This window comes from Sutcliffiella tianshenii (assembly GCF_016908565.1).
Lineage (GTDB): Bacteria > Bacillota > Bacilli > Bacillales > Bacillaceae_I > Sutcliffiella_A > Sutcliffiella_A tianshenii.
The window spans coordinates 288,358-346,028 of record NZ_JAFBED010000004.1; the positions used below are offsets into that span (position 1 = coordinate 288,358).

The 57,671-nt window shown below is 44.1% G+C and carries 58 protein-coding genes and 1 other annotated feature (1 of these 59 running past the window's edge); of the genes, 7 read left to right on the plus strand and 51 right to left on the minus strand.

The window, feature by feature from the left end; genetic code table 11:
* Nucleotides 1–261: 261 nt before the first annotated feature.
* From JOC95_RS11005 to JOC95_RS11020, 4 genes are all read right to left on the minus strand, one after another.
* Complete coding sequence (locus JOC95_RS11005; protein ID WP_204416067.1) at nt 262–561, minus strand: LapA family protein; 300 nt, start codon at nt 559–561, stop codon at nt 262–264.
* A gap of 27 nt (nt 562–588) precedes the next feature.
* Entirely contained in the window at nt 589–1,482 is an 894-nt protein-coding gene (locus tag JOC95_RS11010; RefSeq protein WP_204416068.1) for a cation diffusion facilitator family transporter, read from the minus strand.
* 111 nt (nt 1,483–1,593) lie between these two features.
* Nucleotides 1,594–3,846, minus strand: a complete 2,253-nt coding sequence (gene secDF / locus JOC95_RS11015; RefSeq protein ID WP_204416069.1) for a protein translocase subunit SecDF — start codon at nt 3,844–3,846, stop codon at nt 1,594–1,596.
* A 195-nt stretch (nt 3,847–4,041) separates the two neighbouring features.
* Nucleotides 4,042–4,323 (minus strand): post-transcriptional regulator, encoded by a 282-nt coding sequence (locus tag JOC95_RS11020; protein WP_204416070.1) that lies wholly within the window; start codon nt 4,321–4,323, stop codon nt 4,042–4,044.
* A 157-nt stretch (nt 4,324–4,480) separates the two neighbouring features.
* Here JOC95_RS11020 and spoVB point away from each other — a divergent pair, with 157 nt between their 5' ends.
* Entirely contained in the window at nt 4,481–6,037 is a 1,557-nt protein-coding gene (gene spoVB, locus JOC95_RS11025) for a stage V sporulation protein B (RefSeq protein ID WP_204416071.1), read from the plus strand.
* Nucleotides 6,038–6,069: 32 nt separating this feature from the next.
* Here the strand turns inward: spoVB and JOC95_RS11030 are convergent, their stop codons facing one another.
* Nucleotides 6,070–6,726 carry a DUF421 domain-containing protein gene (locus tag JOC95_RS11030; RefSeq protein ID WP_204416072.1) on the minus strand — a complete coding sequence of 219 codons (657 nt, stop codon included), beginning with the start codon at nt 6,724–6,726 and terminating at the stop codon, nt 6,070–6,072.
* A gap of 202 nt (nt 6,727–6,928) precedes the next feature.
* Here JOC95_RS11030 and JOC95_RS11035 point away from each other — a divergent pair, with 202 nt between their 5' ends.
* Nucleotides 6,929–7,318, plus strand: coding sequence for a TIGR04086 family membrane protein (locus JOC95_RS11035; protein WP_204416074.1), 390 nt, complete (start codon nt 6,929–6,931; stop codon nt 7,316–7,318).
* 61 nt (nt 7,319–7,379) lie between these two features.
* Here JOC95_RS11035 and yajC read toward each other — a convergent pair whose 3' ends face one another.
* The 14 genes from yajC to nadB all read right to left on the minus strand — a co-directional run bounded on the left by yajC (nt 7,380) and on the right by nadB (nt 20,615).
* Nucleotides 7,380–7,643, minus strand: a complete 264-nt coding sequence (gene yajC / locus JOC95_RS11040; RefSeq protein WP_204416076.1) for a preprotein translocase subunit YajC — start codon at nt 7,641–7,643, stop codon at nt 7,380–7,382.
* A gap of 42 nt (nt 7,644–7,685) precedes the next feature.
* Nucleotides 7,686–8,825 carry a tRNA guanosine(34) transglycosylase Tgt gene (tgt, locus tag JOC95_RS11045; RefSeq protein ID WP_204416078.1) on the minus strand — a complete coding sequence of 380 codons (1,140 nt, stop codon included), beginning with the start codon at nt 8,823–8,825 and terminating at the stop codon, nt 7,686–7,688.
* Nucleotides 8,826–8,853: 28 nt separating this feature from the next.
* The gene (queA, locus tag JOC95_RS11050) at nt 8,854–9,882 is read right to left on the minus strand and encodes a tRNA preQ1(34) S-adenosylmethionine ribosyltransferase-isomerase QueA (protein ID WP_204416080.1); all 1,029 of its coding nucleotides are present in this window, start codon (nt 9,880–9,882) and stop codon (nt 8,854–8,856) included.
* A gap of 37 nt (nt 9,883–9,919) precedes the next feature.
* Nucleotides 9,920–10,120 (minus strand): DUF2905 family protein, encoded by a 201-nt coding sequence (locus JOC95_RS11055; protein ID WP_204416473.1) that lies wholly within the window; start codon nt 10,118–10,120, stop codon nt 9,920–9,922.
* Nucleotides 10,117–11,118: a Holliday junction branch migration DNA helicase RuvB gene (ruvB, locus tag JOC95_RS11060; protein WP_204416471.1), complete on the minus strand. Its 1,002-nt coding sequence runs from the start codon at nt 11,116–11,118 to the stop codon at nt 10,117–10,119. The genes JOC95_RS11055 and ruvB overlap by 4 nt, the downstream gene beginning before the upstream one ends.
* An 18-nt stretch (nt 11,119–11,136) precedes the next feature.
* Nucleotides 11,137–11,751 (minus strand): Holliday junction branch migration protein RuvA, encoded by a 615-nt coding sequence (ruvA, locus tag JOC95_RS11065; protein WP_204416476.1) that lies wholly within the window; start codon nt 11,749–11,751, stop codon nt 11,137–11,139.
* A 147-nt stretch (nt 11,752–11,898) separates the two neighbouring features.
* On the minus strand, nt 11,899–12,465 hold the full coding sequence (locus JOC95_RS11070; protein ID WP_204416082.1) for an intercompartmental signaling factor BofC: 567 nt from the start codon (nt 12,463–12,465) through the stop codon (nt 11,899–11,901).
* 402 nt (nt 12,466–12,867) lie between these two features.
* Nucleotides 12,868–13,611, minus strand: coding sequence for a YhcN/YlaJ family sporulation lipoprotein (locus JOC95_RS11075; RefSeq protein ID WP_204416084.1), 744 nt, complete (start codon nt 13,609–13,611; stop codon nt 12,868–12,870).
* Nucleotides 13,612–13,709: 98 nt separating this feature from the next.
* Nucleotides 13,710–14,450: an NAD(+) synthase gene (nadE, locus tag JOC95_RS11080; RefSeq protein ID WP_204416086.1), complete on the minus strand. Its 741-nt coding sequence runs from the start codon at nt 14,448–14,450 to the stop codon at nt 13,710–13,712.
* Nucleotides 14,451–14,481: 31 nt separating this feature from the next.
* Complete coding sequence (locus JOC95_RS11085) at nt 14,482–15,489, minus strand: hypothetical protein (protein ID WP_204416089.1); 1,008 nt, start codon at nt 15,487–15,489, stop codon at nt 14,482–14,484.
* The gene (gene safA, locus JOC95_RS11090; protein ID WP_204416096.1) at nt 15,446–16,870 is read right to left on the minus strand and encodes a SafA/ExsA family spore coat assembly protein; all 1,425 of its coding nucleotides are present in this window, start codon (nt 16,868–16,870) and stop codon (nt 15,446–15,448) included. Before safA ends, JOC95_RS11085 begins: the two co-directional genes overlap by 44 nt.
* A 149-nt stretch (nt 16,871–17,019) precedes the next feature.
* Complete coding sequence (gene nadA, locus JOC95_RS11095) at nt 17,020–18,129, minus strand: quinolinate synthase NadA (protein WP_239582846.1); 1,110 nt, start codon at nt 18,127–18,129, stop codon at nt 17,020–17,022.
* Nucleotides 18,130–18,177: 48 nt separating this feature from the next.
* Complete coding sequence (gene nadC / locus JOC95_RS11100) at nt 18,178–19,017, minus strand: carboxylating nicotinate-nucleotide diphosphorylase (RefSeq protein WP_204416098.1); 840 nt, start codon at nt 19,015–19,017, stop codon at nt 18,178–18,180.
* 14 nt (nt 19,018–19,031) lie between these two features.
* Nucleotides 19,032–20,615: an L-aspartate oxidase gene (gene nadB / locus JOC95_RS11105; RefSeq protein WP_204416100.1), complete on the minus strand. Its 1,584-nt coding sequence runs from the start codon at nt 20,613–20,615 to the stop codon at nt 19,032–19,034.
* A gap of 128 nt (nt 20,616–20,743) precedes the next feature.
* On the opposite strand from nadB, the gene JOC95_RS11110 reads away from it, so the two are divergent.
* Together JOC95_RS11110 and JOC95_RS11115 are read left to right on the plus strand one after the other, a co-directional pair.
* Nucleotides 20,744–21,877 carry an IscS subfamily cysteine desulfurase gene (locus tag JOC95_RS11110; RefSeq protein WP_204416102.1) on the plus strand — a complete coding sequence of 378 codons (1,134 nt, stop codon included), beginning with the start codon at nt 20,744–20,746 and terminating at the stop codon, nt 21,875–21,877.
* A 16-nt stretch (nt 21,878–21,893) separates the two neighbouring features.
* Nucleotides 21,894–22,430, plus strand: coding sequence for a transcription repressor NadR (locus tag JOC95_RS11115; protein ID WP_204416104.1), 537 nt, complete (start codon nt 21,894–21,896; stop codon nt 22,428–22,430).
* A 47-nt stretch (nt 22,431–22,477) separates the two neighbouring features.
* Here JOC95_RS11115 and pheA read toward each other — a convergent pair whose 3' ends face one another.
* The 28 genes from pheA to JOC95_RS11255 form a co-directional block, all read right to left on the minus strand.
* Nucleotides 22,478–23,344, minus strand: coding sequence for a prephenate dehydratase (gene pheA / locus JOC95_RS11120; protein ID WP_204416480.1), 867 nt, complete (start codon nt 23,342–23,344; stop codon nt 22,478–22,480).
* A gap of 44 nt (nt 23,345–23,388) precedes the next feature.
* Nucleotides 23,389–23,832, minus strand: coding sequence for an ACT domain-containing protein (locus JOC95_RS11125; RefSeq protein ID WP_204416106.1), 444 nt, complete (start codon nt 23,830–23,832; stop codon nt 23,389–23,391).
* 79 nt (nt 23,833–23,911) lie between these two features.
* Nucleotides 23,912–25,195, minus strand: coding sequence for a GTPase ObgE (gene obgE / locus JOC95_RS11130; RefSeq protein WP_204416107.1), 1,284 nt, complete (start codon nt 25,193–25,195; stop codon nt 23,912–23,914).
* Between the two features lie 136 nt (nt 25,196–25,331).
* Nucleotides 25,332–25,865 carry a Spo0B C-terminal domain-containing protein gene (locus JOC95_RS11135; RefSeq protein ID WP_204416108.1) on the minus strand — a complete coding sequence of 178 codons (534 nt, stop codon included), beginning with the start codon at nt 25,863–25,865 and terminating at the stop codon, nt 25,332–25,334.
* A 217-nt stretch (nt 25,866–26,082) separates the two neighbouring features.
* Complete coding sequence (gene rpmA, locus JOC95_RS11140) at nt 26,083–26,373, minus strand: 50S ribosomal protein L27 (RefSeq protein ID WP_204416109.1); 291 nt, start codon at nt 26,371–26,373, stop codon at nt 26,083–26,085.
* Between the two features lie 12 nt (nt 26,374–26,385).
* Nucleotides 26,386–26,715, minus strand: a complete 330-nt coding sequence (locus JOC95_RS11145) for a ribosomal-processing cysteine protease Prp (protein WP_204416110.1) — start codon at nt 26,713–26,715, stop codon at nt 26,386–26,388.
* A 17-nt stretch (nt 26,716–26,732) separates the two neighbouring features.
* Nucleotides 26,733–27,041 (minus strand): 50S ribosomal protein L21, encoded by a 309-nt coding sequence (gene rplU / locus JOC95_RS11150; protein WP_204416111.1) that lies wholly within the window; start codon nt 27,039–27,041, stop codon nt 26,733–26,735.
* Between the two features lie 15 nt (nt 27,042–27,056).
* Nucleotides 27,057–27,145, minus strand: a sequence feature (ribosomal protein L21 leader region).
* Between the two features lie 47 nt (nt 27,146–27,192).
* Nucleotides 27,193–28,650: an Rne/Rng family ribonuclease gene (locus tag JOC95_RS11155; protein WP_204416113.1), complete on the minus strand. Its 1,458-nt coding sequence runs from the start codon at nt 28,648–28,650 to the stop codon at nt 27,193–27,195.
* A 24-nt stretch (nt 28,651–28,674) separates the two neighbouring features.
* A complete protein-coding gene (locus JOC95_RS11160) occupies nt 28,675–29,544 on the minus strand; it encodes a M50 family metallopeptidase (RefSeq protein ID WP_239582847.1) in 870 nt (289 codons plus the stop codon).
* On the minus strand, nt 29,537–30,310 hold the full coding sequence (locus tag JOC95_RS11165; protein WP_204416115.1) for a M23 family metallopeptidase: 774 nt from the start codon (nt 30,308–30,310) through the stop codon (nt 29,537–29,539). The genes JOC95_RS11160 and JOC95_RS11165 overlap by 8 nt, the downstream gene beginning before the upstream one ends.
* Nucleotides 30,311–30,740: 430 nt before the next feature.
* Nucleotides 30,741–31,727 carry a glycerophosphodiester phosphodiesterase family protein gene (locus tag JOC95_RS11170; protein WP_204416117.1) on the minus strand — a complete coding sequence of 329 codons (987 nt, stop codon included), beginning with the start codon at nt 31,725–31,727 and terminating at the stop codon, nt 30,741–30,743.
* 127 nt (nt 31,728–31,854) lie between these two features.
* Nucleotides 31,855–32,652 carry a septum site-determining protein MinD gene (gene minD / locus JOC95_RS11175; protein WP_204416119.1) on the minus strand — a complete coding sequence of 266 codons (798 nt, stop codon included), beginning with the start codon at nt 32,650–32,652 and terminating at the stop codon, nt 31,855–31,857.
* A 3-nt stretch (nt 32,653–32,655) separates the two neighbouring features.
* On the minus strand, nt 32,656–33,375 hold the full coding sequence (minC, locus tag JOC95_RS11180) for a septum site-determining protein MinC (RefSeq protein ID WP_239582848.1): 720 nt from the start codon (nt 33,373–33,375) through the stop codon (nt 32,656–32,658).
* A 97-nt stretch (nt 33,376–33,472) separates the two neighbouring features.
* The gene (gene mreD / locus JOC95_RS11185) at nt 33,473–33,994 is read right to left on the minus strand and encodes a rod shape-determining protein MreD (protein ID WP_204416123.1); all 522 of its coding nucleotides are present in this window, start codon (nt 33,992–33,994) and stop codon (nt 33,473–33,475) included.
* Nucleotides 33,991–34,890, minus strand: a complete 900-nt coding sequence (gene mreC, locus JOC95_RS11190) for a rod shape-determining protein MreC (RefSeq protein WP_204416125.1) — start codon at nt 34,888–34,890, stop codon at nt 33,991–33,993. The genes mreD and mreC overlap by 4 nt, the downstream gene beginning before the upstream one ends.
* Nucleotides 34,891–34,907: 17 nt before the next feature.
* On the minus strand, nt 34,908–35,924 hold the full coding sequence (locus tag JOC95_RS11195; protein ID WP_204416126.1) for a rod shape-determining protein: 1,017 nt from the start codon (nt 35,922–35,924) through the stop codon (nt 34,908–34,910).
* Between the two features lie 193 nt (nt 35,925–36,117).
* Nucleotides 36,118–36,813, minus strand: coding sequence for a RadC family protein (radC, locus tag JOC95_RS11200; protein WP_204416127.1), 696 nt, complete (start codon nt 36,811–36,813; stop codon nt 36,118–36,120).
* A 54-nt stretch (nt 36,814–36,867) separates the two neighbouring features.
* Nucleotides 36,868–37,425 carry a Maf family protein gene (locus JOC95_RS11205; protein WP_204416128.1) on the minus strand — a complete coding sequence of 186 codons (558 nt, stop codon included), beginning with the start codon at nt 37,423–37,425 and terminating at the stop codon, nt 36,868–36,870.
* A gap of 167 nt (nt 37,426–37,592) precedes the next feature.
* On the minus strand, nt 37,593–38,726 hold the full coding sequence (locus tag JOC95_RS11210; RefSeq protein WP_204416129.1) for an Hsp70 family protein: 1,134 nt from the start codon (nt 38,724–38,726) through the stop codon (nt 37,593–37,595).
* A gap of 161 nt (nt 38,727–38,887) precedes the next feature.
* Nucleotides 38,888–39,613, minus strand: a complete 726-nt coding sequence (locus JOC95_RS11215; protein ID WP_204416130.1) for a hypothetical protein — start codon at nt 39,611–39,613, stop codon at nt 38,888–38,890.
* Complete coding sequence (locus tag JOC95_RS11220; RefSeq protein WP_204416131.1) at nt 39,610–40,284, minus strand: PilN domain-containing protein; 675 nt, start codon at nt 40,282–40,284, stop codon at nt 39,610–39,612. The genes JOC95_RS11215 and JOC95_RS11220 overlap by 4 nt, the downstream gene beginning before the upstream one ends.
* A gap of 2 nt (nt 40,285–40,286) precedes the next feature.
* Entirely contained in the window at nt 40,287–41,267 is a 981-nt protein-coding gene (gene pilM, locus JOC95_RS11225) for a type IV pilus biogenesis protein PilM (protein WP_204416133.1), read from the minus strand.
* Between the two features lie 24 nt (nt 41,268–41,291).
* On the minus strand, nt 41,292–42,044 hold the full coding sequence (locus JOC95_RS11230; protein WP_338083090.1) for a prepilin peptidase: 753 nt from the start codon (nt 42,042–42,044) through the stop codon (nt 41,292–41,294).
* A 9-nt stretch (nt 42,045–42,053) separates the two neighbouring features.
* Nucleotides 42,054–42,539, minus strand: coding sequence for a pilus assembly FimT family protein (locus tag JOC95_RS11235; RefSeq protein WP_204416135.1), 486 nt, complete (start codon nt 42,537–42,539; stop codon nt 42,054–42,056).
* A gap of 97 nt (nt 42,540–42,636) precedes the next feature.
* Entirely contained in the window at nt 42,637–43,845 is a 1,209-nt protein-coding gene (locus tag JOC95_RS11240) for a type II secretion system F family protein (RefSeq protein ID WP_204416137.1), read from the minus strand.
* Entirely contained in the window at nt 43,846–44,886 is a 1,041-nt protein-coding gene (locus JOC95_RS11245) for a type IV pilus twitching motility protein PilT (RefSeq protein WP_204416138.1), read from the minus strand.
* Nucleotides 44,887–44,898: 12 nt separating this feature from the next.
* Nucleotides 44,899–46,566, minus strand: a complete 1,668-nt coding sequence (locus JOC95_RS11250; RefSeq protein WP_204416139.1) for a GspE/PulE family protein — start codon at nt 46,564–46,566, stop codon at nt 44,899–44,901.
* 20 nt (nt 46,567–46,586) lie between these two features.
* Nucleotides 46,587–48,026, minus strand: coding sequence for a hypothetical protein (locus JOC95_RS11255; RefSeq protein WP_204416140.1), 1,440 nt, complete (start codon nt 48,024–48,026; stop codon nt 46,587–46,589).
* Nucleotides 48,027–48,546: 520 nt separating this feature from the next.
* Here JOC95_RS11255 and JOC95_RS11260 point away from each other — a divergent pair.
* From JOC95_RS11260 to JOC95_RS11270, 3 genes are read left to right on the plus strand one after another with little or no spacing between them, the layout of a single operon-like run.
* Nucleotides 48,547–49,263 (plus strand): type IV pilus modification PilV family protein, encoded by a 717-nt coding sequence (locus JOC95_RS11260; RefSeq protein ID WP_204416141.1) that lies wholly within the window; start codon nt 48,547–48,549, stop codon nt 49,261–49,263.
* On the plus strand, nt 49,247–49,897 hold the full coding sequence (locus JOC95_RS11265; protein ID WP_204416142.1) for a PulJ/GspJ family protein: 651 nt from the start codon (nt 49,247–49,249) through the stop codon (nt 49,895–49,897). Before JOC95_RS11260 ends, JOC95_RS11265 begins: the two co-directional genes overlap by 17 nt.
* Before the next feature lie 12 nt (nt 49,898–49,909).
* Nucleotides 49,910–51,790 (plus strand): hypothetical protein, encoded by a 1,881-nt coding sequence (locus JOC95_RS11270; RefSeq protein WP_204416143.1) that lies wholly within the window; start codon nt 49,910–49,912, stop codon nt 51,788–51,790.
* Between the two features lie 69 nt (nt 51,791–51,859).
* On the opposite strand, the gene JOC95_RS11275 is transcribed toward JOC95_RS11270, so the two are convergent.
* The 4 genes from JOC95_RS11275 to JOC95_RS11290 all read right to left on the minus strand — a co-directional run.
* Nucleotides 51,860–53,428, minus strand: a complete 1,569-nt coding sequence (locus JOC95_RS11275) for an Ig-like domain-containing protein (protein ID WP_204416145.1) — start codon at nt 53,426–53,428, stop codon at nt 51,860–51,862.
* Nucleotides 53,429–53,625: 197 nt separating this feature from the next.
* On the minus strand, nt 53,626–55,362 hold the full coding sequence (locus tag JOC95_RS11280) for a sensor domain-containing diguanylate cyclase (protein ID WP_204416147.1): 1,737 nt from the start codon (nt 55,360–55,362) through the stop codon (nt 53,626–53,628).
* Between the two features lie 112 nt (nt 55,363–55,474).
* Complete coding sequence (locus JOC95_RS11285; protein WP_204416150.1) at nt 55,475–56,776, minus strand: bifunctional folylpolyglutamate synthase/dihydrofolate synthase; 1,302 nt, start codon at nt 56,774–56,776, stop codon at nt 55,475–55,477.
* A gap of 76 nt (nt 56,777–56,852) precedes the next feature.
* Nucleotides 56,853–57,671, minus strand: the final stretch of a protein-coding gene (locus JOC95_RS11290) for a valine--tRNA ligase (RefSeq protein ID WP_204416158.1). 1,824 nt of this gene lie beyond the right edge of the window; only the last 819 of its 2,643 coding nucleotides appear in the window; its start codon lies beyond the right edge, outside the window; the stop codon is at nt 56,853–56,855.

Here is a 57,671-nt window from a genome sequence, read left to right on the forward strand (position 1 = left end):
TTGTGGAGCCTCCTCGGCTGCGCCTGTGGGGTCTCCACTAAACGCCATCTCCCGCAGGAGTCTTCGCCTATTGCTCCAATCAACAGCTAGATTCTTATAGAATTAAGACTAGACATTAAATAGAGACCATTAAAAGATTTACAACACAAGATCAAAGTGAGACAATCAGCTACCAGCTATGTTTAGCCATAAAATAAAAAATGCAGTCCAATTTATATTGGACTGCCAAACACTAGTTTTGTTATCAGCTTTTTACCTACCTCAAATTGTACCTTTCTTTTCTTCTGTTTTATTTGGCACCTTCACATCTTCTGATGAGGGTTTTTCCATATGCCTTGGCTTCGTTTGCATTTTTCTCTTCAGCTTGATTACCTGGTACACTCCGATGGAGCCGGCAATGACGATTCCCATCAATGCGGAGAATAGAATGACCAAGACTAGGGGCCATTCTGCTGTACCAAACAAATAATTGACTTCCACGGGGGCTACATTCAGGACTGCAAAGATTGCAACTATGATGGTAAAAATAAATCCGGCTAATAGATACCACTGACTTTTCATTCCCACTCCTCCTTCAAATCCCGTGAATCAAGATTCCGAATAGGGATTGATATGCACAAACACATCCTGGACTTCACGGTTTTCAAGCAGCTTCGCCTTTACGTCTTTTCCAATCTGATGCCCTTCTTCCACCGTTATGTAAGGGTCCACAGATATTTTCAGGTCCACAATCACATAATGCCCGTGTTCCCTGGCGTGTAACGAATCGATTTTCATCACACCCTGAACGGAAGTCACGACTTCCCTGAACTCCTCCGTATCTTCCTCATGCATCACATGGTCCATTGTATTATGGATGGACTCTGAGCCCAACTGCCACGATATCTTTATGATCAAGGCAGCTACAAAAAGACCTGCCACAGGATCAAGATAGACGAGCCAATCCACTCCGATATAATCACCGAAAATCGCTCCCCCGATCCCGATGAGGGCTGCAATGGAAGAAAACACATCAGACCTGTGTTCATATGCATTGACTATGATGGCGTCACTCTTTATTTTCTTTCCCAAATTATACTTATAGCGAAACATCGCTTCTTTTACGACAATCGAAATGATCACGACATACACAGCCAGCATCTTTGGTGCATCGATAGGCTCAAAAAATGCTGCAAAGGAAGACTTCCCTATTTCAAAGCCAACAATCAATAATAGGACTGCAACAATGATGGCTGCGATATTTTCCGCTTTGCCATGGCCGTATGGATGGTCTTCATCCGGCGGTTGCTTGGCAGCCTTCAATCCTATGTATACCGCCAAGGAGCCTGCTACATCTGAAGCGGAATGGACTGCATCCGCCACAAGTGCGCGACTATTTGCAACTACACCCGCCCATCCTTTCAGAATGGCGAGCACAATGTTCCCCACTACACCTACCAAAGCAGCGAATTCTGCTTTTTTAAAGCGCTCATTATGATCCACTACGCACACCTCTCTTTTTCATGCTTCTACTATTGTACCCGAATCTCCCCCTATATTTTACAATATATAAAAAATGCCGCAGAATTGCTCCTGCGACATTTCTTTATAGGATTATACTTCAGGCTCCGCTTCTTCAAGCTGGACCTTCTTCGGTTTGGACAACTGTTTATGCTTCCAGATCAGCCATAGCTGTGCCGCTATGAACAGGGAAGAATAAGTTCCGGCTATCAAACCTACAAGTAAGGCTATGGAGAAGCCTGTAATGGATTCGCTTCCGAAGATTAGAAGTCCGATTACTGCAAAGACAACCGTAATGACCGTATTGATGGAACGGACAAACGTCTGCTGCAAGCTTTTATTGACAATCTCGGCCAGGTCTTCATAAGTTTTGATCCGTTTTTTCCTCTTCATGTTCTCTCTGATCCGGTCAAAGGTAACGATCGTATCATTGATGGAATATCCGACAATGGTCAGGACTGCAGCAATGATGGTGATGTCCACTTCCAATCGGACAAGACTGAAGAATGCAACCATGAAAAATGCATCATGGAAAAGTGCCACGATGGCGGCAAGGGCAAACAGCCACTCAAAGCGGATAGTAACATAAATGATGATTCCGACTGCAGCAATCAGGACCGCGAAAAATGCATTCCGGGCAAGCTCCTGGCCAACAGTTGGCGAGACGGTGCTGACATTCGGCTCTGAACCGTATTTATCTGCAATGGTTGTCTTTATCTCGGCTACTTCCTTTTGTGTGAAGCTGTCCAAATATCTTGCAACAGCTATTTCATTGTTATTTCCTGCTAGTACAACATCTTTAGGCTCATATCCCAAAGAAGTCAATTCCTCTGTCACTTCTTTTGCGGTAAGACTGGAATCTGCCATTATTTCAACACGTGTTCCACTTGCAAAGTCAATTCCAAGATTCAATCGGAATACTGCAAGGAGGATGATACCTACGACAATCATTGTTCCTGAGAAAATGAAGAACTTTTTGCTGTGTTTCACAAAATCCCATTTTTCATAACGGTTTGGCGGTTCGGTATTTTCGTCTGTCATATTGATATCCAGTACATCTGATTTCTTCACCCCGAATAAATGAGGCTTTTTGTTCATAACTCTACTGGAAACCCACAAACCAAGTAGAAGACGGGTACCAAAAACTGCTGTTAGGAAGCTTAACAGGATACTCACAATAAGCATCGTTGCAAAGCCTTGAACAGAACTTGTACCGTACACGAACATGACCGCGGCTGCAAGCAGGGTAGTGATGTTCGCATCCAATATCGTGGAAAGGGAGTTGCGGTTCCCTGCCCTGAATGCCGACATTGGTGTCTTGCCAAGCTTCAGTTCTTCTTTAATTCGTTCATATGTGATGATGTTGGCATCTACCGCCATCCCGACACCCAAAATGAGGGCTGCGATACCTGGCAGGGTGAGTACCCCATTCATTAGATCAAATACTAACAAGATCAAGAAAATATATACACTTAAAGTAATGATTGCCACGAATCCAGGAAGTCGGTATACAAAAAGCATGAAAAGGAATATGATGCTGATTCCGATTGCTCCAGCCAATACCGTTTTCTGAAGTGCAGCTTCACCGAACTTCGCTCCGACGGATGTGGAATAAACTTCTTCCAATTCGACCGGGAGGGAACCTGCGTTCAATAGTTCAGCCAATTCTTTTGCGGATTCTACCGAGAAGTTTCCACCTTGGATCTGCACTTCAGTGGTATTGAAAACTTCATCCACTCCGGCAGCAGAAAGGAATTTAGGATCCGGCTTCTGGGCTTCTTCCTTATAGGAGTCTACTCCCTCTTCAAAATCAAGCCAGATGACCATCAGGTTCTGACCTGGTCCCATTTCCACCACTTGTCGTGTTACATCGGCAAACTGCTCTGCCGATTTCAGTTTCAGTGCCACGCTTGGGCGGTTATTGGAATCAAACGATTGCGTTGCACCGTTCTCGGCAAGTGCCGACCCATTCATCAGTTCTTTATCATTGATATCACGGAAAGATAATTTAGCCTCCGTTGATAAGAGCTCCCTTGCTTTTGTCTGATCGTCTACACCCGCTAGCTGTACACGGATGCGATCTTCCCCTTCAATTTGAATATTAGGTTCACTTACCCCCAATACGTTTACACGCTTATTTAATGCGCTTACCGTACTGACGAGGGTTTCTCGGTCTATAGCCGTATCCTTATTGATAGGCTTTACCTCATACAGGATCTCAAATCCACCCTGCAGGTCCAGACCAAGCTTGATATCGTTTGCAATAGGCTTTGTAAATACTCCGATTACACTTCCTAATAGGATGAGAAGTAAAAAGAAAGCCACTATCCGTCCTCTTTTAACCACAAAAAATCCTCCTTCTGCTTTTACCACTGGTGAGTGTTATTTATTTCTACGGACACTTGGCATTAAATTCGAGCTTTTTTAGTTTATGTATGTAAGAAAAGTGCAATATTCCGAAAGTCAAAAAAGCCGATATTTTGCCATCATGTACCATTATGAGTTAACTCTTTCCTACTGTCAATTCTTGTTGGATGTAGTCTAATCCGTCTGTTCCTGAAAAAAATTCGGCGCTTTGTATGCTTCGATTGTGATATAGCTCATGTAGTCGGTAACAGATAATCCATACACATCGTTGACGAGCTGATGCAGCATTTTCGTCTCGGGGCGCTTCCATGTTTTACGGGTCAGACATTCCCATAACTCATCCTCGGTCACTTTATCATAGCCAAACAACTGGAATTCCTCCAATTTACTCTTTAGAACTGGTGTCAAGTCGCTCCGGAAAAGATCATAAGCATGATAATTAGTCTCTTTCGTCATTCAAGGTACCTCCATTATATTTTCTTCATAGGAATGTACAAGTACGTCATGCCTCTCTCCCATTCAAAGCGACCAATTCCTTGTCATGCTTGGCCTATGTACAAGCATATAGATAATTGTATACGATATGACGCTAATTGAGAAGGCAGGTTATAGCATGACAAAGCAAACCTTTCTAAGGGGGACGCTGATCCTCATTGTAGCCGGATTCATCACCCGTATCCTGGGGTTCATTAATCGGATTGTGGTTGCCAGGTTCATTGGCGAGGAAGGCGTGGGTCTCTATATGATGGCGGTCCCGACGCTCGTCTTGACGATTACCATCACCCAGCTCGGACTGCCGGTTGCAATCTCGAAGCTTGTTGCCGAGGCGGAAGCACAGGGCAACCACCGGAAAATAAAAAAGATTTTGATTGTATCTCTTGCAACGACCGGGACTTTGAGCATCATCTTTACACCGGCCATGATCCTGCTCGCACCTTATCTATCCACTCACCTTTTCACAGATCCGAGAACGTATTATCCTTTGCTTGCCATTGCACCCGTAGTCCCGATTATCGCGATATCCTCTGTATTGCGCGGCTATTTCCAGGGCAGGCAGAACATGAAACCATCTGCCATCTCACAGGTGATCGAGCAGGTTGTCCGGATCTCGCTTGTTGCCGCATGTACAAAGGCGCTTCTGCCATATGGCATCGAATATGCCGCTGCAGGTGCGATGCTATCTGCTGTGGCTGGAGAATTGATGTCCCTGCTTTACATGGTATTTGTCTTCAAAAACAAAAAGAGTTTTCGCCTGCGAAAGAAATTTTTCAACTATGTGGGTGAAGGAAAACAAACCTTCAACGATTTGATGCGGATAGCAATCCCGACAACCGGAAGCCGGATGATTGGTTCCATCGCATGGTTCTTTGAGCCTATTGTCGTGGCACAAAGCTTGGCAATTGCGGGGGTAGCCACGTCTTTGGCTACAAAGCAATATGGAGAATTAGTAGGTTTTGCACTTCCGCTTCTCATGCTGCCATCCTTTATTACTTATTCCTTATCGACAGCCCTGGTTCCTGCTATAAGTGAGGCAGCAGCGAAAAAAAACTCGATTCTTATCGAACACCGTCTGCAGCAGGCACTGAGACTTTCCTTTGTATCGGGCGGGATTGCCGTTGTCCTTCTTTTCGTTTTTGCCGATCCGATCATGCTTTTCATGTACGGAAGCAGTAAAGCTGCCATTTATATAAAAGTGATGGCCCCTTTTTTCCTGTTCTACTATTTCCAAGGACCTCTTCAGGCAACACTCCAGGCGCTCGATTTGGCGAAAGCAGCCATGATCAATAGCTTTATCGGGGCTTTGGTGAAAACCGGTGTCATATTCGTACTCGCCAGTAAGCCAACTTTCGGGATCATGGGCGCTGCACTTGGCATCGTGATCGGCATGATGCTCGTCACCCTGCTTCATATGGCCACCATCATGAAGGTCCTTTCCTACTCCCTTTATGTCCGGGATTATATCAAGAGTTTCATCACCATGGGTATTTGTACGATCAGCGGAAAATGGATGCTGGATCATTTGCTGCTCGATCTGACACTCGGAAAACGCAGCTTACTCTTTATCATCTTAACCTGTCTGCTTTACATCGCCCTCCTGTTCCTGTTCGGTCTTGTCAAACGGGAAGAGCTTGCACGGGTGCCATTTTTGAAAAAGTGGATTGTAAAATAAAAAACAGTGGCGGATTTTCTCGCCACTGTTTTTTATTCATCCTTTATGTCGATAAAGAATACCCCGTCGTTGTAGCTGCAGTAGGATATCTCTTTGAAATCCTTGTATCCGAGTTCCCTCAGTTGCTGGCGTAACCAGAGGTTGGTTTTACCAATCTGCTTCAAGTGTTCTTCCTGGATGGAACCGTCCATGATCAACGGAAGATTGAGCGTTGCCTCCTCTTCTTTTTCCCTATCTTTGTTTTTTTCAAAAACAGACAGCTTTCCGGACGCCTCCAATATCGCAAATTCGACATCAGCTACATTTTTTACATTCTTTTCCCTGAGCTGAACTAGAAGGTCTTCAAAATTGTAGCGCTGTTTTCTCATCTCTTTTTCGTCGATTTTCCCATTGTTGATAATGACGCTTGGCTTCCCATCAATCAATTCCCTTATACGCTGGCTTTTTAGCGATACGAATGCAAGGATAATCTGGATACCCATCAAGATCAACATCGGCAAGAGGGCGACCATCAATTCGTCCTTCGGATTTTCAATGGCCACGACTGCCATTTCCGCAATCATGATAAAGACGACCAGATCGAGGACACTCAATTCCCCTATTTCACGTTTCCCCATCACGCGGAAGATGAAGAGAATGACTATGTATAGAAAAATGGTCCGCGCAACAATGATAATGTACTCTTCCATGGGTGACGGTCGCCCTCCTTTGCTTCCAAGCTCCAAAAGAACATGTTAGGGATAGTCTTTGCAAGAGAGGGATTATCATGTCATACAGGATTTTCCAAAAAGGTAATTTCTCTAGGTGAGTTAAATTTGTATTCTATATCTTCCTCCTTCTGAATATGCTTGTATTACTTACCATGTTGGACAAAGAGAGGGGAGAACTTCAATGGAATCAAAAAGACTTGGACTCGCCATCATGTATGGCCTCATAACAATTTTTATGTTCGCTATAGCAACAAGCCTGCTTTTTTCTTTATTGCTTCGCTTTACATCCCTCCAGGAGTCTAGTGTAGCCTGGATCATCCTGACACTTTCCTTTTTGACACTATTTATCGGAGGATTCGTATCAGGAGGAAAAGGACGGGAAAAAGGCTGGATGCTTGGTGGTGCGACAGGCGGGGCGTATTCGCTGATTATTTTCCTGTTTCAGTATCTGGGGAACGATTCCCTGTTTTCGATGAATCAGCTTTTCTTTCACCTGGGCTTTATCGCCGTGGCAATGCTCGGGGGTATCATCGGGGTCAACCTTAGTGGCGGAAAGATTTCCAAAGCTTGATATTAAAAAAAGCATGCAACATTCCATATGATGGAATGAGCATGCTCTTTTTCATTTACAATTAGTCCTTGTTTACATCTCTGATCGCCTGACGATCGAATGTAAGACGGGATCCGTCACCTGTCTTCAGGACGATTTTGTCCTCGTCAAGTGCATCCACGATACCGTGCAATCCACCGATTGTAACAATTTTATCTCCCTTTTGCAGGTTTGTCTGCATTTCACGCACTTGCTTCTGACGCTTCTGTTGTGGACGGATTAGAAGGAAGTAGAAAATAGCGAACATTAGTAGTAAAGGCCAAATTACTCCAAGAATTTCTTGCATCTATATTCCTCCTTTCTTTATATAAATGATTGGGAAGCAGTTTTAGAAGTTTTTGGCATTCGGTTTATTGAATCCATATTTCTCAAAAAACTCTTCTTTGAAGTCCCCAAGGCGATCTTCACGGATTGCTTGACGGACTTGCTCCATTAATTTTACCAGAAAATATAGGTTATGGTAAGTTGTAAGGCGAATCCCCAAAGTTTCGTCACATTTGATTAGGTGACGAATGTAAGCTCTGGAATAATTTGTGCAAGTGTAGCAGTCACACTCGGGATCTAGCGGACCAAAATCGCGTGCAAACTTCGCATTCTTCACAACCAGGCGCCCTTCACTTGTCATTAGCGTCCCATTACGTGCAATTCTAGTCGGCAGGACGCAGTCAAACATATCAATGCCACGCATCGCCCCATCGATGAGGGAATCAGGCGAACCGACGCCCATCAGGTAACGAGGTTTATCAGTCGGCAGCCACGGAGTCGTAAACTCAAGCGTACGGTTCATGACATCCTTTGGCTCTCCAACCGAAAGTCCTCCGACTGCATAGCCAGGGAAGTCCATCGACACAAGATCCTGTGCACTTTGCTTACGCAGGTCTTCATACTCTCCGCCTTGGACAATCCCGAACAGTCCTTGATCCTGTGGACGCTGATGCGCTTTAAGACAGCGTTCTGCCCAGCGGGATGTACGCTCCACCGATTTTTTCATATATTCATGCGTTGCTGGGAAAGGAGGGCACTCATCAAATGCCATCATGATATCTGAGCCAAGGTCGTTCTGGATCTGCATCGCTTTTTCAGGGGAAAGGAAAAGCTTGTCCCCGTTCATGTGATTGCGGAAATGAACGCCCTCCTCTTCAATTTTACGAAGGTCGCTAAGGCTGAATACCTGGAATCCGCCTGAGTCTGTCAAAATGGCACGGTCCCAGTTCATGAATTTATGAAGGCCGCCCGCTTCCTTCACGATCTCGTTACCAGGACGAAGCCATAGATGATACGTATTGCTCAGGATGATGCCGGCACCCATGGATTTAACATCCTCCGGTGACATCGTCTTCACTGTCGCCAAAGTTCCAACCGGCATAAAGACCGGTGTTTCAAATGATCCGTGTGGCGTGTGTACGATACCCAACCGTGCCCCTGTCTGTTTACAAGTTTTAATTAGTTCATATCTGATAGCTGTCATTGTTTTCTCCTTACTACTCTTAAAAATTCTATAATATCAGCATCGCATCTCCAAAGCTGAAAAAGCGATATCTTTCATTTACTGCTTCCTCGTAGGCTTTCATCACATGCTCGCGTCCTGCCAAAGCACTTACCAGCATGATCAGTGTGGATTTTGGCAGATGGAAGTTGGTGATCATGCCATCGATCGCCTTGAATTCATAGCCTGGATAGATAAAGATGTTTGTCCAGCCGCTCGCTTCCACAAATTCACCATGATCACGTGCAATCGTCTCAAGCGTTCGCGTGGAAGTCGTCCCGACTGTTATGATCCTGCCGCCTTTAGCACGGACCTCATTCAAGAGTCTGGCCGTACCTTCTGTGATCTGATAAAATTCGGCATGCATATCGTGCTCTTCCACCGTGTCCACGCTCACAGGCCTGAATGTTCCAAGCCCGACATGGAGGGTGATGAATGCAGTGTGCACCCCGCGCAGTTTAAGTTCCTCGAGCAATTCCTCCGTAAAATGAAGGCCGGCTGTAGGCGCAGCGGCTGAGCCTGTTTCCCTTGCAAAAACCGTCTGATAGCGGTCACGATCTTCAAGCTGTTCCTTGATATATGGCGGCAGCGGCATTTCACCGAGGCTGTCCAACACTTCATAGAAGATTCCTTCATAGCGGAATTCGAGTTGTCTGCCGCCGTGGTCGCTCTCACTCACACAAACAGCAGTCAATCTGCCGTCACCAAACGAGAGGACAGTACCGACCTTGACTCTTTTTGCGGGCTTGATAAGCGTTTCCCATGTGTCACCCTCGATCTGCTTCAACAAGAGCACTTCTATCTTCGCTCCCGTTTCCGCTTTTACCCCGAAAAGTCTGGCAGGCAATACTCTCGTATCATTCAATACGAGGCAGTCCCCTTCCTTGACGTACTCCAAGATGGAGCGGAAGGATGATTCATGTTTTATTGCGCCGGTTAGCTTGTTCAATACCATCAATCTTGATGCTTCCCTTTGTTCAAGAGGAGTTTGCGCAATTAGCTCCTCCGGCAAATGGAAATCAAATAAATCTATCTTCATACTTTCACCTTTTTTCTATACATTTCAATCTTTCTCTTTATCGAAAACGTCCTATGAAGTAAAAAACGAGACTCAGCACTATGCTGATGATGATCGACGTGACAATCGGGAAAAAGAAAGTGAAATTCCCTTTTTTCACGACGATATCTCCCGGGATCTTGCCGACAACCTGCCACAGTAATCCAACCAGCAGTAGCACAGCACCGACTACCATCAACATTTTCGGTAGTTCCATTATTCTTTTGGCACCTCCATATTGAAGTGACGGTAAACAAGATCCGTGACCACCCGGCCTCTCGGTGTCCGCTGGAGAAAGCCGATTTGAAGAAGATATGGCTCATATACGTCTTCAATCGTGTGGGACTCCTCCCCTATGGTCGCGGCAATTGTATCCACGCCGACCGGTCCGCCACGGAATTTTTCAATGATTCCCATGAGAAGTTTATGGTCGATGTGATCCAAGCCAAGGCGATCCACCTGCAGGCGATCCAATGCCTCTTTTGCCAGGAAGGCGTTGATCGTCGTTTTTCCCAATACCTGTGCAAAATCACGCACACGCCTTAACAGGCGGTTGGCAATACGTGGTGTCCCACGTGCCCTGCGGCTGATCTCAATTGCGGCATCCATCTCCAAGCCGATATCCAGGATCTGTGCGGTTCGCATACAGATCTCGGTAAGCTGTTCTTCATTGTAATACTCCAAGCGGCTTAGTACGCCAAAACGGTCACGGAGCGGAGCGGTCAATAACCCGACCCTCGTCGTCGCCCCTACCAGTGTAAAAGGCGGCAGATCCAGGCGTACAGACCTGGAGCTCGGGCCTTTGCCTATTACGATATCAAGGCAATAGTCCTCCATTGCCGGATACAGTACCTCTTCGATGGATCGGTGCAGCCGGTGGATTTCATCAATGAACAGCACATCTCCCGGCTCAAGTGAGGAAAGTATCGCGGCAAGGTCCCCCGGACGCTCGATTGCCGGTCCTGAGGTTGTCCGCAGCTGCACACCCATTTCATTGGCGATGATCGCGGCAAGCGTCGTTTTCCCAAGGCCAGGCGGACCGTAAAGAAGCACATGATCCAAGGTCTCCTGTCTCATTTTCGCCGCCTGGATGAACACTTCCAGGTTCTCCTTTACTTTATCCTGTCCGATATACTGCTGCAGGGTCTGGGGACGCAGGCTGTATTCCAGCGACTGATCCTCCATGGTTGCGTCTTGTGATACCATGCGGTCATCCATCATTTGTATTTCACCCCTTTACTTTAGGAGTAGCTGTAACGCTCTCTTGACATATTGATCTGTAGTAAGTTCCTCTTTTTGCAAGGCAGGCACGATCTTCTTGATTTCCCGATCACCATAACCAAGGACCTGCAGTGCTTCCATCGCTTCTTCAAGGGCCACATTATTTGTACTGCCTGAAGCCGGCATATCGACTCCCGGTTGAAAAAGGTCCGGAAATGCACTTGGAACCAGATCATTCAGTTTTCCTTTCAGATCCAGGATGATCTGCCTTGCCGTCTTTTTACCGACTCCAGGAAACTTGATCAGGAATTTCTCATCTTCATTTTCTATAGCGTGGACCACCTGTGCAGGCTGCCCGGATGCAAGGATGGCAAGCGCCCCTTTCGGACCGATACCTGTCACATTCAAAAGCTTCATGAACAGGTTCTTGTCCTCCCGTGTTTTGAAACCGTATAAAGCAAGGATATCCTCCCTCACATGCTGGTATGTATAGATGGTCACTTCTTTATCACGATTGACGGTATAGATGAATGGGTTTGGCGCGTTAACCTGATAGCCGACTCCCATCACTTCCACCACCACATATTCCGGTGATACATATTCCACATAACCTCTGATGAAATCTATCAATGGTACAATACTCTCCTTTAAAATCATCTACTCTCCATTTTACCATAAGTTATAGAAAATCAGCATCGTATTATAGGAATCCATCAAGGGGAAGCTTTTATGACACTGTACAACGGGAAAAACAGACTGGCAAATTGCCAGTCTGTTTTATTGTTTATGGGAGGAATAGGGTTTGAACGTTTCCAGCACCTGTACATATTCATCCTTGGAAACCACCCTGATCCCACCTTTCAGTTTTTCATGCTGATGACTTTCCAGCTTTCCCACATCAATCTGGAAAAAGGATTGAATGATCTTGGATGCCTCTGTCGGCTTCCCTTCATATATGGTAAGGACCCCATCATTGGATAAACCAAAATAGCCGTTCGTCTTCAATAGCGGGGAAATGTCATCAATATATTGCTGAAACACGATCTGTTCCTCATTTAAGTCAATCACTTGCCAATTTTCGTATTCCGCCCAGAAATCCTCCATTGCCCAGACGGTTTCCTGCAATGTTTCTTCGCTCACTTCTCCATCTAAATAAATGCGCTCGAGCACTACTTTTAGCGTTAGTGGTCCATTGATTTCATAGGCTTCCTCTAAAACTTCTTCTTCTACAATCTCGTTTTCATCAGCAGCACCTTGATAAGCGGAAAAGCTGAAAAGTGCTCCACATGTTGTGATAAATGCTGTTATCATCAGCCACAAGTGCTTTGGAATGATGGGTTTCATCTTGGATATCCCCCTCACATTCTATAAGATTTCGTACGGTAGATTTTTGAGCTAGTCTTGTCTTTTTTAGTTTGACCAGTTTTTGGGGATTTAACCTTTTGTTTTTAAATGTTTTTTTGTGTGTGGGGGTGGTGGGTGGTGTAGGGTTTGAAGGGTTTGTTGTGGGGGGAGGCTTAAGACCGGGGTCTGACCCTCGCAGGTTTTTTGGTTTTTAGGTTGCGAGGGGAGGATGGGCAGGGTGGTTTTTATTTTGGGGCGGGGGGAGGGTCAGACCCCCTGCTTTTTTTGGGAGTTGATTTTTTGTTGGGTTGGCGAAGAGCCTTGATATTGTGTTTGGGGGTTTAGGCTTCGAAAGAGTATTTTAAAAAAAATGAGGCAGACTGGTTTTGTCTGCCTCATGGGTTAGCGGTTTGGGACCATGGTGTTGATGAGGTCTTTGATTTCGGAGTTGATGTCGTCGACTGGTCCTCCGCCTCGCAGGTCGTTGTCTAGTTGTCGCACTGTATGAAATGTTCCGTCGTCAACTACGACGCGACAGTCTTTTCCGTTGACTAGTGGTTGGACTGCCTTCTGTACGTCTCTGGATAATTTCTTCTCGTTCACGTCTTTATCTGGCTCTACAGCGATCAATATGTCGTCCCCATAGGTGACGGCACGGGCGTTTTTCACGCCATTCACTTTGGTGGCGCTATTGGAAAGCTTTTCAGTAAGGCGTCCATTATAGTTGTTATAATAGGACGGATTTGCTATATTTCTGACTCCGTCTAGCTGCCCGTGGTAATTTTTGTCGCTGCGGCTGAATAGACGTTCGTGGTCATATCGCTGTCCTTTGTTTGTCGCAGGAGAAGCTGTACGACGATTATTGTTGTCGTTGTTGCCACGCTCTCCATACACGACAGCACGATCCATGATCTCGTTCAGCGGACCGTCGTTGTCGTCCATGATGCGGGCGTTTCCTTGTTCTTTTTCTGTTTCAGGGCGGTTACGGTCATTGTTTACATTCGGGTTATGCTCACTGGTGTAATAACCCATCGGGCTTGTTTCTTCATAGTACCTGTTATCAGCGGCACTGTTTCCGCCGCCGCATCCTGTCAGTCCCCCTAGCAGGAATGCCGCTGATGTTACCGTTAAGACAGACTTCCTCAATGTAAAAACCCCCTAACCAGTCAGTTGAGTACATAGTGTACTCCCTCTTAGCTTGACTGATTAGGGGGTGTTTTATTTTGTCAGTTCCCTCCAACTGCTTAAAATTTTGGAGGAGCAGCTGCCAATTGACGTTTATGTTCTGTGCGTTTGTGCATCGAATCGATGATCGCTTTGTCTTTTTCAGGAATCTGTCCGCCTTTAAGATAGCTGTCGATCATGTTGTAGGTTGTACCCATTTCATTTTCATCTGTTTGACCTTCCCAGAGACCTGCACTTGGCGGCTTGTTGATGATCGAATCCGGTACGCCAAGGACTTTTGCCATCTCGCGAACCTCACCTTTTGTAAAATGGACGAGTGGCACCAAGTCTACCCCGCCATCGCCATACTTTGTGAAATATCCTGTATGCCATTCGGCTGCATTATCAGTTCCAACTACAAGATAGCCATAGTTATTTGCAACAGCATAGAGTGTGGTCATTCTGAGGCGTGCACGGGTATTGGCATCGCCCAGTCTTGCTGTCTCCTCATTCCATTCTCCTTTTTCCTTCAATTGCCTTTCCATTTCGGAAAAAAGGACGGTATGGGTTTCGGACAGATCGATGGTGGTGTGGCTGATTCCGCAGCTTTCGATAACTTCTAGCGCATACTCCTGATCTTTCGGGTCACTTTTACAAGGCATGATGACACCAAGTGAGTTTTCAGGGAATGCCCTTTTGATAAGATGCGCGACGACCGCCGAGTCGATTCCCCCGCTTACGCCTACAATTGCACCGTTAAGCCCTGCATCATTGACTTTCTCTTGAATCCACTGAACTAATTTAGAAATTTTTTCTTCCATTACGTAATCTTCCCTCCAAATGACATATTCATTATTGTATCATGTTGTTATAATTCGTCAAAAATTGTTTGCGTAGATTCCAGCTGCTTATAAAAAAGGAAAGGTTGGTAAAGCTTTTGGGCATGGTGTGGTTATGCACAGTTTCCGAGAACTGATTTCCCTCCCGAAGAATATCCATCGGAAAGGTCAGGGCAATCCAAAACCATGGGTGTTTAAAATAGTGTTGAAATAACGGGATTTGAAAAAACTTTTTCTTATCCCATTTGATGAACGGCAGTATCCGGCTTGCGTATTGCACATCATCCCATTCCGATCTGCCGATTGAAACCAGGTCGTAATCAATTAAATACGTCTTATTATCCGTACTTTTCACGAAATTATGACTGGCGACATCCCCATGAAGAACCACTTCAAGCGATTTCTTCATCGTAAGATCGGCCATCTTTAATTGCTCCAGCGACGCTCTGCTATAGTATACAATTTCACTAATTGCAGCGGGGTTAAACCATTGAGTCAATATTGGAAGATTTTGTTCGAATTTTTCTACTCGCGCCTTCCATTTTACCAACAATTTCTCCCTTTTCAGAAACGAGCTGAGAACCGGTATAAGCTCTGCGGAATGTTGATGGAATGACTTCAGAACTTCCACTCCATCCAATCTGTCCTCTTCCCTTAAAAAAGAAAATGGCCGTTTTGATGGAATATATCTCGTCATCGTCCAGACCAGCTGTCCTTCAAACATATAAAAAAGTCCATTAGGAAGCTCCATATACTCCATACCATTGATAAACCCATTCTCTTTAAGGAGCTGATTCAAGACAATGCTGGACTGGGCAGATTGAAATTCCCCCATCCCTTTTAATATGAACGTGCCTTCATCCGTTTGTACTTTATATAGATTTTCCTTTATTTGAGTACAGGATTGTATCCTTTTATCCTGAAAAAGACGGAAGAAAAGACGATTTCGCATGAAATCGTCTTTAAAATAGCTATTTTCAAGCTTCATCATCAGTATCCGGCCCGTCAAAGTCGGATTCATTATTGCGGAAATCCTCCTCATTGGAAGGTCCATATCCGTAGCCCTGTGGTCCATAGTATCCAGGATACTGCATTCCGTACGGTGCTTGCGGGTAACCATATGGAATCTGCGATCTATAGCCCATTGCCTGTTGGGAAGCACCCCATCCAGATTCGCTATCATCAGAGGCTCCTGCTAATTGCTGCCCTTGCCCCATGCCTTGAGGGAATCCACCCATCGGACCAAAGCCTGAACCTGGCGCTACCGGTGAAACAGGATAGCACGGATATCCTCCGCCCCAAGGTCCTCCACCCCATGGCCCCATCGGCATTCCTTGTGGCATCATCCCTGGCATCATTCCTTGACCCATCGGCATTCCCTGCATTGGCATTCCCTGCATCGGCATCATTCCAGGCATCCCTTGCATTTCTGGCATCTGTCCGCCCATCTGATCTTGTACTCCCGCCACTTGTGAAGGATCCATTTGCTGCTGCCCCATTTGAGGCATTTGCCCCATCTGTTGAAGCTGCTGCATTTGACCCATATCCCAATCCGGTGACTCTTCCATCATTCCTTGGGCCATCGGCATTCCCTGCATATCCGGCATCATTCCAGGCATCATTTGAGGCATCATCCCTGGCATCATCCCTTGACCCATAGGCATTCCTTGTGGCATCATTCCAGGCATCATACCCTGCCCCATCGGCATTCCTTGTGGCATCATTCCAAATCCTCCGTGATGTCCATGATGATAAGGTGGACATGGTGGACATAACCCTGAACCTGGGAGAATCGGGGAAACCGGATAACAGAATTCCGGCTGCATCTGTGGAGCTTGAGCTTGCGGTGGTGATTCAACACCCATAACTTGCGGCTCAGGACTTTCCGGACTTTCCTCCTGAGGAGCAGAAGGCATCTTTGGCATTTTTGGCATTTCTGGCATCTTTGGCATTTCTGGCGTCTTTGGCATTTTAGGCATCTGATTGATTGGCACATTGATATTATAATTGTTGATGTCAATTTCAGGGAAATACGGCTTCAATTGAGGCATTTTAGGAACATAAGGTGTTTTTGGTGCCTCTTTGATCTGCTCTTCTTTTACTGCCGGCTTTTTCGGCATTTCCTTGTATGGGTGTTGAGCCTTCGGGGCTTCTTTTACACCCATCGTCTTAGGTGCTTCTTTTACGCCCATTGTTTTAGGCGCTTCTTTTGTCACACCCATAACCTGGCTTTCTTTTTTTACGGCTACACCTGCCATTGGCACTTTTATTTTCATTCCGGGCATAATCATGTCAGGATTGCTTAATTGTGAATTCGCTTGTTTAAGCTGATCGAAATTCACATTATATTTCTGTGCAATCTTCCACAATGTATCCCCTTTTTGTACGATATGGATTTTCAAGGGTTTTCCCTCCTTAGCAAAGTCTTTACAGTCTATGTGTCGAGTGGGCATTTTGCCACTATTCTTCACATCAACTTATGCTTAAAAGAGAAAATATATGATAAAAAAGAGGGACATCCAACTAAATAGTTTGGATGTCCCTTCTATCATCAAGCATTCGCGAGCATTCTTTCCAGGGCAAAGACAGCGTTCTTTGCCACGGCATCTTCTACAGAGATTCTGTTAATCACGTTTCCTTCTTCTATCGATTCAAGCGCCCATAATAGATGCGGCAGATCAATCCTGTTCATCGTCAAGCAGGGACACATATTGGGATTCAGAGACACTATCTCCTTATCCTGATGCGCTTGAATGATTCTGTTCACTAGGTTCATTTCGGTACCGATTGCCCATTTGCTTCCGGATGGCGCTCCATTGATCATATCGATGATGTATTTCGTGCTACCTGCAAGGTCGCTCTGCTCCACCACTTCCCTTGTACATTCCGGATGTACGATAATCGACATATCAGGCTTCTCAGTTCTAATCTGCCTGATATTATCGACCGTAAATTTCTCATGGACGGAGCAATGACCTTTCCAAAGTATCACTTTCACAGTCGATGGATCTCCTGAAAATTCCAGTTCGTCGGTGATCGGATTCCATACAGCCATTTCTTCAAGTGGTATCCCTAAATCAAAAGCGGTATTTCTTCCAAGGTGCTGATCAGGTAAAAAGAGGATCCTTTCCTTTTGGGTGAATGCCCAGCTTACCATCTTGTGCGCGTTTGAAGAGGTCACAGTAGCTCCCCCTCTTTCTCCACAGAACGCCTTGATTGCAGCTGTTGAATTCACATAGGTCAGGGGAAGCATCGTATCCCCGAAAATCTGTTGAAGCTTTTCCCAAGCCCGCTCTGTCTGATGAATATCTGCCATATCTGCCATCGAACAGCCTGCACGCAAATCAGGCAGGATCACCACCTGATTTTCTTTTGTAAGGATATCGGCAGTTTCAGCCATGAAATGAACGCCGCAGAACACAATGAAAGAAGCGGTCGTATTGGCTGCAGCCTGGGCCAACTGCAAGGAATCTCCGGTAGCATCTGCAAATTCGATCACTTCATCCTTTTGATAATGGTGACCCGGAATGAACAGATCTGCCCCAAGCTTCCGTTTGATCTCAAGCACTCTTTCTCTCATTTCCTCTCTCGACATATCCAGATAGCGAGAGGGAAGCATCTTATTGTCTTTTTTCATTAAGTCCAGGATATTCACGTACATCTTCCCCTTCTATTTTCGGCTCTTTTCGCAAAAGTTTCTAATAGAGCTTTATTTTTTCATTCCAACGTTAAAGCTTATATCCAACGAGCGTGCAGAATGGGTGATAAAGCCCAAGGATATATAATCGACGCCGGTATTCCGGAAGCCTGCCAGGTTTTCAAGTGTGATTCCCCCTGAGGCTTCAGTCACGATTCCGGCCGGTACATATGGAATGAACTCCTGGATCTCATCAGGTGTCCGATTATCAAACATGATGATATCCGCTCCGGCATTGACCGCCTCGATGACTTGTTCCTTTGTCTCCGTCTCCACTTCGATTTTGACCATGTGCCCTATATGTTGACGCGCCCGATGCACCGCCTCCGTAATGGAGCCCGCGAATTCAATATGGTTATCCTTGATCATGACACCATCATATAGGCCATAGCGGTGATTAGAACCGCCTCCGCAGACAACAGCATGCTTTTCGAGCATCCTTAGTCCTGGCGTCGTTTTTCTTGTATCACATATTTTTGTGGTGTCACTGTCAAGCAGATCCACGGCCTTTCTTGTCAAGGTCGCAATTCCACTTAGCCGCTGCAGGAGATTCAGCACGACACGTTCCCCGCTTAAAAGCACTCGCATTTTCCCATGGACGGTTGCGATCGTTTCTCCTTTTTCGATAGGCTCTCCATCTTTTTTATTCAAAGTGACAGAAGTCCCTGGATCCATAAGATTAAATGCTTCATTTAAAATGGCCTCCCCTACAAAGATTCCATTTTCCTTTGCGATGAATTGACCGGAACCGAGCGCATCCTTGTCAAAGAGAGCTTCTGATGTCAGATCCCTGTCTCCAATGTCCTCTTTAAAGAAATCACGCAACATGCTCTGCAATTTAAACTGATTCAATACTTTCCTCTCCTTTACACAAGCAGCTTTATTTTTTCTTGATGATCTATCCTTTTTTGAAGCCAGCCTTTCTTCAACTCAGGGAAATCAGAGCGGAAATGGGCGCCCCTGCTTTCTTCCCTTTTTAATGCTGACGAAGCTATCAGATGACCGATCTGCAACATAAGGATACGTTCGATTTCTTCTGAGGACAGACTCATTTCCAATCGCTCCAGCTCCTGCCAATAAGGCTCATATGTTTCAACCCACCGTTTCAGTTCCTGAAGGCCGTCTGCATGCCGGACTATACCTGCATGCTTCATCATCATTGCCTGCAGCTCCCTTTTAGCAGGAAGCGGACCTAATGTTTTGGTGCATTCATAATGTGTAGATGTTTTTTCTTCTTTTGGTTCAAGCGAGTTTTCCTTAGGTTTCATTAATATATGTTCAGCCAGTAGCTTTGAAAAGACAATCGCCTCCAACAGAGAGTTGCTGGCCAGCCTATTTGCACCGTGTACCCCGTTGCATGCTGCTTCCCCGACTGCATACAACCCTTTTAGCGACGTTTCACCATTGGCGTCGGTTTTGATTCCTCCCATAAAAAAGTGAGCGCCGGGGACCACAGGTAGTAGTTTTTTTTCAATAGAAATGCCATGTTTGCGGCACATAGTTGAAATGGTAGGAAAACGTTCTTCGAAATTCATTACGTTCTCAATGTTCAGGAATACTTTGCCGCCCTGCTCCAGCTCGTGAAAAATTGCACGTGAGACTATGTCCCTTGGTGCCAGATCTTCTTGCGGATGTATGCCCTGCATGATCCTTTTCCCATGACCATTGACCAGGAAGGCGCCTTCTCCGCGGACGGCCTCTGAAACCAAACCGACCACCAGGTTATTTACATGTAGCATGGTCGGATGAAACTGCATGAACTCAAGGTCTGTAAGGATTGCACCTGCTTGGTGGGCAAGTGCAAGCGCCATGCCGTTTACACTGGGATCGTTGGATGTATAGGAATACATTGCGCCTGCTCCACCTGTTGCAAAAATGATATGTGAGGCGTAATAGGTTTTTCTTTCTTCGAAACGATTGATCGTTTTTATCCCATAGCAGCGATCATCCCGTGTGAGAATGTTGACGACAGTTTCCTGCTCCACGACATGTACAGAATGGGAGACCTGGGAATGGAGCCACTGCATGATCCTTCTGCCGGTCTGGTCTCCGCCTGCATGTAAGATCCTCCTGTGGGAATGTGCCCCCTCCATACCGAGCGAAATCCTGCCTTGTTCATCTTTGTCAAAATTCAATCCTTCATCGATCAGTTCCTGAAGCAAACCGGGACCAAGCTTCGTCAAAAGCTCCACGGTATCTTGTTGATTATGATTGCAACCGGCAAGGATCGTATCATGAAAATGCTCCTGCCATGTATCTGTATCAGCTATCGCACTGGCAACTCCACCTTGTGCCAGAAAAGAATTATTTTCATATTTATCAGACTTTGTGAAAACCATCACATTCATATGCTTGCTTAAGTGTTTTGCCGTCAACAAAGCAGATAAACCGCTTCCGACAACAATGACATCACCATAGTGTGGAGACACAAAAAAACCCCCTGTATACATAAGTGTCTTGACACCTATATTTACATAAATTTAAACTAATGACAAGAAATATTTTTAAGAGAAACCTAGACTGTAAGATTTATTTGCGTTTAAGCATCATAAACGCCTATTCTGAAGGGAGTTTACCTATGATTTATTTAGACTACGCTGCGACTACGCCGATGAGTGCTGAATCGTTGGAAGTTTTCAACCATGTAAATCAGCATTATTTCGGCAACAGCCGCAGCTTACATGATATCGGCACCTCAAGTCAGCAGCTCCTCGAAACATGCAGATCTGAAATGGCTGCCATGATCAAAGGAAAAAAAGAAGGGATCTATTTTACAAGCGGTGGCAGTGAATCGAATTACCTTGCTATCCGGAGCCTTTTAGACGGAAACAGGGAAAAAGGAAATCATATCATTACGACAAGGACGGAACATTCATCAATCCATCATCTTATCGGACAACTCGAGGATGCTGGCTATCATGTCACCTTCCTGGAAGTGGACCACAACGGATTAATCTCGCTGCAGCAATTAAAAGAGGAAATCAGAGAAGAAACATGCCTTGTCTCGATCCACCATGCCAACTCGGAAACAGGGATCATCCAGCCGTTGGAGGCCGTTGGGAAAATTCTTCATGAGAAGAATATCCTCTTTCATAGTGATACTGTACAAACTTTTGGTAAAATACCTATAGATGTGGAAAAGCTGCGTCTATCCAGCCTGTCCATTTCTTCACATAAAATTTATGGGCCAAAAGGCGTTGGCGCATTGTATATCGATCCTTACCTTTCCTGGAAGTCCCAATATGCGGGAGCGAGCCATGAACGCGGAATGCGACCGGGCACAGTGAATGTACCAGGGATCGCCGCTTTTACAGCCGCTGCACAATCCTTGCATGCTAATATGAAAATCATAAGAGCAAAGCATGAGAGCCTGCGCGGTGCTTTTTTTGAAAAACTTAAACAGCACTGGCTTCCTGTTCATATCGAAGCAGAACAAGCCAATACTCTGCCACATATCATCGGACTCCGCCTGAAGGGGCTGGAAGGCCAGTATGTGATGCTTGAGTGCAATCGCAGACAGATTGCGATCTCTACTGGCAGTGCATGCCAGGTTGGCTCTCAAGAACCGTCACGCACGATGCTTGCCACCGGAAAATCTGCCGAAGAAGCACGGGAATTCATCCGGATTTCTTTTGGCAAGGACACTTCACTTAAGGAATTGGATATAGCGGTGACTGCTTTAAAGGAAATTGTAGAGGAAACCTATGGGTAAGAAGGAGCGAAAACAGATGAACCAAGAAAAAAAAGTACTCGGCTCAGAACGGAGAGAACTCCTTTTACACTGGCTGCAGACAGAAGACAAGCCATTGACGGGAGGGGAGCTTGCCAGCCGCACCAATGTAAGCCGGCAGGTGATTGTCCAGGATATCTCCCTGTTAAAGGCTAAAAACGAGCCGATCCTTGCGACAAGTCAAGGCTATGTCTACTTAAAGCCCCCTGGGGAACAGAGGAAAAAGGAGCGTATCATCGTCTCTTTTCATCCACCAGAAAAAACGGAGGAAGAGCTTTATATCATCGTGGATCACGGCGTGACCATCAAGGATGTGAAAATCGAGCATCCCGTATATGGGGACCTCACCGCTTCCGTGATGGTAAGCACCCGCTCGGAAGTGGACGATTTCATAAAGAAAATCCACGAAACGAAAGCTGCATATTTATCCCAATTGACCGATGGGACGCACTTGCATACCCTTGAAGCGGAATCGGAGGAAAAGCTGGACGCAGCCTGCAAGGCGCTGAAGGATGCCGGGATGCTGATAGAATAAAAAAAGGAGCAGATTCCTATATTAGATAGGAACTTGCTCCTTTTCACTTATTTCAGCAAATAGCTTGTATAGCTTCCCAAGACCTTGACCGAACAGCCTAATGCCTCCAGTTCACCGACTGCTCCTGGCAGAAGCACCTCGTCCATATGTTGGTTGATGTCGATGATGAAGAAATAGTTGCCAAGTCCCGTTTTCATCGGGCGGGATTCAATTTTCGAAAGATTCAGCTTTCTCCAGGCGAAAGCGGACAGCACCTGATGAAGCGCCCCGGATTGATCGCTTGGCAATGTCACCACAAGGGATGTTTTCTCACTATCAACATGGTGTGAAGCGTGATTGTCTGTGATCATTGCCTCATCTCTATGCAGGACAATGAACTTTGTATGGTTATTTTCATAATCATGGATGTCCTCGGCAAGCACCGAGAGCTTATATTCTTTTGCCGCCAAGCTGTTGGCTATGCATGCAGAGCGCTTTGATAGGCGGTGCTCCGAAACCAGCTTTGCCGCTGATGCCGTGGAGGACGTCGTCTCATAAACAGCATTCGGATATTTCTTATGTAAAAACTTATGGCACTGTGCTATCGCATGGGAATGCGAATAGATCACTTCAATCGGATCGCCGTTTTTTAATTGGTCGGGATGCACCAGGAGATGCTGGCTGATTGGTACAATCAACTCTGCAACTATGGGCAGGGGGCAATCATGAATCAAATAATCGAGTGTGACGTTAACGGAGCCTTCTATTGCGTTTTCCAATGGTACAACGGCATAATCCACTTCCCCATTCAAGACGGCATCCATACATGCCGGTATCGTGGAATAAGCTTTTTTCTCTCCCTGCGGAAAAAAACTGGTTACTGCCATATCTGTAAAAGTTGCCTTCGGTCCTAAATATCCAATTCTGTCCTTCATCATTGCGCCTCTCCTCTGCTAGTCTCTGTGTGTGAAATCTAAGCTTATGCCCCGGTTCCGAGGATCTCTACTTTATCTACAAATTCTAATCTCTTGAGCATGGAAAGTAAAGCATGTATATCCCCTTTTAAACCTGACATATCCAGGGACAATGTGACATTGGCCTTTCCTTGGAGCGGAATGGTCTGATGTATCGTCAGGACATTGCAGCCTACGGAAGCAACGGTGGCCAGAAGCTCTGATAGTGCCCCTGTCTGGTCTTCCAAGTGAAAAAACAAGGTCATGATTTTTTCTTTTACCATCGTATGAAATGGAAAGACGGTATCGCGATACTTATAAAAGGCACTCCGACTGAGATCGACACGCTGTACCGCCTCCGCAATGGAATCGGCCTTTCCCCTTGCAAGCATTTCTTTTACATCAAGGGCCTTTTTCATCGCTTCAGGTAATACATCCTCCCTCACTAAATAAAACTTCTCCTCGAGCATCTACCATCTCTCCTCATTCCACATGGATTTTACTATGTAAAGAAAGAGGGGGTGCTTTCTCCCCCTCTAAGTAATCACTCTATTCTACAAACTCGAATTCATACTCAAGCAGTCGTACCAAGTCGCCATCCTGGGCACCGCGTTCCCTTAGTGCCTCATCGACTCCCATACCACGTAGCTGACGGGCAAAACGCTTGATCGACTCTTCATGGTTGAAGTTGGTCATCACAAACAGCTTTTCAATGTCTGCACCGGAAAGAACAAAGGCACCATCCGGATCTCTCGTGATGCGGAAGCCCTTCTCTTCTTTCTCATGCTTGTACACAACGCGCTGTTCGATTGCCTCTTCCTCATATAGAGGGAATTCCGGCGCGTGCTCCAGCTCATCTGCCACTGCATATAAAAGGTCACGTAGACCGCTGCGGGTAAGAGCCGAAATCGGGAATACCTTCACATCATCGCCAAGCTTCTCTTTAAAGGAGGCAAGATTCTCTTCTGAATCCGGCATATCCATTTTATTCGCAACTACAATCTGCGCACGTTCAGTCAAGCGCATGTTGTATTCCTTCAATTCCTCGTTGATCGTCACATAATCGTCATACGGGTCACGACCTTCAAGACCGCCCATGTCGACTACATGGATGATGACCCTTGTACGTTCAATATGACGAAGGAACTGATGTCCAAGCCCCACACCCTGATGGGCACCTTCAATCAGTCCAGGAAGATCGGCCATGACAAAGCTTCGGCCATCTTCCGTTTCCACCACCCCAAGGTTCGGTACGATGGTAGTAAAATGATATTCGGCAATTTTCGGTTTTGCCGCGGATACTACAGATAGAAGCGTGGATTTCCCAACACTCGGGAATCCAACTAGCCCTACATCAGCAAGCACCTTCAGCTCAAGTACAATATAGCGCTCCTGACCTGGTTCACCGTTCTCGGCAACTTCCGGAGCAGGGTTTCTAGGGGTTGCAAATCGCGTGTTTCCGCGTCCCCCACGTCCACCTTTAGCCACGACATATTGCTGGCCATGCTCGGTTAAGTCTGCCAACGTCTCTTTTGTATCATCATCCATGACGACCGTTCCAGGCGGAACCTTGACAATCATGCTTTCGGAATTTCTTCCGTGCTGGTTTTTGGACATCCCGTGCTCACCACGGTTTGCTTTAAAGTGACGCTTATAACGGAAATCCATCAGTGTGCGAAGTCCTTCTTCCACTTGAAGGATGACGTCGGCACCTTTACCGCCATCCCCTCCGGCTGGTCCACCGTCCGGTACATATTTCTCACGACGGAATGCTACCATACCATTCCCGCCGTCTCCACCTTTTACATAAATCTTGACCTGATCGACAAACATTGATTTTCACTCCGATCTAAAATGCAAAGCCATCATTCGGCCTGCGATACATTATCTTATACGTTAACGCTATAAAAGAAAACTGCCCTTGCTGGTATTGTTTTCGTTGTTATCGTTTATTATTGTGGCTTTCTTCTCAGGAAAAGCGGATCTGCATCTCGCAACCCTCTTTTGAGACTTGGCTGTCTTCAACCAAAAAGCCATTTGGCTGATTTTTTATCCAGGTGGATAATCCTTCTGTGCTTTCTATTATTCCACTTAATTCGAAAAAGAAACGAATTTCCTTTTCCTCTATATGCATGCTTAAAAACAAATGGTTTTCCGCCTTTTTATCCACAGCCGTCTCAATCTGTGAAAAAAGGGACGTCACCCATTTGTAAAGCGAATGATCATAATCGGATAAATTTAACCCAGCTTCCCCTATCACTTCATATTCCATCGAAAATAAACGCGGTTCCCAATGAAAAGTGATAAGATATTCCGCAAACATAGAAGCATGCAGGTTGGTTAAACCGGACTCATGATTGGATTCCAGTACAATTTCATCTATTAAATTGTTTACCCGGTCCCAACGCCCAAGCGACATATTAGCCTTAATCAGCTGCAGCCGATTCAGCCAATCATGACGGGAATGGCGCAGAACCTCCAACGTGCTTCGTTTTTTCATCATTTTTCCTACTCCCAGCAAAAAATCCATATCTTTCTTATATGTATAAGATTATAGCATATAAATTTCGTTGAGGGGCCAGACCCCAGAAGGAATTCGACAAAAGATGTAGAATCCATAATAGTTTGTTGGTCGATGATGAACTGCTGTTTATTTTGGTGTACCCTCATCCGTAATAAAAAAACTCTAACCTAATGTCAGGCTAGAGTTTTTTCTGGAATTATGCTTCTTGAGCAACAGGATATACGCTAACTTGTTTGCGGTCACGGCCTAGACGCTCGAAACGAACGATTCCGTCAACCTTCGCGAATAACGTATCATCTCCACCACGTCCAACGTTTAGTCCAGGGTAGATTTTAGTACCGCGTTGACGGTATAAAATTGAACCACCAGAAACTTGTTGACCGTCTGCACGCTTAGCGCCAAGACGCTTAGACTGTGAGTCACGACCGTTTTTAGTAGAACCTACTCCCTTTTTGGAAGCAAAGAACTGAAGATCTAATCTTAACATGTATTCCACCTCCTATTTAGAAATGGTTATATAATTTCCATAATCACGTTCAATCGTCTCTAAAGATACGACCATACCTTCGAGTAAAAGCTGCACCTTCTCCTGTACCGCCTCTTCTATGTCAGAAGGGATTGTACAGCGCAGAAAGCCGCCTTCTGCCCCCTGCTCAATGTCGGGTGTAAAGGATAAAAGTTTGATGATGGAGTTGATTGCACCATAAGATACAGCGGAAACCCCCGCACAAACTATGTCCGAACCCCTCTTGGCAAAGTTGGCATGTCCAGTTATGGTAAACGAATCGATAGCATGTTGATCGTTTCGTTTAATTGTAACTTTAATCATACGATCACACCTTAAAATTATAGGTTGATTGCATCAACAGTAACTTTAGTGTAAGGTTGACGATGACCTTGTTTTTTACGGTAGTTTTTCTTAGCTTTGTATTTGAATACAGTAATCTTCTTCGCACGGCCTTGCTTTTCAACTTTAGCCGTAACAGTTGCTCCTGCTACTAGTGGGCTACCAACTTTAACATTGTCGCCACCAACGAAAAGAACTTTGTCGAAAGTTACAGTATCGCCTTCAGCTGCACCAAGTTTTTCGATGTAGATCGCTTGACCTGCTTCAACCTTGATTTGCTTACCACCTGTTTCAATAATTGCGTACATTCTCTTGCACCTCCTCAATAGACTCAGACTCGCCAGTGTCAGGTATATGTAACGAAAAACGCCCATATTTATACGGAACCTGGACTGTGCGGTTGTAGCACGGGTGCTACAAACTAACAAAGAACATCTTAGCATACTCCAAAGCCTGATGTCAATAAGGTTCCAGCGATTTTAGACGATCTTTTGCATCAATCGCCGAACCTGTAAAAACAATCTCATAACCCGGCTTGCCATCTGATCTTACATAATATATTTCCACACCTGTCCGCTCAACCAGGTCTGGCAAGGCATCCATGATTCTTTTCACATCCTCTGTAAGATCGACGATGATTGCCTCCACATCCGAACGATAGTATTCAAGAAGCTTTCTTTCAAGTTGAAAGGCGATCGTTTCGGGGGAATATACCGTACCTTTACCAAGGCATGGGTCACACTTTTGCAGAAGCATCCGAGTCAAAGGCTCCCTGATTTTTTTCCGTGTCAGCTGCAGTAGATGCAACTCGGTGAATCCGATGATCCGGACAACAGAACGGTCCTTCCGCACTTCGTTCCGCACTATCTTCAGCACCTGCTCCTGCTCCTCCACACTCGACATATCAATGAAATCGACAATGACAATGCCTCCGATCTCCCTCAACCGAAGCTGCCGTGCCACTTCTTTCGCCGCTTCAAGATTGGTCTTCAGAGCCGTCTCTTTCAACCCGGTCTTTCCGACGAATTTGCCTGTATTGACATCCACAACCGTCATCGCTTCCGTATGCTCGATGATGATATAGCCCCCACTCGGGAGCCAGACGATCCGCTTTAACGCTTTTTCAAGTTCCTGATCGATCCCTCTGCGTGCAAAGATATCTTCCTTCCCATCATAAAAGCGCACCGGATAGCCCTGCTTCTTCAGGAGTTGAAAGGTTGGAGCATCGTCCACTTCCATTAGCTTGATCTCAGCTTTAGGCATTTCCCTGAGCAGTTTTGCGAGAAAATGATCCTCTTTATGCAAGAGTGCTGGAACCTGGGAGGAGGACATTTTTCCCTGTACATCGAGATACTGCTGCTGCAGCGCGGATAATTCCTCCTCCACCACCTCAACGAGGACGTGCTCACCAGCAGAACGGAGTATCACGCCCTCTTCCTCGGTACACCAGCTGTATAGATGCTCCCTCCACTCTTTACGGCTTTCCTCTTTCATCTTTTTAGAAATGCTCTTGAATTTTCCGAACGGCTGATACACGATATGTATTCCCGGAAACTCGATGAGCCCGGTCAGTTTTGGACCTTTAGTTCCTTCTCCTTCTTTTGCCACCTGCACTAGGATCGCTTCTCCCTGATGGACAAAATGCGAAATGCCCCGCTTTTCCTTTTCAGGTTTGGATAGCGGCGATAATTGATAGGACGACAATTGGTCGCGGTGAAGATACCCGGGCTGCTTTTGTCCAATATCGACAAAGGCTGCCTGCATCCCGGGCAAGACATTCACAACGCGACCATAATAAATATTTCCTTCTATATGTTCAGTAGTAGGCCTTTCAATCAGGAGCTCTACTATCTTATCCTGCTCTTTCACGGCAACCCGCTTTTCCGTTGCACGCAGATTCATTATAAGCTCGGTCAATGGAATAGCCTCGACTTTCAATATTTAGTATGAGTAAAGGATATCCCCAATATCGATTGTCGTCAACTTCTCTTTGAAATACGCATGCAAAAGCTCATTTTCATCCAGCGGCGCCTGCTTTTTATTGCCTTTCATCACGATGATGCTATGCTTGCAATCCCGCTTGAACCTTTGCAGAACCTGATGGATCTTTTCCGTTTCATCCACGATGATCGGCGTGATTTTCGAAACGGAATTCGTCTTTCCATAGTACCTCTCCAGTAAAAAGCGGATGAATACAAAATGACGCTGCTTCCATTCCGAGAATAGGGAGTAAAAGAGAAACAGGGAGATGATCCACATATTCAAATGCAGGGGATCTATCACCAGGTAAACCAGGAAAAAGACACCTAAAGAAACAAACGAATATTTCAAGGTCCGTTCATGGGAAGTCGCAAAAGATGAAAATTTACTCAGTGCGATACTCATCAGCCTGCCCCCATCAAGCGGCCAGATCGGGAGTAGGTTTACAAGAAAAATCATCAGGTTGAACGAAAAAAACAGCTCCCACATTTCCGGAGATAGGATGTTCATTTTATAAAGGAGGTAGCCAGCACCTGCGAGCCATATATGCTGCAACGGTCCAGCCAGGGTTACGATCAGTTCCTCCTTCAAAGGGCGGTTTCCATGCTCCTCCATTTCCGCCACCCCTCCAAATGGAAGAATCAGCACCTGCTTGATTCGCCATGAAAAATAAGTAGCTGCGAGACTATGCCCAAGTTCGTGCACCAATACAATAATGAAGAGAATGAGCAGCTCCCAGAAATTTGCCGTCAGGATGGCAAGGCCGATCATCAGCCAGAATATCGGATGTATATGGATTTTTTGAAATAGCCTGAGCCATTTATTATTCAAATGAAATCACCTGCATGGGATCGATAAAATCATTGCCTTTTTGTATGGCGAAATAAAACATTCCCTTTGAGCCGTCTTCAAGTGTTGTCGTACGCCCTATCACCTGTCCGGTCTTGACGTAATCATAAAGCTTGATTTCCACTTCCCCAAGCTGCCCATACCAAGTATAGGTATCATCGTTATGCTGGATAATCACTGTCTTGCCTGTATCTTCCTTCTTTCCAACAAACGTCACACGTCCCCCGTCCATCGCCTCCACACTCGAATTCGCCATCGTTTCTACCATGACCCCTTGTCCATTCGCCTCGAAGCTTTCATACACCTTCGCAGATGCCGGCATCACATATTCCTCACCGCCCTGCACCTTTTCTGTATTCTGCGGCAAAGGAAGCAAGGCCAATGACTTGCCGAACTGCCCCTCATACCAGGATGAGAAAGCTGTAAATTGAAAGCTCTGCTTCATCGTACTTGTCACAAATTCGCGCGGCTTTTCAAGAACAGGCGACTGATTTTGAAACATGATGCCCACAACCAGCACCAAAATGGCGGAAGCTAAAATCTTGAATAGAAAGAGCTCTTTATTGAAAAGCGGATGCTCCTTGTTTCCATCAGGACCACTCTCATAGGAGGTATAGCTTGCATTTCCGTACTTTTCCTCATCGCGCATCACATACGAGGACACCTGATTGCGCTTGGTGTGCTGTGTTTGCCTTGCCTTTTTTCTCCTTGCAGCCCTTCTTCTTATCTCATCCAACCGATCATTCATACAAACACCCTTCCCCCTATTATGTTTGTACCATTTTATGACTTGTCCTTTTGGGATATGACGATGTGGGTGAGATTTTTGGAAGGAGGGAAGAATGGTAACATGAAAACTTGAGCAATTGTGGAACCGCTATAAGACTGGCTATTATCGCTAGAAGTAGACTTTCTGGCAGGGCTCAGCTAAAGAAAATACCGCTTCTTCCAGGCTGAATGACGTTGTTACGGCGTCTATTGAACTTTTTTGAATGTCTATCGAACTTTTTTCAGTTCCTATTGTACTTTTTTTGACTTCTATCGAACTTTTTTGAGGTTCTATCGACGTTTTTCCTGATTCTATCGAACTTTTTCCATTTTGATCCAACTTTCAACTCCACATCCGCTCCAGAATCACAATAAAAAAACAGGCGGGAACATCCCCGCCTGCTTCTAGTTTATTCCCCGTCCTTCATCGCAGGGCCGATCAGGTCGATCCTGTTTGTCCAGATATAACCGGTAAAACGCTCAGGTATGCGCTTGAGATCCTCGACTTTGTCAAAGCCTTCAGAGAAGCCCCCATCACCGGCGACGATGATGACCCTTGTGTCCACTTTATCCATGCGCTCGTAGAATTTCCCTGTCCAGCCCCAGAGCCACGGCCCGATTTTCTCGGGAATATGAAGCTGGGTGTTTTCACAGGATTCAGGAACATAGCCTGTCCAGCCGATTGCAATGTATGGATACATGCAGCTTTTCATCGTTGCCATGGACATGACACGGATCACAGGCATCTCTTCCTTTAAGGCAGCGATCGGTTTATCCCCGCCGTAAACACTGATATTCGCGCTATTTCCAACAAAATCATAATCCTTCAGATACTTTGCAAGAAGCCTGCCTTCTTCCGGGTCATCACTTTTAATATGAATCAGCAGTTCTTTATCAGGGAATGCCTGAAGCACCTGTCCGAGTGTCGGCATTAGGCCTACTCCTTTTCCACGGAACGGATAGGTTTTGCCATTGTCGGCAGTATAGCCGTATCCGATATCCAATGCCCGGAGTTCTGCCATCGTATGCTCTCTTGTCACACCTTTCCCATCTGTCCGGCACTCCAAGGTCCAGTCATGAAAAACGGCAAACTCCCCATCGGTTGTCGGCTGCACATCAAGCTCCACGATATCCGCCCCGGCTTCAAAGGCCGCTCTCATCGACGGGATTGTATTCTCCAGATACTCATGCTCAGGTTCAAAGATCCGCTCGGCGGTACAAGTATCATTTTCAATCCCCTCCATACTGAACGTCTGATGGACTCCGCGATGGGCCAATAATAGCGGCTCCTCCTCGACAGGTCCTGAGAAGATCGAAGTATTGGTGATGAAAAACAGGATGCCCAACAGGAAAAGTGCCAGCAAAATATTCCTAGATACCTTTTTTCTTGCTTTCATGTATGTATAATGCTCCTTCCAAGCGCCTTGTTTTTGATATGTATATATTTTACACCAATCTTAGCAAAAACTTCCGAAAAACAAAAGAAACCGCCCCTTTCTGTTTAAGGGCGGCTTCTCACCTGGATTAACGAACTCCAAAGAATTTCTTGATTTTAAACATGACACCCTTGTTTTCCTCTTCCAAGGATTGCAATGGAACCGACTCACCAAGGATGCGGCGGGCGATGTTGCGATATGCGATGGATGCTTTGCTTGTAGGATCCATGACAATCGGCTCTCCGCTATTGGAAGCCCGGATCACGCTGTCGTCATCTGCAACGATTCCGATGATATCAATGGCAAGTATCGATACGATCTCATCCACATCCAGCATTTCCCCGTTTTTCACCATATGGTTGCGAATGCGGTTGACTACTAATCTAGGCGGCTCGATAGCTTCTTTTTCCAAAAGCCCGATGATGCGATCTGCATCACGCACCGATGAAATTTCCGGTGTAGTGACGACGATGGCACGATCGGCACCGGCGATTGCATTCTGGAAGCCTTGCTCGATCCCTGCCGGGCAGTCGATGATGATGTAATCGTAATCCTGCTTCAGTTCGTTTATAAGCTTTTTCATCTGTTCCGGCTTAACAGCTGTTTTATCACTTGTTTGTGCAGCTGGAAGGAGCTTCAGGCATTCAAAGCGTTTATCATTGATTAAGGCTTGATGTGTTTTGCAACGTCCTTCAACAACGTCAACTAAATCATAAATGATGCGGTTTTCAAGTCCCATTACGACATCCAGATTTCTGAGTCCAATATCTGTATCTACTAAACATACACGTTTTCCTGCTAAGGCAAGAGCGGTTCCTATATTTGCAGAAGTTGTCGTTTTGCCGACTCCACCTTTACCAGACGTAATTACGATAGCCTCTCCCACTTATTACATTCTCCTTTCAAGCCTTGTTAACATTGGTCTTAGATGTGAAAGCAACTGTAAGCGATCTATGATAATTTGTTCATTCTTATCAATATAGGCGCATTCCATTTCATTGCTCCCCTCAAGCTGTTCACTTAAGTCCGGGGCACGGTTTATCGTTTCGGATATGGAAAGCAGCGTAGGTCTCATAAGACTTGCAGCGATGACAGCCTCATTGTTTCCCAAAAGACCCGCATATGCATTTCCACGCAGGGCCCCCAATACGAAAATATTGCCGCCCGCCTTCACCGTCCCACCTGGGTTCACATCACCAATCAAGAGAAGATCTCCTTTAACTTCGAGGACTTGTCCTGAGCGAACCATCCTTGCTACTGGGACAATTTCATTTTCTTCTTTCCACTGTATGGCCTGTTCTTTTGTGATGACATTACTTTCAATCTCTTCGACAATAAAATTCTTTTTACTGCGGATGACATTGCGTAATTTCTCTTGTTGCTTATTGGTTAAAAAACGATTCCCGACCTTCAGGCGTACACCAAGTAAAGGCGAATCATCCGGATTGCTATTCGACGCTAATTTTGCTTCTATTTCAGCTAAAAGCTCTTGAAACGAGCATGTATCATCGAGATGCAGAGTTAGGCCCTCTTTCGTGCCCTTAATGGTTACATACTGTTGTTTTTGTCTATTCACGACGTTCACCTCAACAAGTATATAATTCGACATAGTCCTTCTATTTCCTTTTTCCTATGCGCATAAAAAATAAAAAAAGATTACTAGATTCATTATGTAGAACAAAAGCTGACTGAATCAGACAGCTTTCTTAGAGTTCATCCTTTTGTTCATATGCCAGCTTTTCCATGAACAATTTCAATGGAAAGATAAAGATCAATGTGAAAATGGCATTGAAGATCAAGGTCGGCACAAGTCTGCCGGTCAGATAATCCTGATGCAGGATATTCGTGGTACCGATCAGGGTATGGATGCTGTACACCAGATATTCCACTCCTGCAACTGCCAAGACAATCATAAAGAAAGCAATGAATATATTAGCCTGCAGCGCCTTCATCAGCTTCGATACAAAATAGGAGGCAACAGGATAGGCAAATAGATATACTCCCAATACTTCCGTATAGACAATATCGTAAAGAAGTCCGAATACCATGCCGAAAATGATCCCGATATAGGAACCTGTATAGATTGTGCAAAGAATCAAGGTAATAAGCACATACCTCGGGACTATCACCCAATCCTCCTTGATGTTCCCCAGGAATAATATGTCGACCGTCATGCTTTCCAAGACAAACAAGCAAAGAATAAGGGCTGGCAAGACATACTTCCTCACTCAGAATCCCCCTCTTCTGTTGCTTCTTCAACAGGCTCATCCACTGGTTCTTCGTCTCCGGAAATCAACGTGCGTTTCACTATCATCACTTGACTGATATCATAGAAATTTGCTGCCGGCTTTATGTAGGCCATCTGTGTAAGCCCATATTCGTCCGGAACGACCTCCGTGACTTCCCCGATGATAAGGCCTTCCGGGAAAATCCCGCCAAGTCCGGAGCTCAATACAGTCTGCCCTTCTTTTACTTCCGCCTGATGAGGGATCCTTTTCAGTAATAAAGCACCCTTTTCATCATCATAGCCTTCTATCAATCCGAAGATGCTTTCATCTCCCTGGATATAGGCCGAGATGCGGTTTTTCGGATCAAGGGAGCTTAAAAGCTGTACGGAGGAAGTAAATGGATTAGCATGCTTAACCTTACCGATCAAGCCGCCTGCTGTGATGACAGCCATGTCCTTTTCCACACCGTCCTGCTTCCCTTTATTCAATATGATCTGCTCGCGCCACTGATCCGGATTTCGTCCGATGACCGTAGCAGGCAGTGGATCGTAATCCCTGAGCGAATCGAGTTCACCGATCACTTCTCTTATTTCTGCGTTTTCCTGTTCAAGCTTGTGCGCTTTTGTCTCGAGCATTGCGTATTCTTCTAGTCTAGCACGCAAAAGTTTATTTTCCTCATACGTATTCTTCAAGTACTCAACATTCTCAAAGAAACCCGCAACATAATGTGCGGGCCGATAGAAAATGGATTGCACAAAGCCTGTCGAGTCTTTTACAAACTGTTCAGGCCATGTCAATTGGTCCCGTTCTTTCAAGGAGAAACCAATCAATGCCACTAGAATAATTAAGCTCACCAACAAAATGATCAACCTCTTATTGAGGAAAAATTGCGGCATGACTTAACACCTTCTTTTTAGCGATAATCTCTTGATTTCTTCTTAAATTCGTCAATATAATCCAAAGCTTTACCTGTTCCGATTGCCACACAATCCAAAGGATTTTCCGCAATGATGACAGGCATTTTCGTTTCATCACTAATCACTTTATCCAGATTGCGAAGCAAAGCCCCTCCACCTGTCAGGACAATTCCGCGGTCCATGATATCTGCGGCAAGCTCTGGCGGCGTACGCTCCAAAGTCGCCTTGACAGAATCAACGATTGCAGTAACTGTATCCTTCAGTGCCTCTTCCACTTCTTTAGCAGAAATCTCGACTGTTTTCGGAAGACCTGTCAACAAGTCGCGGCCGCGGATATCCATCGGTTCGATAGATTCAGAATCACCGGCAGATCCAACTTCAAGCTTCAGCGCTTCAGCCGTTCTTTCCCCGATCATCAAGTTGTAATTTTTACGGATATAAGCAATGATGGCATCGTCCATTTCATCCCCTGCAACACGGATGGATTGGCTTGTCACAATTCCCCCTAAAGAAATGATTGCAACTTCTGTCGTTCCGCCACCGATATCCACAACCATGGAACCTGTTGGCTCCCAAACAGGAAGATTTGCACCGATTGCCGCTGCAAATGGCTCTTCGATCGGATACGCATCGCGTGCACCGGCTTGGCGTGTCGCATCGATAACCGCTCTTTCCTCAACTGCGGTAATCCCTGATGGCACACACACCATCACATATGGCTTACGGGAAAAAGCGCTCTTATTGCGCAATGCCTGCTTGATGTAGTATTTCATCATCGTCGCCGTTGTTTCATAATCAGCGATGACCCCATCCTTCATCGGACGAAGCGCCACCACATTACCAGGTGTACGACCGATCATATTTTTCGCATCGTTCCCTACAGCAACAATCTGCTTTGTGTCGGTCTGAAGTGCCACAACCGACGGCTCGCGCACAACAATCCCTTTTCCTTTAATAAAAACTAGTGTATTGGCTGTTCCCAAGTCAATACCAAGATCTCTCGTTCCAAACATAAATGTGTATCTCCCTTTCTGAAACTAAATGCTTAATTGGTGTGGTTAAAAGTGATAAAAGCGGACAGCTTGCCCTCATTTATTTCATTAACATGTGGATAATGTAGTTTTAAGAAGATAAAGCTTGGAAAGAAAAGTCCCTTCCAAACTCATGAGTAATATTATAGCGTAGGATAAGAAAAAAGCATAGTACTTACACATAGCCTTTTTCTTTTAAACTGATGAATTTCTGATCGCCGATGATTAAATGGTCCAAAAGCTCTATTCCGATCAGTTTGCCGCATTCATTGAGCCTTTTTGTCACATCAATATCCTCACGGCTTGGCGAAGGATCTCCCGAAGGATGGTTATGAAGGCAAATAAAGGAAGCGGCTGAACGACGAAAAGCTTCTTTGAACACCTCGCGGGGATGCACGATGCTGGCATTCAGGCTTCCGATGAAGATGGTCTGCTGATGGAGCACTTGATTTTTTGTATTGAGGTAAAGACAAACAAAATGCTCCTGCGTCAAAAAACGCATATCTTCCATCACATAATTGGCTGCATCCTCCGGCGACCGGATCACATAGCGGTCTTCATACTGAAGCCGGTGGATGCGCCGACCAAGCTCGACTGCAGCCATGATCTGGACTGCCTTGGCACTGCCGATCCCTTTGATGCTCATCATTTCATCAACGGATGCATCCTTCAGCAACCGCAATCCCTCAAACGAGGTCAACAGGCGATTTGCAAGCTGCAGGACGGATTCTTCCTTCGAGCCTGTACGGAGCATGATCGCCAAAAGCTCATGATTGGACAGGCTTTGCGGCCCGTCTTGAATCAGTCTTTCCCTTGGGCGTTCGTCTTCAGGATAGTCCCTTATCATTAAAGAAGTAGTTGGTGCTGTCATTTTTATCCCCCTTTGCTTTATTCCATTACAAAAGCAAGAGGGCAATCTACCGCATTAAAAGAAGCTCTTCAGTTCACGAACCGTTTTAGACAAAGGCAGTCCGACCACAGAGAAATAATCACCATGGATCTCTTTCACAAACAAGGCTCCAACTTCCTGGATGCCATAGCTACCGGCCTTATCCATCGGTTCTCCTGATTTGATGTAATATTCGATTTCCTCATCCGTCAGCTCCCAAAACGTAACCGCTGTCTTTTCAAAAAATGTCACATGCCTATCTCCGCTCACAATCGCAACCCCGCTTATTACATAATGAGTATTGCCACTCAGCATCTTTAACATGTATGTTGCTTCGTCTACATCTTTGGGTTTGCCAAGAACCAAACCGTCATGGACCACTATCGTATCTGCGCCGATGATGACAGATTCCCTATTATCCCTGGCAACATCTTCAGCTTTCTGAAGAGCCAGGTTCATGGCAATTTCTTCTGGATTCATTTTGGGGTCAAAGGTCTCTTCGATCGTACTGACCTTCACTTCAAAGGAGAGTTTTACTTGTTGGAGGAGCTCCTTTCTTCTGGGGGATCCTGAGGCTAAAATTAGAGGCTTCATGCATTATCACCTTTTCCTGGAATTTTTCAAACAAGAGAGATACAAGGTTATCGTAACACATAAATCAGCCTTGTAACAAACAAATACCAAACAGAATCAAAACATGCATTTCTACATAAAAACAGGCCCCAAAACATTGTTTTGGGAACCTGTTTTCATTGAATATTTTACTGGTACAGAAAAGCGGTCGCTTCCAATAATTTCTGTTGTGCCCCCCACAATTCCGAGGAGTCTTTGGATGTTTGATATTGCTGAATGTGCTGATATGCACCAACAAGAAGGTCTTTCCACTGTTTAGGACCATCTGTCATTTCTTCCGCTTTGACTGCCGAGATCTTCTCAAAATGTCCGTTCATTTTTTCCACTGCACTGCTATCAAGTGTTCCTCCCTGGAGCAATGAGGAGGAGGTTGCAGCCAATTCCTTGTATAGACTTTGACCTTCTTGAAGAACTGCCGCATCCTGAGCATTCAAAGAATTGAACGTCCTTTCAGGGATCGCAAACTCCTTCGCATAGGTTTCCAGTCCTTTATCGCTTGCCATTGTACCGAGACTTTTCATTCCTTCTACCGTCTGTCCGATTCCCACCAATACATAAATGGTATCCTTGCCGACAGCAACAGCTGAAAATCCCTGGCTTTTGAACGAATCTATCGTCGCATTTGCAGCTTCCATACTCGATAATGCCCCACCCTGCAGGACAGCTACTCCTAGCGCAGGTATGGTGACACTCTGCCCGTCGCTGTTCCCAGCTGTTCCGGTATTTTCATTTTCCGCCTGGTCTGATACCGAGCCCGCAACAGGCTGGTTAGGATTCAATGGATTATCAGAAGAGATATTCATGATTGCGAGAATAATAAAGCCTAAACAAGTCCCAATGCCGACAGCCATCACAATGGATACAATAAGTTGTTTCGAAAAGGACGGAGGGGCCAATTTCTTCTTTTTTAATGAGTGGGGAAGCGATTTCTTCCCTTTTGGTTTATTGATTTGACGCAAATCTTCTATATAAGAAGTTTTTTCAGATGTTGTTTCCTTATTCTCCGGCTTCACCGGCTCTTTAGGAAGAACCCATTCGAAATCTTCTTCCTCTTTCTTTTCTGCTGCTGCAGCCGTCTCATCCACGATGATCAAGGGCAGGTCGTCCTCTTCGATTGGCGTTTCCCGCTCTGGATTTTGATAGTCTTCCATGGATGTCCCGTGACGATTTTTCCCTTTCTTTTTCTTTGAGTTTCGATGATATGATTTTTCCACCCCGTTAATGCGGATTTTCACTTCATGGGAATGATTCTTGTCCAACATGTCCACCTCCATTTACCTTGACAAAATATGTCTGCAATTGATTTGTTTCATCCTATCATAGCGCATAAAAAAAAGAACAAGACTTTTGTCGTCTTGTCCTAAATGTTTTCCGACACAATCCCCTATGTATTAGGGCTTTCGACTGTTTCCCCGGAAATAAATTATTCATTGTCGAGAAAAGGATTTGTCTTATTGCTCGGTTCCGGCGCTGAGATCGGAGGAAGGTCCTCAATCAGATCTGCTAGCTCCGGATGGTAAAATGCTGATAATTGAACTGAATATGATAGTGACGTCAATTCCTGGGCAATGGAAGTCAGCTCGGGAAGTCCGGTGAAAGCAACCGATTCAATTTGGGTGATCCGGGTCAAACCTTCCAGTTCCTCAAGGAAAGCTGTAAGGTCTTCATAGTTCTCGGACTCTACGGATAAATTGACGGTCACCTTTTTTAACCCTTCAGGCAGGTAGGCTTGTTCTGTCTGCTGTTCCGCTGTTCCCTCTGTGTCAGTCGAACTGTTTGTTTCCACATACTCTTCCAAAGTGGTTGTTGCCACGGAAAAGTCCGCATCCCCGAATGTCATATTCATGATCCTGGAATTGGAGACCACTTCCGCTTTCTCGAGTTCCAGGATCAGCTGTTCCACATAGGACGTTACAGGAATCTTCCGCTGAAGTTCCATGGTATTTCCCAGGCTTGCCCCAGCTGATTCCTGCTGCTGATCCAACACTTGAATCAATTGCTCCTCGATTTCGATCTCCTGCTTTTTTTGCTCCACCATCGTCTGTTTCGGCGCATAGCTTAAATAGTAGAATAGGATGATTCCCAGTACGAGAAATGCTACAACAGAGGCAAAGATGAAGTAGTGTTTTCTCTGCAGTTCAATGTTCATAGACCCTCGCCTCCATCCTCTGATTCCGTATCCGGCCCGGTTTCAGTATCCTCTTCATCCGATACGGTTTCTTCACCTTCAGTTTCCGGAGTTTCCTGTTCCTCTGCCTTTATGGCAGCCTTGTCAAATTCGAGGCTGTACTGCGCGATATAACGAGGCAATACATCAGCGTCCTCTTCCTCACCGACAATTGCTGTGGAAACACTTGATAGGTTGACATTCTGGAAATAGCCGTTACCGTTCAGATGATACAAATAATATGCCGCGTCTTTGGATTGATCGAACTGGACCGTTACATTTAATGCCCCGCTTTCTGCATAGGAAAAGCTCTGCACAAACCCGCGATCCGGAAGCATCCTGACAAGCTCCTGCATGACAGGGACCATTTCCACGGGATATTCCTCTGCCCATTGAACCGTATTCTCCAAACGCTGTGCGGAGGATGAATTTTGGGGTGTCCGTATCGCTTCTTCTTTGGCCGCACGCAACGCCTGGACATTTTCAAGGCCTCTTTCAGCCCTTGCGACATCCTCGCTGACAAGATGCTGAAAGATGACTAGAAGGACGACCACAAATAGTATAAAGAACCCGCAAATTCCGTAAACAAGAGGAGTCGTAATGTCACGCGCCTGTTTTCTTGGCAATAGGTTTATATCTACTAACGTTTTCATTCCTACACCTCTTTTAACGCCAACCCGAGTGGGAAATAAAATTTCGGGTCAACAACCTCTTGATCTTGTGTATAGACTTCCTGCTCATATGTATCGACCGGTACAGTAATCCGCTCCCTTAACTTTGCCAAAACCAATGGGAAATTCGGATGATCTCCGTGCAATAGTACTCTCTTCACTTCATCCGTTCCTTGATTCAAGGAATAGCGGAAGAAGTTCATGATCCGCTCCACTTCCTTGATGAAGTCCTCCAAAAACACGTTAAACTGAATGATATCCCCGGCCCACTCCATTCTCGTATTCGTCTCGGACACTTCCCATGTCTTAATGTCTGCTGGGATTGCGATGGTCCTGACGAATACAGGAGCATGCTTCATAAAGATACTAAGGGTGATACAGCTGATATCAAAATGAATGATCAGTAGATGGTCATTTTCATTCCGTTGACCGAATTCATAATAAAGTCGGTATAGGCAAAGGGAGGACACATCCGCCACCGTCGGCTTCATTTTGTTTTCTTCGAAGATGGAAGACACCTGAGTGACCATTTCTTCCGGCGAAGCAAAAAGGACAAGGTCCGTTTTTTCGGAGCGTTGCAGAACATGCACGTCAAATACCGGATCTTCAAATGGAAGGTGAATGGTCGAACCGAGCTCCAGATACAGGTGACCGATGATCTCATCATCCATCACATTCGAGGGGATGCTGAGCTTTCTCGTCACCACAAACTGATCTGGAACGACAAACCTGACATGCTTCCTCTTCAATCCCCATTCTTCCACACATTCCTCGAAAATGAGACGAAAGATATTTTCATCGACAATTTTCCCATCACGCACGATGTTCGGCGGCAAAAATCTCTCCCTTGTCCGTTTGACCGTCAAAGGATTCAAACTCTTCAACTCTACCATTCTAATAACATGGTCACGAAACGTAATATTTATAAAATTATTATGTTTTGGCTGTAAAAATGAAAATTCCATTGAGTAGAACTCCTTTTTGATTTACTAGAAGAGTAGGGAAAAGTACAGGTTCAAAATTTGCTCGCCTGCAAAATAACCGATGAGTGCCGCCACTGCAATCGAAGGACCAAACGGAAACGGCACACCCCTCTTCACCTTGCCGAAAAGCATGCCAATTAGGGCAGCCATCATTCCGATCAAGGAGGAGAGAAAGAATGTGAGAATGACCATCTTCCACCCTAATACAAACCCGAGGACCGCAAACAGCTTAATATCCCCTCCACCCATGCCACCTTTGCTAAGCAAGGCAACAAGTGCTGGAATGGCAAAACCTACCGCCAGTCCGATAAGATGATTCGGTAGCGTCTGATAAGGAATGAAAAATCTTTCAAAGATGAATAAAAGAAAGAAAAATAGCAGTATCTTGTTTGGAATGAGCATATAGTGAATATCAGTAATGACGATGATGATCAGCATCGATATGAGGGTCCAGGCAATTACCAGTTCGTAAGTCCAACCCATCAAAAATGGCGCAAGGACAAACAGCACAGCCGTCAAAAGCTCGAATAATGGATAAATAGGAGACACGGCCTGTTTACAGTACCGACATCTCCCCTTGGAAAATACATATGAAAGGACGGGAATCAAATCAATCCCCGTCAATGTCTGCTTACAGCTTGTACAATGTGACCTCGGCGCCACGATTGACATGCCCTTTGGTATTCGAAGGCCGACTACGTTGTAGAAGGAGCCTAGGAGGAGGGCTAGTGTAAATAATTGAACATAGTAATACATCATAATCAATTGTTAATTATTTGTAACACTACTTTTATTAATAACTAAATTTCCACCTGTATTTGCAGTAGCTTTTACACTTCTATTTTCCCCGACTAAATTTACACCAATGACTTTCCCGTCTAATAATTGAACATATGAATGAGTATCAGCTATAGTATCTACAGCAGCGTTAGATTTATTTCCTTGTTTGTAGGATTTATTTTTATCGTCTGGATCTTGGATTTGCTCTAGGAATCCTTTTGAAATTAAATACTCTAAAGATACAAACTTTGAACCAACACTAATGGAAGAGTCAGATGTAGCAGCAAGTCTAGCAGCACTTACTACTTGTTCGGCATTAGCAACGTGCGCATCAACTTTAGAATTATCAATCAGTTTACCAATACTCGGTACCGCAATCGCAGCAATAATACCCAAAATAACAACTACCGCTAAAAGCTCGATCAGCGTCAAGCCTTTTTCATTTTTTAACATACTTCTGAATTTTTGTAACATCTTTAATATTCCTCCCATTTTGGAAATAAGTAACAATTATTTTATACTATAATTCTATTATACTATCTTACAAATTTCAATAAGATTTTACAGCATTCTATGACTGAATGTGGTTAAAAATATCGAACATTGGAACTAGTATGGATGTGACTATAGTCCCTACTATAACTGCGAGCACAACAATCATTAATGGCTCTATCAGACTCTTTAATCTGTCGGTTGCGTGGTCTACTTCTTTTTCATAGAATTCCGCTATTTTATCCAGCATCGAATCCAGTGATCCAGTGCTTTCCCCGATGGAGATCATTTGTGTTACAAGGGGCGGGAATGCCCAGTGCCCTTTCATTGGTCCAGTCATGCTTTCCCCTTTTTCCAGGGATAGCTTGCTGTCTGCAAGTACTTTTGCAATTACCTCATTTTCGACAATCTTCTCCACGATGCTTACCGCCTGCAGGATTGGGACTGAACTTGTGAACAATGAACTCAATGTCCTGGTAAACCTTGCAATGACTGCCTTTTGCAGCAATGGGCCAAAGATAGGCAATCGTAACACTAAGTAATCCAAATAGTACTTTGTTTCCTTCTTTGACTTTAATGCCATCACTCCTACTACCAATGCCAGTATCATCAACAGGAACAGCCACCAGAATGATTGCATCCACTCACTTGCTCCAAGGACGAATCGGGTGATGAGTGGAAGCTGTGCGCCAAAGTCACTGAACATGGCGACAAAGGTAGGAACAACCCCAACAAGCAGGAAGATGACCACCCCAATGGCAATCACACCAAGCACCATCGGATAGGTCAAGGCCGAAACGATTTTGGATCTTGTTTCACTTTGTTTCTCAAATTGCATGGCAAGCCTGTCAAGCGTGTCATCGAGTGCACCGCTTGCTTCCCCTGCCTTGATCATATTGATGAACATGGTGGAGAATACTTTCGGATGCTTTGCGGCAGCCGCTGAGAGCGCGTTACCCTGCTTCAACTCTTCCTCTACATCAAACAGCACCCTCTTCAAGGCCTTGCTTGATGTCTGGTTTGCCAGGACATTTGTCGCTTCCACAACAGAAATGCCTGCCCGTATGAGTGTAGAGAATTGGCGAAGGAATATAACAAAGTCCCTAAGCTTAACAGGATTTCCTATGCTGATATCCTTAGTGAAGATCGACTCCGGTATCTCCTCAATCCTGACTACGCGTATTCCTTTTTCCTTCAATTGTACAATTGCCTCTCGACGGGATGCGCTGGTGATGGAGCCGTCCTTCTTCCCAGCTGTATCCCGGCCTGTATAAGTAAATCTTGGCATCTAATTCACCGTCTCCTGCAGGAAGCTCTCTGCTGATACTCTACTAATCTCACTATTCTGGATGAGCTGCCTGATGCTCATTTCCAAGGTGTGCATACCTAAGGCCCTGCTTGTTTGCATCACGTTTTGAATCTGATGTATTTTCTCGTTTCGGATCAGGTTCGCAACCGCCGGGGTGTTGACCAAAATTTCGGTCGCCACTTTCCTTCCCTGTCTATCCAATGACGGGAAAAGCCTCTGAGAGATGATCGATACAAGGACAGAAGCTAGCTGGATCCGAATCTGCGCCTGCTGTGGTCCTGGAAATACGTCAATGATCCGGTCGATGGTTGATGGCGCACTTGTCGTATGCAAGGTACCCAAAACAAGATGACCGGTTTCTGCTGCAGTGATGGCAGTCTGGATGGTCTCGAGGTCACGAAGCTCCCCTACGAGGATAACATCCGGATCCTGCCTAAGGGATGCCCTCAGTCCGGTAGCAAAGCTTTTGGTATCGAATCCTACCTCACGCTGATCGATCATGCACTGATTATGGCGATGAAGATACTCAATCGGATCTTCCAAGGTAATGATATGCTTCTTCATCGTGCGATTCATATAGTCGATCATGGAAGCAAGTGTAGTCGACTTCCCGCTCCCCGTTGGACCAGTAACAAGGATCAGCCCCTGCGGCTTATCTACAAGACTATTTAATATAGACGGCAGCGAAAGCTCTTCAAGGGATGGAACCCTGCTCGGTATAATACGTATGGCAATCGCAACGGATGTTCTTTGGCGGTAGGCGTTCACACGGAATCTTGATATCCCCGGGACACTGTAGGAAAAGTCCAGTTCCCCTTTTTCATCAAATGTCTGCCACATAAATTCAGGTATCATCTGTTTGGCAATCGTATGGGTGTCCTCAGGAGTGAGAATATCCTTCCCATAGCTCTTGAGCTCCCCGTTTATGCGGAAAACCGGCGGAACTCCTACAGATAGATGGATATCGGATGCTTTATATTCATAGGCTGCATGGAGCCAGTCATTCATTTTATCCAGCATGCTTTTTCTCACCTACTCTTGAAGGGCAACACGCAGAATCTCTTCGGTTGTGGTAAGCCCTTTTTTTACTTTTAACAAACCATCATCTATCAAGAAGACTGTATCCTGTTCATGTGCGTATTCCCTCAATCGGGAAATCGGCTCGTTGTTCATGATCATCTTTTTCATCTGATCGTTGATGACAAGCAGTTCATGGATGGCGATACGACCTTTATAGCCTGTCATATTGCACGTGCCACAGCCTTTTCCTCGCATCACCTTATCAATCTCAAGGCCGCGTTTAGCGAATATCTCTTTCTCTCTTAAGGTCGGTTCCTCCGGTTTAGCACAGTCCCGGCATACTTTCCTTACTAGACGCTGTGCGAGCACACCATTAATGGAAGATCCTACAAGGAACGGCTCCACCTTCATATCTACAAGTCTAGTAATGGTACTGATTGCGTCATTGGTATGAAGTGTGCTCAGTACAAGGTGACCGGTCAATGATGCACGGATGGCAATCTCGGCAGTCTCCCGGTCACGGATTTCTCCTACCATGATGACATTCGGATCCTGACGTAGGATGGCACGAAGACCTTTGGCAAACGTCATCCCTACATTCGTGTTGACCTGGATCTGATTGATGCCTTCCAATTGATATTCCACAGGATCTTCAACCGTGATGATGTTTACTTCCTCACTGTTCAGATGGTTCAACGCCGCGTAAAGAGTGGATGATTTCCCTGAACCTGTAGGACCGGTTATGAGGATGATCCCGGTCGGCTTATGTATGAGATCGGTAAAGCGTTCATAGTTCTTTTCATTGAAACCAAGCTGCGTGATATCATTCAACGCACTGCTCATATCCAATATCCGCATAACGATTTTTTCGCCAAAAACGGTAGGAAGCGAGGAAACACGGACATCGACTGGATGGAAGTCAACGTTCGTCTTGATTCTTCCATCCTGTGGGACACGATGCTCGGTGATATCCATCTGCCCCAGGATCTTGATGCGTGCAATAAGAACATTTTGGGTATGTTTTGGCAAGACCCTTTCTGTCCGTAGTACGCCATCTATACGATATCTAACAACAACTTTGGTTTCCTGTGGATCGATATGGATATCACTTGCCCGCTGCTGGACAGCGTTTTGCAATAGTTGATTTACCAATCTGACAATTGGTGAATCCTCTTCGGTAATCCGCTCATCCTCCACCTTGACCTGAACATTCGGTTCAAAGCCTTCTAGCAGCTCATCCATGGAATCGGCCGTTTCATAATATTTATTGATGGATCGTAGAATATCGTCTTTGGTGGAAATGACCGGTTCGATCTCAAAACCGGTGGACAGCCTCAGGTCATCCATGGCAAAGAAGTCCATAGGGTCTGCCATGGCAACGAACAACCGATCATGTTCTTTTTTCAGTGGAATTAAGATATTGCGTTTTGCAAACTCTTTGGACACGATATGCATCAGCTTATCATCAAAAGGATAGCGGAATAAGCTTACATGCGGAATACCTAGCTGGAATTCCAACACTTCAATAAGTTGCTGTTCCGTGATGAATCCCTTTTGGAGCAGAACATCCCCAAGCTTCTGTTCACGTGTTTTCTCCTTCAGAGCACTTTTCAACTGACTTTCGGTAATAATGCCGGCTTCGACCAATAAGTCCCCAAGCCTCTTTCTTGTCTGCACCATATGATTCACCTTTTCATTTCTTATTTCCCAGTGTTATCCGTTCCAGAACCTGGCTCGTTGCCTGAATCGTTATCGTTATCATTATCGTTATTGTTGTTTGTATTTGTGTTACCGGAGTTGTTTTCTCCATTATTTGAGGTGTTTCCACCTGTGTTGTTAGAGTTTCCGGTATTTGTACCACCCGTGTTTGTGCCGCCAGTATTAGTACCACCTGAGTTTGAACCACCATTATTGCTGGAACCTGAATTACTGGTGTTCCCTGGAGTCGTTCCTGAATTTGTATCTGTATCAATATCAGGGTTCGTTGCAACTGTATTTCTGATAAGACTATGTTGTTCAATCCTGTGAATTGGTGGATAAAAGTCTTCACTATACGATACCGTCTCCATTACCGCACCAGAGGCATCCTTAGCAACACGTTGAAGCTTAATAAACACCCCGTCCTTGCCTTCCTCTTTGACTTTCTTTTGATTATTCAAAAGGGATGCCGAATATTGAACAATCGTTTTTGGAGTATAGGATTCTTTATTTTCCTCTTCAATGCTGTATACATAAGGCAATGCAGGACCGCTCATCGTTCCAAGCACCGTAGAAGAATCGATGGAAAAAGTAACAATAAAGTCGCTATTATTTGGGTTCTCTATCACAAGGTCCATCTTGCCTCGTTCCATTTTTGCCTCATATCCAGCTACAGCCCATTCAGGCAGCTCTGTAGAGATATGCCTTTCCAATACTGCAAAGTTTGTAGAAGCCAAAAGTTGATAAATCATGGAAGCAACGACGCTTGAAGCTTCATCCGATAACATGATATTTTCCTTTAGTAGCCAATCATGCACAGAGAACGCTTGACCCGCAGGAACAGGAACTTCTTTATTTGATAGACCTGCTTTTAGTTCATCTAAAACTTTTTTATCAGACACCTTAAGAATGGAATCAATCGAGGTTTTCTCGATCAAAGTATCATCCAAAAGATAATCAGCAATGAAAAATGTTTGATTTCCCCCTTTAAGCATGGTCGCAACCTCTATCAAGTCATTTAAGAGTTTTTCAGAATCCAATGCAGCAAAAATATCAGGACTATTTGTTAAAGCTTCTATTTCGGCCAATAAAATACTGGATTCCAATTCTACATTTAAGGAATTGGTAGTGGAGTCCTGCGCATAATCAACGGATTCCGGTATATAGAAAATAAAATGGTTTTTATCAAAAGGTCTAAGTTCGCCGGACCATTCAAAAAAAATGGTTCCATCCGTAAGCCATGCATCTCTTGCGGCTTCCAACTTTTTCACAACTTCGTCTTTTGACTTGTTGCTTACCTCTTCATTGGCTATTAGCGTCTTCTCGGAAAACGCACTTTTATGAGGAAGCCAATTGTCTGTAATCATGGAACCGACAAAAGAAAAGGTAAATATAAAAGCTGTACAAACAAGCAATGCAAGCAATGTCTTTAAACTTTGCATTTTTTCTCCCCCATTTTATAAACTCCCATCATTTTTTCTCTGTTATTTGATCGGAAAGTTCTTCTAATACCAGTTTTCTTCTATGTATATCCTTTTGTTCATAAGCATCTGAATCTAGGAATGTAGTATTCTGTTTGTTGTCTCTTGCAGTTCTGGTAGTTTCTTCTTTAATTGAAGTATTCGCTAGGAATAGACGTTGTCTTTGAAGTAGTAAAGCAGTAAGAAGTAGAAGTAAAATCATAAATATAATGCTGTGCCATATTGTTAAAGTCTTCAGCACGAAAATACCCAAAGTGGAGATAAGAAATGATATTAGCGGGATGATCCATTTACCCTTAGAGGTGAATTTCATCCTGACAAGAAAAAATAATGGCAACAATAACGCTGTAGCCAAGACTGCAAAAACGTAATTCCCCAAAATCACACCACATTTCTTTATATTTTTACAAAATTTGTAGAACGAAGTAGACTATTGTTATTGTATAATAAACATAGGTATTTTGAAATAGGAGATTACAAGATGAAACAAATTATTGAAAAAAATGGTGGTTTCACATTAATTGAAGTTTTAGTATCCATAACAATTTTCTCAATCATCTTGCTTGGCATGATGACCTTCTTTACCAATGGTCTAACCTATGTAAAGGAAAACGAATCTAAAACAGTAGCAACACAGGTGGCACGGAATGTCATGAATTATATGGAGAAGCAGGATTTCGGAACGTTCGAGGCGTTTACTAATCAAAAAATGATGGATTTGGATCCTACGGTTAATTTTGATTCTCCTTTTTCAGTTACAATTAATCTCTCTTCATGCGCTAAGGTGCATAACCTTATGATTAAGCCTTATCCAAATTCACTAGAATCTGACCGCTTGCAATACAACAACGTTAAACTCTTCTCCAATGAAATTCAGTGTAATTCGATTTTTAATCCAATAATCAATAATGTTACCTTAGGGAGCAGCAGTATAAATGTCTATGTCATGAAGTATTATGATCAACAACTTGAAGAAGAACTAAATGATAATCCCGAAATAATAAATTTACCTTCTTCAGTTAAGAAAGCGTATCTGAATCAAATCGATATTTTAACACTAAAAGATAGTCAGGATAAATTAGACCCTGATAGTGATATAGCACAACATCTTTTGAGAATTTTTGTCGTGGTAGATTGGACAGATAATCGTGATGAAATCATGTTACAAGGAGTTATCGCACATGAATCTATTCGCTAAGGTATTTAGAGATGAACGTGGCGTTACACTCCTTGAATTACTTGCAGTTCTAGTAATCAGTAGCATCATATTAGGAACCATGTATAGCTCTTTCATTATGGGAGTTAATTTGTACAAGAAAATAGGCATCGAAAGTCAATTACGCGATGAAGCTGATATTATTCTGGCAACCATGCTAAATGATTTGAATAGAATTCAACCAGAAGCGATACTTTATAATAGCGATGAGTCCTACATTGAATTATACAGTGTTAAGACGCTAATAAAGAATGACTACTATTACAAGAATGAAGATCTTCTAGATATAATACAAAACAGTGCATCCATTCAATTTGTCTTAAAACCTAAAGCAAACGATAACACCAAATATGACCTTTATAAAACCTATTTCGATCCCACAGTAAAACAAGTGAAAATTAATAGTGATTCAGTATATCTCATGCCAATTAATGAAGGTGGCAACATAATGAGTTATGAATGTACGAATAAAAAAGTTTCACTATCTAATATTGAAAAGGTTTGTGATTCCGGTGTAATTACTACAAAGTTTAAACTGGGACATCTTGAATATTCAGAAACTGATAATAAACTGTTCGTAGAACCATTGGAATTTATTAGTGAATTTGGTTATTAGAGAGGTATTTATATGAACGAAAAAGGCTCTACGTTAATTTTAGTTCTCATCATTTCTACAGTATTTATGATATTAGGCTTGAGTATTCTTGCTGTCGCTTTAAATGGAAGCACCAGAACACAATTGAGAACCGAAACTATAGGAGAATTGTATGAAGGAAAAGAAGAAATCGAGTTACTTACGGCATCATTTAAAGAAGAAGTAGAGTATGCCAGTTCCAATTTATTAAGTATTTCATTGCCTAGTGAGTATAACAGCGCTTATATTCCTGAACTGAATAAATTAATTTCCAATACTATAGAAACATTTCCAGCTTTAAAATCAAAAGGGCTGACAATTAATGATATCACCGATGAATATATCGATGAAGTGACAGACTTAGATAAAACATATACCCGGGTTTTCGAGATATCCATTCCTCTTGATACAGGTAAAAGAGTTAATAAACGTCTCATAATAACACCAGCGCCAAGCTTTCTGGATTATGCTTTAGGCTCATATGGCTCTGGTCCTGACGATGGGAAACTATACCTGAATGGGTCATCAAATATATTAGGCAGTATTATTGCAAATGATTTATCCGTAAGCAGTAAAGCGAAGCTACGTGATAAACTAACTGTTACAAGTAGTGCGGTTAAAAGAGAAGAAGACAGCCTATTTCCTGCAATTAAAGGAAATGGATTTGTACAAAATCAATTAACTTTAAAGCATTCTGGCTTTCCAAACATTCCAGGATCTACAAGTACAACAGACTTAAAGAGCTTACCAGATTTAAGTGAATATTTTTATCTCGGTGCAGCCCCTAGCTTTGAAAGGCTGAATGAGGAATTTATTGAAGTACAATTCAATACTACTTTCCTGAATAAATTTAATGAGCTGACTTCTGCCTATGTAAGTCAAGGTATCGCTGATATTAGTAACATTCCTAAGGCAACTGACAACCTTATCAATGTTATCAATCTAGAGAATACGTACCTGCAAAATAATAATATACTGATGATTGAAAAGTGGTTAGCTGACAAGCCAAATACACGACTTACGCATAATAACAACCTCTATATTAGATCACTAATAAAGAATCCTCACATTACTAATGGAGTCACTTTCTCTGAAGATATTATCGTTACTGGTGATTTAGAAATATCTGCAGTTGATAGACCTATTACATCGGACGGCAATACAATTATTGTTGGTGGGGACCTGAATATTACAGCATTGTCAGGAAATGAAATAGAATTAAATAGTAATATTGTTGTCCTTGGCGATTTAGAAATTAATACTATTACTACACCTATTCACCATAGGGGGACAATAGTTGTCTATGGTGAAGTAAGAATTAATGGTTCAGATTCCATAGGACTAAGTGAAATGGAATTTGACCAAAACTCTATTTACTTTGACAGTACAATTTACAGTTTTAGAAAAAGTCACATCTCAAATGTCAACGTCAGAGGAAGAGATGGCAATCAATTGGTTCTGTTGGCTAATGAAGATATTATTATCACCAGGATAAACGACTTATTCGAGTTTAAGGAAAAGCAATACGAAAATAGCACTAATATTGCGGATATTATACAATCTACAAACACGGATAAACCGAATCAACTTGATGGATATTTTTATACTGAAAAAAACGCAGAACTTTATGGGGTAGGCTCCGTTTTTTATATTAACGGTGGGGTATTTGCGAAAAAATCCCTAGAGGTAAATGCTGTTCGAGGTGACGTAGAAGAAAGTGGACAAATAATCTCACCCCTCAGTCCAGTAAATCAACAGGGCAGAAAAACAAGATTTCAAGTTATTCATGACCCATCCGTATTAATAAAACAATTAACCCGGTTACCGTTGTCCGATAAGTACCGAGTGATAGTGGACGAAACCATAATTAATTGATAACCCCCGCTATTACATTGGTAAAAGAAAAATGCAGCCTCATAAAATAATGAGGCTGCATTTTTAGTTTTACCATCTATAATCGCTATCTTGGTTTTCAGGATCTTCATCTTTTTTCACTACATAAACCTTTGTAGTAAAACTTATGCCAGGATTACTGATTGAAGTTACAGTTACATGAGATACACCTAACTTTAAAGCAGTGATAGTTCCATTTTCATCGAGACTGATAGTATCTTCTGAGCTAAGCCATTCTACCTCTTTTCTTGTAGCATTGGTTGGGGTATATTTAAGCCCGGCTGCAAGATCTAACACATCTCCTATTTCCATATAATATTCAGGCCAGAGTTCCAACTTATTCAAAGGAATTGGCCTCTCATTTACTGTAATCTGTACTTCAGCTAGATTTGTCCCTCCATTATTTATTGCATATAATGATGTAAAACCTGGGGATACTGCGATAATTTTACCGTTATTTATTTTAATTATGTTTTCATCCACAACATTCCAATCAAAACCTAAGTATTCACTTTCGTGAAGGAGTGTTTCTCCGGTAGTATTTTCATGGTAATTAATTATCACATTAAAATTCGTCAAAGCTTCTTGGTCTCCTACAAACATGTCATAAACAGATGGAGCAACTGAAATTGACGGTTCTGCAAATAGAGATAATGGTGGAACTAATTGATTTTTTATACCATGTGAGACTTTTCCGTTAATTAATTCAAATTTTTTAAGTGTTTTAGGAGTAACCTCAATCTCAATCTTAAAGGGATCCGCTTTGTAACTATTTTCTCTGAACTTTAAGTATTCCGCTTTTCCTAATTCTATTTCGACTCTTTTTCCACCGTTTTCTTGTGTTGAAATTTTAGCGCCTAAAGGGTGTTTCACAACAACATCTAACCCCGCTGGAAAAGTCTCTATGAATTTGAATGATTCTGGAGAAGTTATTTTATTTGGAGGAGAAGATGGTAAGTCTTCTTTTAAAAATGTCCCTTTATACGTGCCTATAACTTTGGGATCTTCCTTGTCTTTACCGTTAACCCCCGGTATTGCCACTAAATCAAATACCGCGATATCTATAAATGTATATTTATTATCTTCCAACTTAACTATAGGAATTAATAGATTAGTATTGGTGCCTAATTCCATAGAGGTTTCCACTGCTTCAAAAAGCCACTTTTCTCTACCATGACCCTGTGCACCACTAATTGGACCTAATCCTTTTGCTGTTAATTCTGGGAGGGTATTACTCTGTGTGTATCCTGATTCCCAAAATTCAAAAAAACGTGGTTTTCCGTTATTAGAATTACCATTGAATGCAATTGTGTAATCAAATTCAAACTCATATTCAGAATTAATTGAAAAACCTTTTTCTGGTAATTCTATTCCAATAGGTTTTATTCCTCGAACCTTATAGTCTTCTTTAGAAGTAGAAATCTCATTAGGTGTGATTGTGTATTCTAAATTAATGGGTTGATTTATCTTAATATAGCCATTATGATTTGTATTTCTAGATACAGAATATTGTATATCCTCTTCTTTTAAGTTGTATTGAGACTCCGCACCAGGTGAAACACTTGCAACCACTACGACAACTAACAAGATTGCGGCAAAAACAGTTAATAGTTTATTCATTTGTCCTCCCCATTTATCACAGATCTCTATGTAATAGTTTCTTGGTTGGCTCACTTATAGTTCAATAGTATCATATCATTTTATGTCTATTATATCATTTTTTTGCAAGATACATAGATTATTTTAGGGATTTTGAGTAATTTTGTCATTTTATAACTGTCGGAAAAAGAAAAACCCACCACAAGGGTGAGTTTACTTTATGACGTCTTCCTATACTCCGCCACCTTATTCCGCCCGGCCTGCTTTGCCCCTACGTACATTGCGCGGTCGGCGTGACGGATGAGATCCAGGGTATCCTCTGCATCATCAGGGGCTGTCGCAAAGCCGATGCTGGCGGTGACCCTGACAAGCTGGACGGTATGGGAATCCCGGATGTGCTGCTTCAACGCAAAGGATCTGTTGGCAAGGTTGACCCTTATTCTTTCAGCAAGTTCAAAGCATTTGCCTCTGTCCATATCCGGAAGGAGGATGACAAATTCCTCCCCGCCGTATCTTGCAACTGTGCCAGTGTCACCTACGAGCCCTACAAGCCGGTCTGCGACTTGCTTCAGGATTTCATTGCCGCTTTGGTGGCCGTACATATCGTTTATTTTTTTGAAGTGATCCAAATCAAGCAGGATCAGGGATAAGGATGAAAGGTCCCCATTGTCCAGGCTTGCATACTCTTTTTCCAGCACATTTTCGAAATAGCGGTAATTGTATAGCTTCGTCAAGGCACACCGTTCGCTTCTGCGCTTTGTTTCTTGATAATGACGGGCCTTTTCCATTGCCACCCCGAAGTATGAGGCAAGGATATCCGCGATCATCAGCTGGGATTTATCGTAAGACCTTTTCGTTGTGCTTGCCAGAACGACGATTCCCTCTATCTTTTGATTTCGAGATACCGGGACGCACATGACACTTTGAAGGGAGGGATGCAAATGTGTATTTGAAAAGTGCTTCCATTCTTTTCTCGTAAGGAAGCATTGGCTTTTTCCACGCTTTAAAATATAGGACAAAAGATCTTCATTTGCTGTATCCATTTCAGTGTTGACTGCCACAAAATCCTGATTGTCGATGACACGGAGGACTTTCAAGGTACTCTCCCCGTTCACATCTATAATGGCTGCATAATCAACCGGGAACAAGGTGGAGACCTTGTCCAGGAATACGTCCAGCACCCCTTGCGTATCAAGGCGTTCTGTAAGTTGATGCCCGACGCCGGCAGCCTGCTGGAGGTACTTATTCACCTTCTGGCTGGAATGATAGAGCTGCAGGATCATTGTCAATACGACAAATGGCAGTCCTACATAGAATATGGCTACGATTCCTAGCTGCTCATATAGCACATAAAGAATCAGTCCGACCGGTAAAACAATGATACTGGTTACCGCCTCCCACTTGGTGTCAGGAGTGATAAAACTGCTTTTTCTTTTATAAATGGATACCTGTATCATATACAGGGCAATGGAGTTCAATGTGAAATACATCAGTTCATGGGAAAGGATCGGCACGATGACACCTGGTTGCAGAAGCCTTGTGTCTCCATGGCCTCCGCCAAGTGCGTAATATACTGCTCCGCAAATGAGAGAGATTGTGGAAAACATCAATAGGTTGATAGGTATTCTAAGCAGGTTTTCCTTGCTCACCCGTATTTTCAGCATAAGGGCGATAACGGATATGAGCGTAAGTACCATTTCTGCAAAAAGGCCAAAGGATAGTAGAATTGCCAGGGACACCCCTTGGGTCAGAAACAGAGGGACCTCTCCCACCACGATCGGGATTAGGGCAAGTATGATCAAGAGAATCGCAAATCCCACTAGATGAAGTAATGGCAATTCTTCTATGCTTATAGGAGAAAGCTGATATCCTATCCATAGACTTAGGGGAAATATCAAAATGAAGCATGTCCATATTGCAGCTTTCATAGACGTGCTGACTGCGCGATCACCCATACTTACCCCTCCCTTCCTACCTAAATTTTCAAAAAATAATGCAATAACGTAATTTTATCAAATTTTCTAAACTTTGTCACAACAAAAATAGGATAATTCTCCCTTAATTTCATTACCCCTTTTCTGTGAAATAAGTCCTTACTTCTGAAATAAAATATAATGACCCAGTTATGAGCAGTAAATCGTCCTTACCTAGCCCTGAAAGGATGGATTGCACAGCGTTTTCCCATGATTCAACCGCTCTTTTTTTAGGGTGCTTACTTTTTCCACTGAGAATTTCTGCACCCGCTGCCCGTGGAAAATCAAAGGAAGTAAAAGTGATGGTATCGGCGACCTTATCCAACAGGCTGATCATTTCATCCAACGGCTTATCGGATAATGCCGTGAACAGGATATGGACATGTTTATCCTTGTATCGATCCTTTACGGTTTCAGCGAGCTTCTCCATTCCCTCTTTATTATGTGCACCATCGAGCACCACAAGTGGGTCAAGTGAGACCTCTTCCATCCTCCCTGCCCAAAATGCCTTTTCCAAACCTTGACGTATATGCTCCTCTTCGATAAAGAAAGAATAATAGTTTTTCACATATTCACATGCCATGACAGCCAGTGCTGCATTGTCCACCTGATGGCGGCCTTTCATGGCGATCCTGAGGTCATTCAATCTTCCAAAAGGAGTGTTAAGGAAAAAGCTTTCACCCTTTACAGTTGCCTCATAGTTGCTGATTTTCAGCTCCTGCGATAGCTGATATAGGCGGGACTTTTTCTCTTTTGCAACATCAACAATGACCTCTCTTGCTTCTTCCTGGGCAACCGCGGTAATGACCGGAACGCCGTGTTTGATGATGCCGGCTTTTTCATAGGCAATTTCGGCTAGGCTATCTCCAAGGATCGCTTGGTGATCATGACCGATATTCGTGATGACAGAGACGAGCGGAGTAATGATATTAGTCGAATCGAATCTACCACCGAGGCCTGTTTCATAGACGGCTATGTCCACTTCTGCCATATGCCTGAAATAGTAGAAGCTCATCGCTGTGATCACTTCAAATTCGGTGGGACTTCCAAGCTCATGGTCTTCGAGTTCATCTGCCAGGGGCTTGATCAGATTCACAAGCTTCACCAGGTCTTCGTTTGCAAATGGCACTCCATCCACACTGATTCTTTCATTGAATTGTTCGATATACGGAGAGGTGAAGGTACCTACCCTGTAGCCTGCCTCTTGAAGAATATGACGAATATAGGTTACTGTGCTCCCTTTGCCATTGGTACCTGCAACATGAATCGTCTTGAATTTCCGTTCGGGATGACCGAGCTTTTCCATCATCCATTCCATCCTCTTAATGCCTGGCTTGATTCCGAATCGCAGTCGCGAATGAATCCAATCTAAAGCTTCTTCATATGTGTGGATCATTTTTCATTTCCTTTCTAGCGATTTATTTCTAAAGGAAAGACGAACCCATTACGGATTCGCCTTCACTTTTACATTCTTAGCCCTTCAGTTCATCAATGCGAGCCTGAACAGCCTCTCGTTTTTCCACATAATCCTTTTCTTTCGCTTTCTCTTCTTCAATCACGCTCTCTGGTGCCTTTGCGATAAAGCCTTGGTTTGAAAGCTTCTTTTGTACACGTTCCACTTCTTTATCAAGCTTCCCAAGCTCTTTTTGAAGACGGGCGATTTCTTCATCAATGTTGATGAGGCCCTGTAATGGGAGAATCAGCTCTGCTCCCGTTACAACTGCTGTCATCGCTTTTTCATCCAAGGAAACGTTCGTACCGATCGTCAGTTCACTTGGGTTACAGAAGCGCTCCAAGTAGGAACGGTTGTGCTCAAGCTTTTCTGCGATTTCTTCGGTTTTCGCTTTAACAAGCAGTTTGACATGTTTGCTCATCGGTGTGTTCACTTCAGCACGAACATTACGTACGCTGCGGATGATATCAACAAGCAGGCGCATATCTGCTGCCGCTTCTTTATCAGTCAAGTCACTGCGACCTTCCGGCCATTTTGCAACCGTGATAGATTCGCCTTCATGAGGAAGCTGCTGCCAGATCTCCTCTGTGATGAATGGCATGAATGGGTGCAATAGTCGCATCGTGTTATCCAGCACATAAGCCAGGATGGAACGAGTCGTCTTCTTCGCCGCTTCGTCCTCTCCATAAAGCGGAAGCTTCGCCATTTCGATATACCAGTCACAGAAATCATCCCAGATGAAGTTGTAGAGCGCACGGCCCACTTCACCGAATTCATATTTATCAGCAAGCTTTGTCACGGTTTCGATCGTTTCGTTCAAGCGCGTAAGGATCCATTT

Excerpts from the sequence above, each read along its gene's own strand:
- JOC95_RS11005 (WP_204416067.1), bottom strand. The coding sequence starts at position 561 with ATGAAAAGTCAGTGGTATCTATTAGCCGGATTTATTTTTACCATCATA.
- JOC95_RS11020 (WP_204416070.1), bottom strand. The coding sequence starts at position 4,323 with ATGACGAAAGAGACTAATTATCATGCTTATGATCTTTTCCGGAGCGAC.
- spoVB (WP_204416071.1), top strand. The coding sequence starts at position 4,481 with ATGACAAAGCAAACCTTTCTAAGGGGGACGCTGATCCTCATTGTAGCC.
- JOC95_RS11030 (WP_204416072.1), bottom strand. The coding sequence starts at position 6,726 with ATGGAAGAGTACATTATCATTGTTGCGCGGACCATTTTTCTATACATA.
- JOC95_RS11035 (WP_204416074.1), top strand. The coding sequence starts at position 6,929 with ATGGAATCAAAAAGACTTGGACTCGCCATCATGTATGGCCTCATAACA.
- yajC (WP_204416076.1), bottom strand. The coding sequence starts at position 7,643 with ATGCAAGAAATTCTTGGAGTAATTTGGCCTTTACTACTAATGTTCGCT.
- tgt (WP_204416078.1), bottom strand. The coding sequence starts at position 8,825 with ATGACAGCTATCAGATATGAACTAATTAAAACTTGTAAACAGACAGGG.
- queA (WP_204416080.1), bottom strand. The coding sequence starts at position 9,882 with ATGAAGATAGATTTATTTGATTTCCATTTGCCGGAGGAGCTAATTGCG.
- ruvB (WP_204416471.1), bottom strand. The coding sequence starts at position 11,118 with ATGGATGACCGCATGGTATCACAAGACGCAACCATGGAGGATCAGTCG.
- JOC95_RS11070 (WP_204416082.1), bottom strand. The coding sequence starts at position 12,465 with ATGAAACCCATCATTCCAAAGCACTTGTGGCTGATGATAACAGCATTT.
- nadE (WP_204416086.1), bottom strand. The coding sequence starts at position 14,450 with ATGGAAGAAAAAATTTCTAAATTAGTTCAGTGGATTCAAGAGAAAGTC.
- JOC95_RS11085 (WP_204416089.1), bottom strand. The coding sequence starts at position 15,489 with ATGAATCCGACTTTGACGGGCCGGATACTGATGATGAAGCTTGAAAAT.
- nadA (WP_239582846.1), bottom strand. The coding sequence starts at position 18,129 with ATGTACGTGAATATCCTGGACTTAATGAAAAAAGACAATAAGATGCTT.
- nadB (WP_204416100.1), bottom strand. The coding sequence starts at position 20,615 with ATGTATACAGGGGGTTTTTTTGTGTCTCCACACTATGGTGATGTCATT.
- JOC95_RS11110 (WP_204416102.1), top strand. The coding sequence starts at position 20,744 with ATGATTTATTTAGACTACGCTGCGACTACGCCGATGAGTGCTGAATCG.
- JOC95_RS11115 (WP_204416104.1), top strand. The coding sequence starts at position 21,894 with ATGAACCAAGAAAAAAAAGTACTCGGCTCAGAACGGAGAGAACTCCTT.
- pheA (WP_204416480.1), bottom strand. The coding sequence starts at position 23,344 with ATGAAGGACAGAATTGGATATTTAGGACCGAAGGCAACTTTTACAGAT.
- JOC95_RS11125 (WP_204416106.1), bottom strand. The coding sequence starts at position 23,832 with ATGCTCGAGGAGAAGTTTTATTTAGTGAGGGAGGATGTATTACCTGAA.
- obgE (WP_204416107.1), bottom strand. The coding sequence starts at position 25,195 with ATGTTTGTCGATCAGGTCAAGATTTATGTAAAAGGTGGAGACGGCGGG.
- JOC95_RS11135 (WP_204416108.1), bottom strand. The coding sequence starts at position 25,865 with ATGATGAAAAAACGAAGCACGTTGGAGGTTCTGCGCCATTCCCGTCAT.
- rpmA (WP_204416109.1), bottom strand. The coding sequence starts at position 26,373 with ATGTTAAGATTAGATCTTCAGTTCTTTGCTTCCAAAAAGGGAGTAGGT.
- JOC95_RS11145 (WP_204416110.1), bottom strand. The coding sequence starts at position 26,715 with ATGATTAAAGTTACAATTAAACGAAACGATCAACATGCTATCGATTCG.
- rplU (WP_204416111.1), bottom strand. The coding sequence starts at position 27,041 with ATGTACGCAATTATTGAAACAGGTGGTAAGCAAATCAAGGTTGAAGCA.
- JOC95_RS11165 (WP_204416115.1), bottom strand. The coding sequence starts at position 30,310 with ATGAATGATCGGTTGGATGAGATAAGAAGAAGGGCTGCAAGGAGAAAA.
- JOC95_RS11170 (WP_204416117.1), bottom strand. The coding sequence starts at position 31,727 with ATGAAAGCAAGAAAAAAGGTATCTAGGAATATTTTGCTGGCACTTTTC.
- minC (WP_239582848.1), bottom strand. The coding sequence starts at position 33,375 with ATGTCGAATTATATACTTGTTGAGGTGAACGTCGTGAATAGACAAAAA.
- mreC (WP_204416125.1), bottom strand. The coding sequence starts at position 34,890 with ATGCCGCAATTTTTCCTCAATAAGAGGTTGATCATTTTGTTGGTGAGC.
- JOC95_RS11195 (WP_204416126.1), bottom strand. The coding sequence starts at position 35,924 with ATGTTTGGAACGAGAGATCTTGGTATTGACTTGGGAACAGCCAATACA.
- radC (WP_204416127.1), bottom strand. The coding sequence starts at position 36,813 with ATGACAGCACCAACTACTTCTTTAATGATAAGGGACTATCCTGAAGAC.
- JOC95_RS11205 (WP_204416128.1), bottom strand. The coding sequence starts at position 37,425 with ATGAAGCCTCTAATTTTAGCCTCAGGATCCCCCAGAAGAAAGGAGCTC.
- JOC95_RS11210 (WP_204416129.1), bottom strand. The coding sequence starts at position 38,726 with ATGTTGGACAAGAATCATTCCCATGAAGTGAAAATCCGCATTAACGGG.
- JOC95_RS11215 (WP_204416130.1), bottom strand. The coding sequence starts at position 39,613 with ATGAACATTGAACTGCAGAGAAAACACTACTTCATCTTTGCCTCTGTT.
- JOC95_RS11220 (WP_204416131.1), bottom strand. The coding sequence starts at position 40,284 with ATGAAAACGTTAGTAGATATAAACCTATTGCCAAGAAAACAGGCGCGT.
- pilM (WP_204416133.1), bottom strand. The coding sequence starts at position 41,267 with ATGGAATTTTCATTTTTACAGCCAAAACATAATAATTTTATAAATATT.
- JOC95_RS11230 (WP_338083090.1), bottom strand. The coding sequence starts at position 42,044 with ATGATGTATTACTATGTTCAATTATTTACACTAGCCCTCCTCCTAGGC.
- JOC95_RS11235 (WP_204416135.1), bottom strand. The coding sequence starts at position 42,539 with ATGTTACAAAAATTCAGAAGTATGTTAAAAAATGAAAAAGGCTTGACG.
- JOC95_RS11240 (WP_204416137.1), bottom strand. The coding sequence starts at position 43,845 with ATGCCAAGATTTACTTATACAGGCCGGGATACAGCTGGGAAGAAGGAC.
- JOC95_RS11245 (WP_204416138.1), bottom strand. The coding sequence starts at position 44,886 with ATGCTGGATAAAATGAATGACTGGCTCCATGCAGCCTATGAATATAAA.
- JOC95_RS11250 (WP_204416139.1), bottom strand. The coding sequence starts at position 46,566 with ATGGTGCAGACAAGAAAGAGGCTTGGGGACTTATTGGTCGAAGCCGGC.
- JOC95_RS11255 (WP_204416140.1), bottom strand. The coding sequence starts at position 48,026 with ATGCAAAGTTTAAAGACATTGCTTGCATTGCTTGTTTGTACAGCTTTT.
- JOC95_RS11260 (WP_204416141.1), top strand. The coding sequence starts at position 48,547 with ATGAAACAAATTATTGAAAAAAATGGTGGTTTCACATTAATTGAAGTT.
- JOC95_RS11265 (WP_204416142.1), top strand. The coding sequence starts at position 49,247 with ATGAATCTATTCGCTAAGGTATTTAGAGATGAACGTGGCGTTACACTC.
- JOC95_RS11270 (WP_204416143.1), top strand. The coding sequence starts at position 49,910 with ATGAACGAAAAAGGCTCTACGTTAATTTTAGTTCTCATCATTTCTACA.
- JOC95_RS11275 (WP_204416145.1), bottom strand. The coding sequence starts at position 53,428 with ATGAATAAACTATTAACTGTTTTTGCCGCAATCTTGTTAGTTGTCGTA.
- JOC95_RS11280 (WP_204416147.1), bottom strand. The coding sequence starts at position 55,362 with ATGGGTGATCGCGCAGTCAGCACGTCTATGAAAGCTGCAATATGGACA.
- JOC95_RS11285 (WP_204416150.1), bottom strand. The coding sequence starts at position 56,776 with ATGATCCACACATATGAAGAAGCTTTAGATTGGATTCATTCGCGACTG.